A 56,271-nucleotide genomic window follows, 5' to 3' on the forward strand; every position below is an offset into this window, starting at 1 on the left:
CCCGAGGAGGCGGCGATCCTGCGCCGGTTGCGCCGGGCGCTCCAGCCGCTCGGGCCCGCGGCGGCGATGGAGCAGTTGCTGGCGCAGTTGAAGGAGACCCGCACCAATGTGGAGTTTCTGATGCACGTCGCGCGGACCACGGCGGCGCGTTAGCCGACCGTGGCGGAGCCCCGAGCACCATGTCACCCGCTGGCTCGGTTCAGCCCGTCCGCGCACGTTTCCGGTCCGGTGCGCGTGGTACGAAACGGGGCATGGGAATCGTCTCGCCCGGGTTCCGCGGCCGGCGCCGCCCGGCGGGTGCCACCGAACTGCCACCCGGGCAGTACCTGACCGAGGACTTTCCGGTGCTGTCCGCCGGTCCGACCCCGCGCGTGCCGCTGGACCGCTGGGAACTCCTGGTCACCACCGAGACGGACCAGCAGTACCGGTGGACATGGTCGGAGCTGATGTCGCTGCCCACCGAGAGTCCCGTGGTGGACCTGCACTGCGTCACCAAGTGGTCCAAGCTGGCCACCGCGTGGGAGGGCGTGTCGCTGGACGCCCTGCTCGGCGGCGTCGAGACGGCGGCGGAGTACGCGCTGGTCTCCTCCTACGGCGGGTACACGACGAATCTGCCCCTGGCGGACCTGCTGGACGGGCGGGCGTGGATCGCGTTCCGGTACGACGGGCGGGATCTCGTGCCCGAGCACGGCGGGCCGGCGCGGTTACTGGTCCCGCACCTGTACCTGTGGAAGTCCGCGAAGTGGGTGCGGGGCATCCGGTTGCTGGTCCGGGACCGGCCCGGCTTCTGGGAGACGGCCGGCTACCACGACTACGGTGACCCGTGGCGCGAGCAGCGGTACCAGGGCGACTGAGTGGCCGGCTGGCCTGGCGGGTCGGCCGGCTGGTGGCGGCGCGGGACGAGACGCCCAGCGCGCGCACCCTGGTGCTCGACGTGCCGGACTGGCCGGGCCACCAGGCCGGGCAGCACGTCGACGTGCGGCTGACGGCGGAGGACGGGTACACCGCGCAGCGCAGCTACTCGATCGCCAACGCGGCGGACGGCGGCCGCCTCGAGTTGACCGTGCAGCGGGTACCGGAGGGCGAGGTCTCGGAGTACCTCACGGGGGTCTACCGCGTCGGCGACCCGGTGGAGATCCGCGGCCCGGTGGGCGGCTGGTTCGTCTGGCGGCCGGCGGAGCCCGACCCGGTGCTGCTGGTCGGCGGCGGCTCCGGGATCGTGCCGCTGATGGCGATGATCCGGGCCCGCAAGGCGGGCGGCAGCCGGGTGCCGTTCCGGCTGATCTACTCGGTCCGTTCGCCGGAGGACGGGTACTACGCCGACGAGTTGCGCACCCGGGCCCGGGACGACTCGGGGCTGGACGTCGCGTACGTGTACACCCGGCGGGCGCCGCGGAACTGGCCCGAGCCGCCGCGCCGGGTCGGGGTGGCGGCCCTGAACACCGCCGGCTGGCCGCCCGAGCTCGCGCCACTGTGCTACGTCTGCGGGCCGACCGGGTTCGTGGAGACGGTGGCGGACACCCTCGTCGCGCTCGGCCACGACCCGGCCCGGGTGCGCACCGAGCGGTTCGGACCGACCGGAGGTTGAGGTGACCGGAGGCAGGATGACCGGTGAGCGGATCGACGACTACCTGGACGGCAACGACCTGGCCGGCCCGCTCGCCGAACTGTTCGCGGTGGACGTGACGGTGGCGACCGGGCGGTGCGCGTCCTGCGGGCTGGCCGGCCCGGTGGCGATGCTGCGGGTGTACCCGCACGCGCCCGGGCTGGTGGCGCGCTGCCCGGGCTGCGAAGAGGTGATGCTGCGTCTGGTCCGGACGCCCGACCGGGCGTACCTGGACCTGCGCGGAATGCTCACCCTGGCGATCCCACTGCCCGCCTGAGCGGAGACGGCGCGATCCCACTGCCAGCCGCCCGGCGGCCCGCCGCGGTCCCCGCCGAGAAGATCGGACAACTGCGCGAAAAACGGTTGAATCGAGTGGGCGGTCGCGGGAGAAATCGTGGGAGGGTTTAGACGGATACCGGGGTGGGCAAGTAGCGTTGCTCGCCGTGGGCGTCTCGCAACGGGTGAAGAACAGGTTCCGCCGCTTCCTCCAGCGGCCGGGCACGACCGTCGATCTGGCACCGCTGAGGAAGCTGCTGCCACAGATCGAGGACCGCGGATCGGATCTGGCCGACCTGACCGACGAGGAACTGGTCGAGGTCGCGGGCGGCGCGAAGGACTTCGTCGAGATCTGCGCCGTCGGGCGGGAGGCCGCCAGCCGCGCGCTGGGCGAGCGCCCGTTCGACGTGCAGCTGCTCGGTGCGATGTCGCTGCTGGCCGGCAAGGTGGCCGAGATGGCCACCGGCGAGGGCAAGACCCTCACCGCCGCCGTCGCCGCCTACGGCCACGTGCAGCAGGGCAACGGGCCCGTGCACGTGCTCACCATCAACGACTACCTGGCCCGCCGCGACGCCCAGTGGATGGAGCCGCTCTACACCCGCCTCGGGCTCACCGTGGGCTGGGTCAACGAGTCCTCCACGCCCGAGGAGCGCCGCGCCGCCTACGCCTGCGACGTCACCTACGCCTCGGTCAGCGAGGCCGGCTTCGACTACCTGCGGGACCAGCTCGTCACCGACATCGAGGACCGGGTCCAGCCGGCGCTGAGCACCGCGATCGTCGACGAGGCCGACTCGATCCTGATCGACGAGGCGCGGGTGCCGATGGTGCTGGCCGGCGCCGTCCCCGGCGACCAGGACCCGGTGCACGCCGCCGCCACGCTGGTCAAGGGCCTGCGGCCGAAGCGGGATTACCAGGTCGCGGAGGACGGGCGCAGCGTCCAGCTCACCGCCCGCGGGCTCGCCACGGTCGAGCACCGGCTGGGCGGAGTCAACCTGTACGCGGACGAGAACACCGAGCAGCTGTCCGCGGTGAACGTGGCGCTGCACGCGCACGCGCTGCTGCACCGGGACGTGGACTACATCGTCCGCAACGGCGCCGTCGAACTGGTCGACGAGATGCGCGGCCGGGTCGCCCAGCGCCGCCGCTGGCCGGACGGGCTCCAGGCGGCCGTCGAGGCCAAGGAGGGTCTGGACGCCACCGCCGAGGGCGAGGTGCTGAACACCATCACCGTCCAGGCGTTCATCGGCCGGTACCGGACGGTCTGCGGGATGACCGCGACCGCGGTGCACGTCGGCGACCAGCTGCGCGAGTTCTTCAAGCTCGAGGTGGCGGTGATCCCGCCGAACACGCCCAACGTCCGGGCGGACGAGCCGGACCGGATCTACGTGAGCCGGGCCGAAAAGGAAGAGGCGATGATCGCCGAGATCGCCAAGCACCACGCCGCCGGCCGGCCGGTGCTGATCGGCACGCTCGACGTGAAGGAGTCCGAGTCGCTGGCGCTGGGCCTGGAGGCGGCCGGCGTCCCGTGCGTGGTGCTCAACGCGAAGAACGACGAGGAGGAGGCGGCGATCATCGCCGAGGCCGGCAACCACGGCGCGGTGACGGTCTCCACCCAGATGGCCGGCCGGGGCGTGGACATCCGCCTCGGCGGCAGCGATCAGGCCGACCGGGAGCGCGTCGCGGAGCTGGGCGGCCTGCTCGTCGTCGGCGCCGGCCGGCACGACAGCCGCCGGGTGGACGACCAGTTGCGCGGCCGCGCCGGCCGCCAGGGCGACCCGGGCGGCTCGGTCTTCTTCGTGGCCCTGGAGGATAACCTCGTCGCCCGGCACGCCGCCGACGCGGTGCCGGCCTCGCCGAAGATGCGGCTGGAGGACGGCCTGGTCGAGGACGAGCAGGTGGACTGGGCGGTGGAGCACGCGCAGCGGGTCGCGGAGGGCGTCAACCACGAGATCCACCGCAACACGTGGCGGTACAGCGTGGTCATCGAGCAGCAGCGGGTGGCCCTGGCCGAGCGCCGGGAGCGGCTGCTCACCACCGACGTCGCCGGTGACCTGCTGCGCGCCACCTACCCGGACGAGATGAACGAGATCGACGAGGAGACGGTCAACCAGGCCGGCCGCTCGATCGCGCTCTACCACCTGGACCGGCTCTGGGCCGAGCACCTGGCCGAGATGTCCGAGGTGCGCGAGGGCGTGCACCTGCGCGCGCTAGGCCGGCTGGACCCGCTCGACGAGTTCCACCGGGCCGCCGTGCCGGCCTTCCGCAAGCTCGTCCCCGAGATCGAGGCGCGTACCCTGGCGACCGTCGAGGAGATCGAGGAGCTGGAGGACTGGACGCCGGAGGAGGCCAAGCTGATCCGGCCCAGTGCCACCTGGACGTACCTGGTCCACGACAACCCGTTCGGCTCCGAACTGGACCGGCTGATCGCGGCCGTCGGCAAGCGGCTGACGACCGAGGGCCGCTGACGACCGAGGGCCGCTGACGGGGCGGGCCGCACTGGAGGTGACCACCGTGGAGTACGTGAAACTCGGCAACACCGGTCTGGACGTCTCGCGCGTCTGCGTCGGCTGTATGAGCTTCGGCGAGCCCGAGCGCGGCAACCAGGCGTGGAGCCTCGGCGCCGACCGGGCCCGCCCGCTCATCCGGCGGGCCGTCGAGGCCGGCATCAACTTCTTCGACACCGCCAACGTGTACTCCGCCGGCAGCAGCGAGGAGATCACCGGCGCGGCGCTGCGGGAGTACGCCCGGCGCGACGAGGTGGTCATCGCCACCAAGGTGAACGGCCAGATGCACGAGGGCCCCAACGGCCAGGGCCTGTCCCGCAAGGCGATCCTCGCGGAGATCGACAACAGTCTCCGCCGGCTCGGCACCGACTACGTGGACCTGTACCAGATCCACCGCTGGGACCCGACCGTGCCGATCGAGGAGACGCTCGAGGCCCTGCACGACGTGGTGAGGGCCGGCAAGGCCCGGTACATCGGAGCGTCCTCGATGTACGCGTGGCAGTTCGCCAAGGCGCTCTACACCGCGCGGATGCACGGCTGGACCCGCTTCGTCTCCATGCAGAACCACTACAACCTGCTCAACCGCGAGGAGGAGCGGGAGATGCTGCCCCTCTGCGCGGACCAGGGCATCGGCGTCATCCCGTGGAGCCCGCTGGCCCGGGGGCGCCTCACCCGCGACTGGGACGCCACGACCGCCCGCAGCGAGACGGACGCCTTCGGCCGCCGCCTGTACCCGCAGGACGACCGCCTGATCGTGGACACGGTCGCGAAGATCGCGGAGGAGCGCGGCGTGGCCCGCGCCCGGGTCGCGCTCGCCTGGGTGCTCAGCAAGCCGGTCGTCACCGCCCCGATCGTCGGCTTCACCAAGCCGGAGCATCTGGACGACACGCTGGCGGCGCTCGACCTGCGACTGACGCCGGAGGAGATCGACCGCCTGGAGTCCCCCTACACCCCCCACCCGGTGGCCGGCTTCTGACCCGCGCGGCGTGTCAGGCCAACTCCCACACCGTGGTGTGCTTGACGGTCACGCTTTCCAGGGCGTGCGGGACCGGCACGTCGTACCGGGTGAGCGGCGTGAAGAACTTGCGGGGCAGGTAGGCGCGCTCCGGGTCGCCCACCAGCACCCGGGCGCCGTGGCGCGCGGCGCGGCGCAGGAAGGCGAGCATCCGGTCCGACATGGCCTTGCTGTAGAAGACGTCCCCGGCGAGCACCACGTCCACGCCGCCTGATTCGCCGGCCAGGATGTCGCCGAGTTCGGCGTCCACGGCGACGCCGTTCGCGGCGGCGTTGAGTTCGATGGCGGCCACGGCGGTCGAGTCCACCTCGACGGCCCGCACCCGCGCGGCGCCGGCCTTCAGCGCCGCGATGCCGACCACCCCGGAGCCGGCGGCCAGGTCGAGCACGGTCCGCCCGCGCACCGCCTCCGGGTGCTCCAGCAGGTACCGGGCCAGGGCCTGCCCACCCGCCCAGGCGAACGCCCAGAACGGCGGGGGCCGGTCGCTGGAGTACTCGCTCTCGGTCAGTTCCCACAGCCCGATCGGCTCGTCCGCCTGGTGCAGCAGCACCCCGGGGACGAACGGCGCGGGCGCGAGGTCGGTGTGCGCGCGGATGAACGCCGCGCCGCCGAGGTCGGCTTCGGGCGACGGCACTGGAAGGTCGGACACCCGACCAGTGTGCCGGTCAGCCGGTGGACGCGTTCCGCAGGGCGCGCAGCGCGTACGCCAACCGGGTCTGCGCGGTGACCACGGGCAGGTCCAGCGCCTCGGCCGCCTCGGCCACGCTCCGGCCCCGGAAGTACGTCTCCACCAGGATTTCCCGGTGCGGGCGGCTGAGGATCTCCAGCGCGCCGGCGACGCCCATCCGGGCCAGTACCCGCTCCACGGTCTCCCGCTCGGGCCAGCTTCCGTCGGCGGCGAACCGGCGGGCGATGGCGATCAGCCACGGGCGCCGGCGTGGGCCGGGTGGCGGCGCGTGGTCCACCGCGTGGGCCAGGGTCTCGGCCACGATCAGTTCGGCCCGCTCCTGGTCGCCCTCGGTCAGCCGGAGCGCGAACGCCATCAGCGGTACCGCGTCCGCGTCGGGCTCGACCCGGTGCCGGCCCTGACCGGTGGTGCCGCCGCCCGCGTGCCGACCCTGACCGGTGGTGCCGCCGCCCGCGCCGCGGGCCAGGAAGTCGGCCGGGGCAGCCGCGTCGGCGCGGCGCGCGAAGGTGCCGCCGGTGGACCGGGCGCTGCCCGCCCCCGGCAGGCTCATCGCGCCCGCCCCGGTGGGCGACGGCAGGTAGGAGACGCCCAGGCCGTCGAGCAGTCGGTCGTGTACGCCCATCCCGTAACCCCTTACCGCGCTCGTGCCCGCATCGACCAGAAGCCGCGGGCTACCGGCTGGCCAGTACAGAAATCGGTTCGCTCATCCCGCCCTCGTTCGCGCCGCGGTCCAGGCCGGCGACGCAGTACGTGGTGGCGCCGGCCGTCGGGGCCGGATCCCGCCAGGAGGTGGCCCGGGTGGTGTCGACCAGCCGCGCCATCGCCCCCTCGACCCGGTACACCGCGTAGGAGGTGGCATCCGTCGCCGGTTGCCAGGTGAGCGTGGCGCCCCCGGCCACCCGGGGAGTCGCCGGTTCGTTTGTCGGCAGGTGCGCCATGACCGGCGGCAGCGCCGGCCCGGAGTAGTGCTTCGCCGCGTACCGGCTGACCGCGCCGAGCCGGTCGGCGCGCACCTGCTTCGCGCTGAAGTGCACGCTTCCCGCCACCCCGTACCGGCGGTTCAGCGTCAACTGCCGCTCCAACTGCGCCGGGTCGCGCCATGCGCCCGCCTCGCCGATCCGGTAGTCCGCCTGGCCGATGTACAGCTGCACGCGGGTCCCCTTCACCAGCGCGGCCCACCAGGGCAGCATCTTCGCGTAGTCCGCCTTGGCGAAGCCGATCTGCCAGTACAGCTGCGGCACCACGTAGTCCAGCCACTGTTCGCGTACCCAGCGCCGGGTGTCGGCGTAGATCGCGTCGTAGCTCTGCAGCCCCGAACTGGCCGAGCCGGCCGGGTCGGTGCCGCGGTTGCGCCAGATACCGAACGGGCTGATGCCGAACTTCACCCACGGCTTCACCGCCTTGATCCGCTCGTTCATCTCGCGTACCAGGGTGTTGACGTTCTCCCGCCGCCACGCCGCCCGGCTGGTGAACCCCTTGCCGTACCGGGTGAACGCCGCCGCGTCCGGGAAGTCCTGCCCGGCGACGGGGTACGGGTAGAAGAAGTCGTCGAAGTGGACGCCGTCGATGTCGTACCGCTCGACGGCCTCCAGCATGGCGTCCTCGACGAAGCGGCGGGCGGCCGGGATGCCGGGGTTGTAGTAGGGCCGGCTCCCCGTGGTGCCTGCCTTCGGGTAGATCACCGCCCACTCCGGGTGCGCGCGCAGCGGGTGGTTGGGCGCGAGCTTGGCGAGGTCGCCGCCCGGACCGGCCGGCCCGGGCTGGCCGCCCCGGTACGGGTTGAACCAGGCGTGGAACTCCAGGTTCCGGGCGTGCGTTTCGGCGACCATCCACGCCATGGGGTCCCAGCCCGGGTCACGGCCGTCCCGGCTGCCGGTCAGCCACTCCGACCAGGGGGCCCGCTGCGACGGCCAGAGCGCGTCGCCGCTGGGCCGCACGTGCACGAACACCGCGTTGAGGTTGCGCTCGCGCGCCAGGTCCAGCCAGCCCCGGTATTCGGCCTTGACCTGCTCGACGGGCAGCCCGGGCCGGCTCGGCCAGTCGATGTTGTTGACCGTGGTGATCCACATCCCGCGCAGTTCGCGGGGCGCGGTGACCGGCCGCCCGGCGCAGGTGCCGGCCGCCTGCCCGGGCGCGGCGCCGAACGCCGCCTCGGTGCGGGCTCCCGAGGTCTCCCGCGCGGGGCCGTGTGCCCACAGCGCCCACACGCCGACCACCGCCGCTAGCACGGCCGCCAGGATCACGGCGAGCGCGGCGGCGGCCGGGCGGCGGGAACGACTACGGGCGGGCACCGCACCAGTTTGCCCACAGAACCGTCCGGCGGGAACAAAAGCGGCACCGACTTAACGATCAGATAAGGTCGGCGGCCCTCCCGGTTGACCACCCATCACGATCAGTCACGGTAGGCGGCGCGGACCCGATCGGCAAGGTGTTTGCCGGGTGGCCGGCGCTGTCCATGTTCGTTTAGGTCAAGCTTTGGTTCGCCGGTCGCTGTCGCGGGACAACCTTGCGGACGTGATGCGCGACGACGGGTACGGCGTGTCCAACGCTCGCGCCTCACTTCTGTCCAAGATCCTCAAGGCAGAGCAGGACGTGACCACGATCGTCCGCATGCCCATCCCTGCCAGTCCCGCTGAGCCTGAGTCGCTGTCATCAGAGGTAGTGGCATCACGTAAGCCGACACTCCGCCTCACGCTATACCGACACCCTGCCCCGCAGCACCATGATCAGGTCTCAAAGTACGGCTGCCGTACGACCAAGGGCTCCACGCCCACATCCAGATCCCTCCGTTATGGACGGACTTCCCACGTTGTGCCAGTAAGAGCACTCATACCCTATTGCGGTAACTTCATGTAGACAATCTTGCATGTCTTCGGCTAGGGTCCGCTAAGACTGTTCGGCTCGTCATGAAGCAGCTGCGGTCCCTCGTCTCGCACCACGGGCTGGAAGTCAGCAGCCGCCCTTGACGGTGGGGAATATACCGGCTCGGTCCGAATCTGAACGAGACGGTCCATGCCACAACTAGAACGGGAGGGACGATGGTACCGCATAGGCGTCGGAATGTGGTCGTGGCTCGCTGTCGGAATCCTCGCAGCGGTTGGCGTCTTCGCTAGCCCATCTGCATCCTTCGCCGACACTATCGCTGTGAGTGGCACGACTTCCAGCACCAGTTGGTACAACTACACCACTGTCCGTTATACCACTGGTTCGACGGTATACTTCACTGCGGCGAGGAACGGGATGCTCAGGTACGCGAGCTATGGCGAGGAACTCAACATGCGGCTGCTCAATCAGAATGGGACCGTTCTGAGTGGCAGCGCCCATTGGATCTACGACACCCTCGATAGGGTCTACGACGAGGGGCGGAAAACCCTGATCAGCAACATCTCCACCAACTACCCGTTCCGCATCAGCGTTTGCTGCTATTACGGGTATACGGGCGACCAGAGTTGGAACGGTAGTCTCCAGTATTGACGATGACGACAGGTGCCATCGATGGACGGGCCAGCGCGTCCATCGATGGCTAAGGTCGCAGGAGGACGAGAATTGCCCATTTCATAGGCGCTTCACCTTGGTCTGCGCGTGGGCGCTCCTGGTGACAGCGGGTTGCTCTCCCGCTTCCAGCTCCAGCAGTGAGGCTTCGGCCAGAGGCTCGGCGCCGCCGGCTGCTACGGCGCATTCGCCGGCTCAGATGCAGGCCGAATTCACGGCGGCCGAGCAGGCACTGACTCTGCCGAAGTCTTACACGTGGCCAGTGAAGGCGCCGGAGGCTCCTCCTCAGGTCGACAACAAGGGCGTCATGCGCGACAACGTATACGAGCCGGGCTATGGCCAGTCGCTAGCCGAGAACTACTGGTTCTGTGCCTGGCTGTCGGAGTGGGTCAAGAACCGCACGAGCGATGCGACGGCGGCCGAGGCGGCGATCGCCCAGGCGCAGACCGTACGGACAAAGGACATGTTCACTCGCTGGACGGATGACGGCGGACGTCAGTACATCTCGTCTGTTCTTGACGCAGCGGCTCTCGGCGATCCCACGGCTGCCTCGTTCCATCAGCGCCGAGAGCGCTATCCAGTCACCCGGCCTGCCTTGGAACGCCGTAGTGTGGGCATTCCTGGCGGCTGTCACCACAGCGATTGTCGGTGCGGTATTGCCGTCGATTGTTGCTGCTCGTCTTGATGTCGCAGGTGCGCTGCGCGACTAGCTGCCCGAGGAATCGCGCGAGCGTGTTCGCGACTCGTTTGCGTGGTTTGGAGGCGTTGGTCCCGCTGAGACTCAGGTCGGCGGCCACATCGCGCAGCGTCTCGCCGCCGAGGTAGGTACGGACGCGACGCCGGATCGGCGAGAAGACCTCGTCCTACCGGAGCTTCATCCCTACCCCGCCACCCGACCTCCCCCAATCGGGGGCGTGCGGCGGCCTGCCCGGCCGCCCGCCGCGATCCCGCCCGGGCGCCGGGCGTAGGGTCTGGTGAACGTGAGCAAGCTGTTCTCTCCGCTGCCGCTGCGCGGCATCACGTTGCGCAACCGGATCGCCGTCTCTCCGATGTGCCAGTACAGCGCCGAGGACGGGCGGCCCAACCAATGGCACCTGGTCCACCTCGGCTCCCGGGCGGTCGGCGGGGCCGGCCTGGTGGTCGCCGAGGCCACGGCGGTGGTGCCGGAGGGGCGGATCAGCCCGCAGGACACCGGAATCTGGTCCGCCGCACACGTGGACGCGTGGCGGCCGATCACCGGGTTCGTCGCCGCCCAGGGCGCGGTGCCGGCGCTGCAACTGGCGCACGCCGGGTTCAAGGCGTCCACCTACCGGCCGTGGGCACCCGGGCGCGGCGGCGTCCCCGACACCGAGGGCGGCTGGACCCCGGTCGGCCCGACCAATCAGCCGTTCACCCCCGAGTACCGCACCCCTCGGGCGCTGGACGCCGCCGGGATCGCCCGTGTCGTGGAGGCGTTCGCCGCCGGCGCGGCCCGGGCCCTCGACGCGGGCTTCGCCGCCGTGGAGATCCACGCCGCGCACGGGTACCTGCTGCACGAGTTCCTCTCGCCGCTGACCAACCGGCGTGGCGACGGGTACGGGGGCGACCGGGCCGGCCGGATGCGGCTGACCCTCGAGGTGGCCCGCGCGGTGCGTGCCGCGGTCGGTGAGTCGGTGCCGGTGCTGACCCGGGTCTCCGCCACCGACTGGACCGAGGGCGGCTGGACCGCCGAGGACAGCGTGGTGCTCGCCGGCGAGTTGGCCGCCCTGGGGGTGGACCTGATCGACGCCTCGTCCGGCGGTGCGGTGCCCCGGGCGGCGATCCCGGTCGGCCCCGGCTACCAGGTGCCGCTCGCCGAGCGGATCCGCCGCGAGGCGGACGTGCCGACCGGGGCGGTGGGGATCATCACCGCGCCCCGCCAGGCGGAGGAGATCATCGTCGCCGGCCGGGCGGACCTGGTCCTGCTCGCCCGGGAGATGCTCCGCGACCCGTACTGGCCGCTGCACGCCGCCGCCGAACTCAACGCGGACGTGCGGTGGCCGTCGCAGTACCTGCGAGCGGTCGACTAATCCCACGCGGGCGCTCGGGGCGGGGGCAGCGGCGGGGTGGTGGGTCAGGTGACGGCCAGGCCGATCAGCCAGGTGACGCCGATCGAGAAGCCGGCGGCGAGTTCGATGAGCATCGACAGGCCGGCCGCCTTCAGCGCGTGCTTCGTTGACGGCCACGCCTGCCGCGAGTCCGCCAGGCGCAGCCGTTCGGCCAGGTAGACGCCGAGCACGAAGCCCAGCACCAGCCCCACCACGGGCACCACGAAGAAGCCCACCAGGCCCAGCAGCCCGCCGGCCAGCAGCGACCGGTTCGGCACCCCGCTGCGCTTGAGGTTGCGCCCCGGCCAGACGTACTTGACGACCGTGCCGAGCACGGCGATCGCGGTCGCCACCCCGAAGATCAGCCACTTCGCCCAGCCGCCGTCCGCGAAGATCGCCCAGAGCAGCACGCCGGCCCAGCACAGCGCCAGACCCGGCAGCACGGGCACCACCACGCCGAAGATCCCGACCAGGATCGCCAGGCCGGCCAGCAGCGTGATCAGCCCATTGGTGTCCGAGAGGTTCACGGGATCCACTGTGCCGCATCCGGGCACGGCCCGCCGGGCGCGTCGCGGCCGTCCGTGCGGTCGCTCAGCGGTCAGTCGCGCGGTCGGCTCCGCGGTCAGTCGAAGAACCGGGCGAGGTGGGCCTCGTCCGGGCCGGGGTCGTCGGGGCCGATCGCCATCAGGTCCCCGAAGATCGTGGCCGCGTCGCAGCCGGCGTGCAGCGGGTACCAGCGCGGCGCGTCCGGGCGCTGGCAGATCCCCTTGATCGTCTGCACGTCCAGCAGCCGCACGTGGGTCGGGTCGGCCACCGCGTTGACGTACCGCCACCACGGGCTGACCACGTGCAGCACGCCACCCGGGCGCAGCACGCGGTGGCACTCGTCGACCAGCGCCAGGAAGTCGATCAGGTGCTCCAGGACGTGCACGGCGAACACCGCGTCCACCGAGCGGCTGGCCATCGGCAGACCCAGCGAGAGGTTCGCCCGCACGTCCACCGCCTCGCAGGCCCGCATGTCCAGCCCGATGGCCTCCGGGTACTGCTTGGTCTGGCCGCAGCCCACATCCAGCAGGACCGGCGCCCGGCCACCCACGTGCACCCGCGACCAGACCGCGAACACCCCGTCCAGCCGGCCCACCAGGTCGCGGACCAGGCGCAGCTCACCGGGGTCAGCGACGGCGCCGGTCAGGTGTGCCACGCCGCCGTCGAACCGGGCGTCCACCGCCAGCGGGCGCAGGCGGTCGTCGTGCTTCTTCGCGTCCGCGAACGCCGCGCCGAGGTGCCGGTCGATCCGGCCCAGCCGCTGCTGTGAGGGTGCCTCGACAAACATGGGCCGTGGCTACCCGCGGCGGGCGCCGCCTAACCGGTGGCGACCGCCCGGACGACGAAGGGGGCCCCTCCCGGGACCCCCTTGCGGTCAGCCTTCCTCGTCCGTCTTGCGGCGGATCGGCGATCGACCCGGCGGCTGGTGTGGCGCCGGACCGGCCGGGCTCAGCCGCGGGATCTCCAGCGTCACCGACTGGTCCCCGTTCAGCTTCACCGGCTGGCCGTGGTGCCTCAGCTCGACCGTCTGCTCGCCGTTGCGGATCGAGTAGGTGGCGTGCTCCGGCCGCACGTCCACGTGCAGCCGCATCCCCCGCCACAGCAGCGAGAACTCCAGCCGGTTCAGCCGGCTGGGCAGCCGCGGCGCGAACGACAACTCGCCGTTGTGGTCCCGCATCCCGCCGATCCCGGCGACCAGCGAGATCCAGGCGCCGGCCAGCGACGCCAGGTGGATGCCGTCCCGGGTGTTCTTCTTCAGGTTGTGCAGGTCCATCAGGGCGGCCTCGCCCAGGTAGTCGTGGGCCAGTTCGAGCTGGCCCACCTCGGCGGCGATCACCGCCTGGGTGCACGCCGACAGCGACGAATCCCGGACCGTACGCGGCTCGTAGTACGCGAAGTTGCGCGCCTTCTGCTCCGGCGTGAACGCGTCGCCCCGCCAGTGCATCGCCAGGACCAGGTCCGGCTGCTTCACCACCTGCTTGCGGTACAGGTCGAAGTACGGGTAGTGCAGCAGCAGCGGGTACTTGTCCGTCGGCGTGTCCTCGAAGTTCCACTCCTGGAGCCGGGTGAACCCCTCGGACTGCTGGTGCACGCCCAGCTCCGGGTCGTACGGGATGTGCATGGCCGCCGCGGCGTCCCGCCAGGTGGCCGCCTCCTCCTCGTCGACGCCGAGCTTGTGCGCCACGTCCGGGTGGCGGGCGACCGCGTCGGCGGCGGCGTTGAGGTTCCGCTGCGCCATCAGGTTCGTGTACACGTTGTCCCGGATCACCGAGGTGTACTCGTCCGGGCCGGTCACGCCGTCGACGTGGAACGCGCCGTGCCGGTCGTGGTGGCCCAGCGAGCGCCACAGCCGCGCCGTCTGCACCAGCAGTTCCAGGCCGAACTCGCGTTCGAACCCCTCGTCGCCGGTGGCGTTGATGTAGCGCAGCACCGCGTCGGCGATGTCGGCGCCGATGTGGAACGCCGCCGTGCCGGCCGGCCAGTACCCCGAGCACTCCTGGCCGCGGATGGTGCGCCAGGGGAAGGCGGCGCCGCCGAGGCCGAGCTGGCTGGCCCGCTCGACGGCCAGGTCGAGGGTGGCGTGCCGCCAGCGCAGCGCCTGCGCGGCGGCGGCCGGCTCGGTGTAGGTCAGCACCGGCAGCACGAACGACTCGGTGTCCCAGAACACGTGGCCGTCGTAGCCGGGGCCGGTGAGCCCCTTGGCCGGGATCGGGCGCTGCTCCGCCCGGGCGCCGGCCTGGAGCACGTGGAACAGGCCGAACCGGACCGCCTGCTGCACCTCCGAGTCGCCCTCGACCCGCACGTCCGCGCCGTCCCAGAAGGTGTCCAGGAACCGGCGCTGCGCGGTGCACAGCCCCTCCCACTCGGCGAACTTGGCGCTCGCCAGGGCGGCGCTGACCTGGTCCCGCAGGGCCGGCAGCGAGCGGCGGCTGGACCACCCGTACGCCAGCAGCTTCACCACCCGCAGCTTCTCGCCCGGCTGGAGCACGCAGGCCACGGTGGTGCGCACCCAGTCCGGGAACGCCTCCGTGCTGATCGCGGTCTTCTTCGGGCCGTCGACGATGTGGTCCATCGCCGCGGCCATTCTGAGCCGGCTCGCCTTGGTCTGGTGGATCAGCAGCCCGGACGAGCCGTTGGCCAGGTGCTCCTCGGCCTGTAGCGGCGCCTCCAGCACGGCCGCCACCCGCGGGTCCTTGGACTGCGCCGGCAGCTGCTCGTTGGCCACGAGTTCCGACTGCACGATCAGCCGCGCGGTGTCGTCCAGCGGCTCCACCTCGTAGCAGATCGCCGCGATGGAGCGTTGGGTGAACGACACCAGCCGGGTGGAGCGCACCCGCACGCCCTTGCCGGCCGGCGACACCCACTCCACGGTGCGTTCCAGCACGCCGGCGCGCAGGTCCAGCACCCGCTCGTGGGAGAGCAGCTCGCCGTACCGCACGTCGAACGGCTCGTCGTCGACCATCAGCCGGATCAGCTTGCCGTTGGTCACGTTGACGACCGTCTGCCCGGATTCCGGATACCCGTAGCCCGCCTCGGCGTAGGGCAGCGGGCGCAGCTCGTAGAAGGAGTTCAGGTAGCTGCCGGGAAGCCCGTGCGGCTCGCCCTCGTCCAGGTTGCCGCGCAGGCCGATGTGCCCGTTCGACAGCGCGAACACCGACTCAGACTGGGCCAGCACGTCCAGGTCCAGGCGGGTCTCCCGCACCGTCCACGGCTCGACCGGGTAGGCCCGCTCGCGAATCACTCTCGCACCCCGTCCAACAATTCCGATAAGTCGTTTACAACAATGTCGGCGCCGTGCCTCTTCAGCTCCTCGGCCTGGCCCACCCGGTCCACGCCGATCACGTAGCCGAAGTTGCCGGCCCGGCCGGCGGCGACCCCCGACTGGGCGTCCTCGAAGACGGCCGCCTGCTCGGGTCGCACCCCGAGCCGCCGGGCGCCCTCCAGGAACGTGTCGGGCGCCGGCTTGCCCGGTAATTTCAGCTCGCGGGCGACGATCCCGTCCACCCGCGTGGTGATCAACTGGTCCAGGCCGGTCACCCGCAGCACGTCCGGGGTGTTGGCGCTGGCCGAGACGACCGCGCAGGACAGGCCGGCGGCGGTCGCCGCACGAAGATACGCGACCGATCCGTCGAACACCTGCACCCCCTCCTCGCGGATCCGGCGCACCACGATCACGTTCTTGCGGTTGCCCAGGCCGTTGACGGTGTCCGCCTCGGGCGGGTCGTCCGGCGACCCCTCGGGCAGGGTGATCCCCCGGGACGCGAGGAAGGTGCGCACCCCGTCGGCCCGGGCCCGGCCGTCCACGTAATCGTGGTAATCACGGACGGGGTCGAAGGGGCGGAATGGTTCGTTGGTGTCTTCGGACCGCTTGCGCAGGTACGCATCGAACGTTTCCGTCCACGCTGCGTTGTGCACAATTGCGGTCTGCGTGAGCACGCCGTCCATGTCGAACAGGCAGGCGGTCACGCCGGGAGGCAGACCGAGCATGAGTGCAATCTAACCGCACGGGCCGCCCCGAAAACGCCCCTTAACCAAGCGTGTCTGGTAGGCGTACGACTGCCTTCGGTAATGTGAGCAGGCCCGGCCGGGTCCCACCTCCGGAGGGTCAATTTTTCGCTCCTACAGCCGGGCGGCGCGGCACGCCGCCTCGAACGCGGCGGTGCAGATCTGCTCCCGCGAGTAGAAGGCGTCGGCGAGCAGGGTGGCCCGGATCGTCTGCTGGGTGACCACCACGGGCGCCAGCAGCACCGAGGGGACCTCCCCGGTCGAGTTCCGGCGCGGCACGGTCGGCTGGTCGGTGTACGGGCGGCGGGTGGCCGCGGCCACCGCCATCCGGGCCGCCGCCTCCGCCTCCGGGCGGATCGCCTTGTAGACCGTCATGTACTGGGCGCCGGTGAGCAGTCGCTGCACCGCCGAGAGTTCGGCGTCCTGCCCGGTGACCGGCGGCATGGGCTGGATCTTGGCGGTGGCCAGCGCGGCGATGGCCCCGGCGGCGGTGCTGTCGTTCGCCGCGTACACCCCGATGATCTTCTTGTCGCCCAGGTCCTTGAGGGCCTGGTCCATCTGCTCGCGGGCCCGCTCCGGCGTCCAGTCCGCCGCGGTGAGCTCGCGGGCGATCACCGCGTGCCCGCTGAGCGCGGCCCGGGCGCCCGCCCGGTACAGCGCGGCGTTCGGGTCGCTGGCCGGTCCGTTGATCATCACGATCGGCCCGCGCTTGGTCGCACCCCCGGCGGCGATCGCCTTGAGCAGGAACTGCGCCTGGAGTTCGCCGACCCGCCGGGCGTCGAACCCCACGTGGTAGGTGACCGGACCGTCGGGCAGCCGGTCGTACGCCACCACCGGCACGTCGTGCGCCTTGGCCGCGGCGGTGATCCGGGCCGCGCGGGTGGCGTGCACCGGGTCCAGGATCAGCGCCCGGACGCCCTGGGTGAGCATCGTCTCGGCCTGGGTCTGCTGGCGCGCCGGGTCACCCGCCGCGTTCTGGTAGAAGATCTCGCAGCGCGGGCAGAGCCGCTGGAGCGTCGACTCGATCGCCGGCCGGTCGGCGCGCTCGTAGCGGGCCTCCCGGGTATCCGGCAGCAACACGCCGATCTTGAAGCCCTGCTGGGCGGTGAGCTGCGTCGGGTCGGCGCGGGTGACCTCGCAACCCGTTCCGGCCAGGGCGAGGGCCGCCGCGGTGGCGGTGGCCGCCACGGTGGCCACCAGCCGGGCGAGCGCCGGGCGGGCCGTCAAGGCTGACCTCCCGATGTTGGGTGCCATCGGGTGCCAGAATCCCAGCATCGCGCCGGGTTATGCGGTCAAAACGTATATGTCCGCCCGACGAGGACGAGTTCCGAGGAGTGCGAGCCGACGACCCCGACGTCCGGCGGTCGCGGCCGGAAGCCGGGCAGCCCGTCCAGCCCGTCGCTGCCGTCCATGACCCGGAAGGTGAGCCGCGTACCGGGGGCCTGCTCGAGTTCCAAGGTCACCTCGATCCCGTCCGGCGGCGGGGCGTGGAACACCAGCCGGAAGCCCCAGCGGCCGTCCCGCTCCCCGGTCACCCGGGCCGGCTGCCCGTCGACCGTGGCCCGGCGCACCGTGGCGGTGGTCGCGTCGACGGCCAGCGCCACGAGGCGGACCGCGCGCTGGGGCGCCACCCGCAGGCGCAGCGTGCGCACCTCGCCGGCGCGGGTGTCCGCGAGCACCTCTGCCCGGGGGGCCGGCAGCGGGGCGGCCGGCGCCGGACCCACACGCAGGGGTTGGTTGCCGAGCGGCGGGAACTCCTGCCCCAGGACCGCCGAACCGTCGACGTACCCGGCCGTCCACGGCTGGGGCCTGTCCTCCTGGCTGACCCAGCGCGCCTGGCCGGTGTCCGCGTCGAGCGCGTACATCAGTTGCGTGGGCACCGGGTGGGCGGCGTCGAACCGGTCCACGGCGAGCCCGGTCGCCGCGAAGCCCACGGTCAACGCGAGGCACAGCCCGGCCGGCGCGGCCCGCCACCGGCCCCGGGCGGGCTGCACCCGCTCCAGCACCGGCAGCAGCGCGAAGCCCAGCAGGACCGCGAAGAACGCGCCCGCGCCGGCCATCGCCAGGGTCAGCGCCGGCAGCAGCAGCACCACGGCCGGCAGCAGCACCACGACCGACACGGCGCCCGCGAGCGTCGCCAGCGTGGTCGGTGCCCGGTTCACCAGGGCGGCGGCGGCCCCGGCCAGCGCGGGGAGCGCCGCGAGGTAGGAGCCGCCCGGGACCAGCACGGCGAGCACCACCCCGAGCACCGCCAGCCACCCCAGCGCGGCGGTCGCGAGGGCGTCCGCGCCGACCCGGCGGCGCAGCGCCGCGTACCAGGCCAGCAGGACCGCGGCGGCCAGCGCGAGTACCGCCACCCGGTACCACTGTGGACGGTACGGGTCGAGCAGGGTCCGGTACCCCGGGCGGACCGCCACCAGGACGGCCCAGAACCCCTGCGCGGCCGCCGGGGCGAGGACCAGCGGGATCAGCCCCAGCCCGAAGGCCACGGCGAGCCGGCGGCCGCGGCGGCGGTACGCCAGGGCCGCCACCGCGAGCGCGGCCAGCACCGCGATCGGCCAGGTCAGCCAGCCGGGGTACCGGGCCAGCGCGCCGAGTACCGGGAAGTACGTCGCGTCGCCCGAGGCGCGCAGGCGGGTCAGGTCGGCGCCACCGAACTCGCGGGCCATCCCGAGCGCGTTGTCGCCGTGCTGCTGGAGGCTGGCCCGGTCCATGCTCGCCGGGGTGTCCAGCGGCGTGTGGTACACCGCCGACCCGTCGATGTAGGCGGAGTTCAGGCCGGGCATGCCGGCCGCCCGGAACGCGGTGAAGTCGGTGTCGTTGGGCAGCAGGCGGTACACCTCGACCGCGAACGAGGTGCCCACCGGGTGCGGCGCGCCCCGCGCGTACCCGCCCACCAGAGCGGCGTTGTCGCGCGAGGTCTCGAACATGATGACCGGGCCGGTGCTGCCCCGGGCCTCCAGGTTCAGCACCACCCCCGGGCCCTTGGCGAGCGGGTGCTGGGTCGCGAAGGCCGCTGCGCCGCACAGGCACGCCTCCTCCGCGTCGGTGAACACGAACACCACGTCGTTGCGCGGGCGGGCGCCGGCCGACAGCGCCCGGGCCACCTCCAGCAGCGTGGAGACGCCGGCCGAGTCGTCGTTCGCACCGGGCCCGGTCTGCACCGAGTCGTAATGCGCGACCAGGAACACGCGACCGGTCGGTGCGGTGCCGGGCAGCACGGCCACCACGTTGCGGACCCGGGCCATGCCGCTCGCGCCCCTGCTGCCGGACAGGTCCCCGGCCTCCACCGCCACCGTGTCCTGCACCTCGGGGCGCAGACCCAGGCCGGTCAGGGTGCTTTCGATCCGGGCCCGGGTGCCGTCGTTGCCGGCGCTGCCCGCCGGGTGCGGCGCCGTGGCCAGCGCCCGCACCAGCTCGTACGCCCGGTCCGCGCTGAACTCGGCCGCCGGGGTGCCGGTACCGCGGGCGGCGGGCGGGAGCAGCGTCCAGAGCACCAGCGCGCCCAGCGCCGCGAGCGCGAGCAGCGCCGCCGCGCCGGCCAGCCGTGGCCGCGCGGGGATCTTGGGGGTGTCCACCGCAACATCTTCCACCCCCGGTGCCGGCGCCGGGAATGTAGCTGGCCGAGAATGGGGGCAGTCGGCAGGGGAGGGTGTGCGGGTGTTCGACGAGGTGACCGCGCTGCTGCGCGAGGCGGCGGCGACGGAGATCCTGCCCCGGTTCGGTGCCCTGGCCGATGACGACATCGCGGAGAAGTCCCCGGGCGACCTGGTGACCATCGCCGACCGCGAGGCGGAGCGGATGATCGGGGCCGGCCTGCGCGCGCTGCTGCCCGGGTCCACGGTGGTCGGCGAGGAGGCGGTCGAGGTGGACGCCGCGCTGCTCGGCCACATCACGGACGCCGGGCCGGTGTGGCTGGTCGACCCGGTCGACGGCACCGGCAACTTCGCCGCCGGCCGGCCGCCGTTCGCGGTCATGGTCGCCCTGCTGCGCGGCGGCGACCCGGTCGCCGGCTGGATTCTGGACCCGCTCGCGGACAGCGTTGTCGTCGCGGAACGCGGCGGCGGCACCTACCGCGACGGCATCCGGCTGACCGTGCCCGAGGAGCACCGGCCGCTGGGCGAACTGCGGGGCGCCGCGAGCGTCAAGTACTTCCCGCCGGCGCTGCGTGACGCGGCACTGGACCGGGGCCGGGTGCTCGGCGCGCTGCTGCCGGGCCACCACTGCGCCGGCCGCGAGTACCCGGACGTCATCGAGGGCGAGCAGGACTTCGCCGTGTTCTGGCGCACCAAGCCGTGGGACCACGCCGCCGGCGCGCTGCTGACCCGGGAGGCGGGCGCGGTGGTCCGGCACCTCGACGGCGCCGAGTACCACCCGGCGGACCAGCGCCCCGGGCTGATGGTCGCGCGCACCGCGCGGATCTGGTCCGACGTCCACGAGGCGCTGTTCGACGGACCCGCTTTCCGCGATTTCTGGCGGGCCAGCGGCCCGGCCGACGACGGGTGAGGACTTCTCCGCGTCGGGGCCGCTACGCACATGGCGGGCGCCGCACCTCTCGGGGGGCAATGGGCCCGCCTGGTTCGAGCTGTACGTTGGGCTGGAGGCGGCCGCGTCCGCCATGCGGCAGTACGAACCCATCCTGATCCCTGGCCTGCTCCAGACTCCTGATCCTGGACTTCCCGGCTCGCGGCAGTAGGCCGGCCGAGCCCTCTACCGTCTACAGCGAGTCACTGACCGGCGCCCTGTACCTCGACAAGCCGGCCGAGGTATCCGCCTACGAGAGGGCCCGAAAGCCGAGGTGGGAATCAAACCGGGCGAATGCCGCCGAACCGGGCGCCGCAAGGCGGGGGGATCGGGTGGGCTGGCGGCCCCGTCGATGGCCGTGCATGATTTGTTGCCATGCGTCAACCATCGCGCGTGGGGGCCGGTAACCCGCGCCGGTAGGGTTTTTGCTGAGATGCGCCGCGGGGCGGCCGGCCGAAGCCGTCCGCGCGATACGACCGTCCTCGACCGAGCGAAGGAGCCGCGACATCGACCAGCCAGCAGCCGCCATGGTGAGGCGACCGTGACCGGCCCGTCCATCGTGTCGCCGCTGGCGACCGGGCGGATCGGGCTGCGCGCCGCGCTCACCGGCGAGCGGCTGCGGGTGCTGCTCGTCGAGGACGACGAGGGCGACGCGTTCCTGGTCTCCGAACTGCTCGTGGAGTCCGACGCCCCGGTCGACCTGCACACCGCGCGCAGCCTGGCCGAGGCCCGGGAGTTGATCGCGGGCGTCGACTGCGTGCTGCTGGACCTCGGGCTGCCGGACGCGCAGGGGATCGAGGGGCTGCGTTCGGTGCTGGCGCTGGCCAGCGCCGTCGCCGTGTGCGTGCTGACCGGCCTGGAGGACGAGCACCTGGGCATCGTCGCGGTCGCCGAGGGTGCGCAGGACTACCTGGTCAAGGGCACCGTGGACGGCGTCGGGCTGACCCGTTCGGTGCGGTACGCGGTCGAGCGCAAGCGCGCCGACGAGAACGCGCTGCGCCTGCGGGAGGCGGAACTGCGCCAGGCCGAGTCGTCCCGGCTGGAGCGCGGTCTGCTGCCCAAGCCGCTGCTGTCCACCGATGCCGTCTCGGTACACCCGTTCTACCGGCCCGGCCGGCAGCGCGCGCTGCTCGGCGGCGACTTCTTCGACGTGGTCCAGACCGGACCCAACCGGCTGGAGTTGATGGTCGGCGACGTGTGCGGGCACGGCGTGGACGAGGCCGCGCTGGGCGTCGAACTGCGGGTCGCCTGGCGCGCCCTGGTGCTGGCCGGGGTGCGGGACCAGGCGCTGCTGCACGGCGTGGAGCAGGTTCTGGTCACCGAGCGGCGGGCCGCCGAGATCTTCGCCACGGCCGCCGGGCTCAGCGTCGACCTCGACCGCAACGAGGCCACCCTGCGGCTGGCCGGGCACCCGCAGCCGGTGCTGCTGGCCGGCGGCACCGCCCAGCCCCTGCCGGCGAAGTACGGCGTGGTGCTCGGTGTCCGTCCGGGGCGCCCGCATCCGGTGCGGACCCATCGGCTCGACGCGGAGGACTGGTCCCTGCTGATGTACACCGACGGCCTGATCGAGGGCCGCTCCGGCCGGGGTGACGAGCGGCTGGACGTGGACGGCCTGTGCCGGGTGCTGGCCGAGCCGGGTGTTCCCGATGTCCCGCTGGCGGAGCTGCCCGCGTGGCTGGTCGGGCGGGTCGAGGAGCTCAACGGCGGCCCACTCGCCGACGATGTGGCGATCCTGCTGGTGAGCCGGGGGAGCGGGCGGTGACCGGGCCGACCCGGCGGGCGGGGCGTTGGACGTTGCGCCAGCGGGTCGCGGCGCTCTGCGCGATCGTCGGCCTGTTGCTGGCCGGGGTGGCGGGCGCCGCCGCCCTGGTGGCCAACCGCAACCGGAGCTACGTCGACGCCTCGCTGAACAAGACCGGCCCGCTGCGCACCAGCGCGGAGGCGCTGTCCACCGCGCTGGTCAACCAGGAGACGGCGGTGCGCGGGTACGCGGTCACCGGGAACCCGGCGGACCTGGCCCCGTACGGCGAGGGTCAGCAGAGCGAGCGGGCCCTGATCGCCGAGATGCGCGCCCTGGTCACCGACCGGCCGCAGATCGAGCGCGAGCTGACCAGCGTCGAGCGGTTGTCCGCCAGCTGGCGGGCCGAGGTCGCCGAGCCGGTGCGGGAGGCCGTCGCGCGCGGCGACCGGGCCAGCGCGGCGACGATCATCCAGGAGGGTAGCCGGCAGCGTTTCGACGAGATCCGCGCCGCGCTGGACCGCCTACAGCAGACCATCGTGCTGTACCGCAACGAGGTCGCGGACAAGGCCCGGTCGACCAGCAGCGCCCTGGTCCTGCTGCTGATCGTCGCCGCCGGCGTGGTGATCGTCGCCGGGGTCGCCCTGCTCGCCCTGCTGGACCGGCTGGTCAGCCGCCCGGTCACGCACCTGGCGGAGCAGGTGCGCGAGGTGGCCCGCGGCGCCTACCAGCGGGACATCGAGGCGGACGGCCCGCCCGAGCTGGCCAGGCTGGCGCGGGACGTGGACGGCATGCGCCGCCAGATCGCCGCCGACCTGGCGGAGGTGACCACCGCGCGGGCGGTGATCCAGGCCACCAACGACCGGCTGGAGGCGCAGGCCGCCGAGCTGACCCGGTCCAACCGGGACCTGGAGCAGTTCGCCTACGTCGCCTCGCACGACCTGCAGGAGCCGCTGCGCAAGGTGGCCAGCTTCTGCCAACTGCTGCAGCGCCGGTACGCGGGCAGGCTGGACGAGCGGGCCGACCAGTACATCGCGTTCGCGGTGGACGGTGCGCAGCGGATGCAGCGGCTGATCAACGACCTGCTGTCCTTCTCCCGCATCGGCCGGCTCACCGCCGGCTTCACCGACGTCGACCTGAACGCGGTGATGGATCAGGTCAACGGGCAGCTCGAGGTCGCCCGGGCGGCCGCCGAGGCGGAGCTCAGCTGGTCCGACCTGCCGGTGGTGCGCGGCGAGGAGCCGCTGCTGACCACGCTGCTGGCCAACCTGGTCAGCAACTCCATCAAGTTCCGCCGGCCGCAGGAGCCCCCGCGGGTGCGGGTCAGCGCCGAGCGGGTCGGCGACGAGTGGCAGATCACCTGCCGGGACAACGGCATCGGCATCGAGGGCGAGTTCGCCGACAAGGTTTTCGTGATCTTCCAGCGGCTGCACCCCAAGGACGCCTACCCGGGCACCGGCATCGGGCTTGCCATCGCGAAGAAGATCGTCGAATATCACGGTGGCCGGATCTGGGTCGACCCGGAGTACCGGGACGGCACCGCCATCAGCTTCACCCTCCCCATCGCGCCGGAGGGTGCCGGCACCCCACCACCACCGCACCGGCCGGCCGCCGCACCGGCGCCAAAGGAGACCGTGGCATGAGTGTTCCCGCCGACGGCCGCAGCCCCATCGAGGTGCTGCTGGTCGAGGATGACCCCGGCGACGTGCTGATGACGCAGGAGGCGTTCGAGGAGCACAAGCTGCGCAACCGCCTGGCCGTCGTCTCCGACGGTGCGGAGGCGCTGCAGTACCTGCGCCGCGAGGGCAAGTACGCCGACGCGGTGCAGCCGGACCTGATCCTGCTGGACCTGAACCTGCCCCGGCGGGACGGCCGGGAGGTGCTCGCCGAGATAAAGAAGGACGAGAATCTCGGCCAGATCCCGGTGGTCGTGCTCACCACCTCCCAGGCCGACGAGGACATCCTGCGCAGCTACCAGCTGCACGCGAACGCCTACGTCACCAAGCCGGTCGACTTCGAACGGTTCATCGCGGTGGTGCGGCAGATCGACGAGTTCTTCGTCAGCGTGGTGAAGCTGCCGCCGCGCGGTTGACGGCTAGGCCGTCCGCTTCCACTCCACCGCCAGGCCGTCCCCGGCCAGGCGCGCGGCGGTGATCTTCTCCACTCGGGACAGGCTCTCGTCGTCTGGCCCCTCGGCGGTCAGCACCAGGGCGCTCTCCTCCGCCACGAGGCGGCAGGCGCCGAAGTCGAACAGGATGATGCCGCTGTCGTCGGCCCACTCGGCGTGCGCCTCCGCGGCGAAGTGCTCGCAGAGGTGGGCGAGGTGGCGGCCCGGCCGCGCGGTCTGGATCCGGGCCAGCGATACGAGGGTGGTCTGGCTCATGGTGACCAGGCTATCCCGGGTCACAGGTTGCGGCAGGATCGTCGGGTGGGTTTGGAGACAACGCTGTGGCGGGCGATCGCCGTGTTCCGGGTGGCCGCGCTCGGCTACGCCGCGATCCTGATCGCCAACAACTTCCGGGGCTGGTCCCGCCCGGTCCTCGGCTGGGCGGTCCTCGCCCTGATGGTCGCCTGGACCGGCACGGTGGGCTGGGCGTACCTGACCCCGCGGCTGCGCCGCTGGCCCCTGCTGGGCGCCGACCTGCTGGTTACCGGCGCCTGCCTGCTCGCCAGCCGGTGGGTCATCCCGCCCGCCGACCTGGCCCACGGCGCGCCCACCCTGCCGATGGCCTGGGTGGCCGGCCCCGTGCTGGCCTGGGCGGTCGCCGGTGGCCGGCGGGCCGGGCTGATCTCCGGCCTGCTGCTCGGCGCCGTCGACCTGTCCCTGCGCGGCCGGATCGCCGACGTCACCGTCAACGGCACGGTGCTGCTCCTGCTCAGCGGCGTCATTCTCGGGTATCTGACCCGCATCGGCCTGGACGCGGAGCGCCGGCTCCAGCGCGCCGCCGAGCGGGAGGCGTCCGCCCGCGAGCGGGACCGCCTGGCACGCGGCATCCACGACTCCGTCCTCCAGGTGCTGGCTCTCGTCCAGCGGCGCGGCGCCGAACTCGGCGGGGAGGCCGCCGACCTGGGTCGGCTCGCGGGCGAGCAGGAGGCCACGCTGCGGGCGCTGGTCCGCTCCGACTTCCCGGAAACCCCCGGGCGCGGCGCCGTGGACCTGCGCGCCAAGCTCAGCGGGTACGCCTCCGGCACCGTGCAGCTGGCCACGCCCGCCGGCCCGGTGCCGCTGCCCGAGAACGTCGCCGCCGAGGTCGCCGCGGCCGTCGGCAGCGCGCTGGACAACGTGCGCGTCCACTGTGGGCCGGAGCAGCCCGCCTGGGTTCTCGTCGAGGACGAGGGCGCCGCCGTGACCGTCACGGTCCGCGACGGCGGTCCCGGCATCCCGGCTGGCCGGCTCGCCGCCGCCGAGGCGGATGGCCGGCTGGGCGTCGCGCAGTCCATCCGGGGCCGGATCCGGGACCTCGGCGGCACCGTCGAGATCGTCACCGGGCCGGGGCAGGGCACCGAGGTGGAGTTGCGGATCCCGCGCCCGGAGCCGGCCGGGGAACAATGGGCGACGTGACTTCCGTGATGGTGGTGGACGACCACCCGATGTGGCGCGAGGGCGTGGCCCGGGACCTCACCGAGGCCGGTTACGAGGTGGTCGCCGCGGTCGGCGAGGGCGCCCAGGCCGTGCGGATCGCCCCCAGCGTCCGTCCCGACGTGGCGGTCGTGGATCTCCAACTGCCCGACCTGTCCGGTGTGGACGTCATCCGCGGGCTGGTCGCCGCCCGCGCCGAGGTCCGGGTGCTGGTCCTGTCGGCCAGCGGCGAACACCAGGACGTGCTCGACGCCGTCAAGGCCGGCGCCGCCGGGTACCTGGTCAAGTCCGCCGCCCGCGCCGAGTTCCTCGACGCCGTGCGCCGCACCGCCGAGGGCGACGCCGTCTTCACCCCCGGCCTGGCCGGCCTGCTGCTCGGCGAGTACCGCCGCCTCGCCGCCGCACCGCGCACCGACCCCGACGCGCCCCGCCTCACCGAGCGGGAGACGGAGATCCTGCGCCTGGTGGCGAAGGGCCTGTCGTACAAGCAGATCGCCGAGCGCCTGGTGCTGTCGCACCGCACGGTCCAGAACCACGTGCAGAACACCCTCGGCAAGCTCCAACTGCACAACCGGGTCGAGTTGGTCCGCTACGCCATCGAGCAGGGCCTCGACGACTGACGCCGGGCGCGGGCCGTCACGGCGCCGAGGGCGTCATGTCCTGGGTGCCGATGACGGCGAGCAGGCGCAGCGCCTCCTCGGCCCGGCTGCCGGGCGCCGCGTTGTACGTGATCAGCCGCTGGTCGCGGTCCGCGATGAACAGGACCTCGCACTCCACCTCGAACCGGCCGACCGCGGGGTGGGACACCGGCATCACCGTGCTGTTGGGTGGGACGCAGACCCGGTGCGCGGCCCACCGGCGCTCGAAGTCGGCGCTGCCGGCGCGCAGCCGCTTGACGAGGGCGTGCAGGCCGGCGTCGCGGGGGTACTTGGTCGCGGCGGCCCGCAGGACGGAGACGACCTGGGTGGCGAAGGCGTCGGCGCGGGGGTCGTCGCCGACGCCGTCGCGGAAGGTCCGCCAGGCGATGTTGCGATCGGGCTCCGGCACGGCGGACAGGTCGCCCATCAGGGCGCCGGCGACCGGGTTCCAGGCCAGGATGTCGTACTTGGCGTCGATGACGAAGGCGGGCACGTCGGTGAGCCGATCCATCAGGTGGCGGATGCCGGGGGAGACGTCCCGGGTCAGGCCGGCCGGGGGCGCGGGCTCCTCCCCGGCGAGGCGGAACAGGTGGTCGCGCTCGCCGTCGTGCAGGCGCAGGGCGCGGGACAGGGCGGCGAGCACCTGCCGGGACGGGTGGGGCCCGCGGGACTGTTCGAGGCGCGTGTAGTAGTCGACGGAGATGCCGGCGAGCCGGGCGACCTCCTCGCGGCGCAGCCCCGGGGTGCGCCGGCGGGTGCCGGCGGGCAGGCCGGCGTCGGCGGGGCGCAGCCGCGCGCGCCGGCCGCGGAGGAAGTCGGCGAGTTGCTCCCGGTCCATGCCGTTCAGCGTGCCAGCCGTCCCGGCCGCCCAGCCAGGGATCGCGGGTCCCTGGACAACCGGGTCTCTCCCGCCGGCCGCCCCGGCGGGTCAGCCTCGGAGCGTGAGCGACAGCGTGATCGCCCTCGTGACGGGGGCCAACAAGGGCATCGGGTACGAGATCGCCGCCGGGCTGGCGGCCAAGGGAGCGACGGTGCTGGTGGGCGCCCGGGACGCCGAACGGGGGCGGGCGGCGGCCGAGGCGCTGACGGGGGCCGGTGGCGCGGCGGTGCACGTCCCGCTGGACGTGACGGACGCCGCGTCCGTCGCCGCCGCCGCGAAGTGGATCGACGACCGGTACGGCCGGCTGGACGTGCTGGTGAACAACGCCGGGGTGCTGCTGGACTGGGGCGTGCCGCCGAGCCGGGTCACCCCGGACGCGCTGCGCGGCACGTACGAGGTGAACGTCTTCGGCGTAGTGGCGGTGACCAACGCCCTGCTGCCGCTGCTGCGGCGGGCGCCGGCGGCGCGGATCGTGAACCTGTCCAGCGAGATGGGTTCGCTCGCCGTGGCCAGCGATCCGGGCAGCCGGTACGCGCAGAACCCGGTGCTGGCGTACACCTCGTCCAAGACGGCGCTGAACATGGTGACGCTGGGGTACGCGAACGAGCTGCGGGACACCCCGATCAAGGTGAACGCCGCCGACCCGGGGTACTGCGCGACGGACCAGAACGGGCACACCGGGCCGCGCACGGCGGCGCAGGGCGCCAACGCGGCGGTGCGCCTGGCGACCCTCGGCCCGGACGGGCCGACCGGCGGCTACTTCACCGAGGACGCGTCCGTCCCCTGGTGAGGCCACTCGTGGACCGGCACGTTGGTGTGCATGTGCGCGACGTACCGGTTGAGCATCGCGCGCAGCGCCGCGCGGCGGTCCAGGCCGGCGTCCTCCAGTTCGGCCAGCGTCCCGAGCTGCCAGGTGGCGCCGTTGCGGTGGGTCAGGCAGCGCCGCTCGACGACGCCGAGGGCGCGGTCCCGCAGCGCCGGGTCGACGCCCCACCGGTCCAGCCCGGCGTGGGCCAGCGGAAGGAGCCGGCGCAGGATCACTTCGCTGACCGGCGCGTTGCCCAGACCGGGCCAGTACACCTGGGCCTCGATGCCGTACCGGGCGCAGGCGTTGAAGTTCTCCTCGGCGGCGCTGAACGACATCCGGGACCACAGCGGGCGCTCCGCCTCGGCCAGGGCCCGGACGAGTCCGAAGTAGAACGCCCCGTTGGCGAGCGTGTCCGCGACGGTGGGGCCGGCCGGCAGCACCCGGTTCTCCACCCGCAGGTGTGGCCGGCCGGCCACCACGTCGTACACCGGGCGGTTCCAGCGGTAGATCGTGCCGTTGTGCAGGCGCAATTCGCCCAGTTCCGGCGTGCCGCCGCCGTCGAGCACCCGCTCCGGGTCCTCGTCGGTGCAGATGGGCAGCAGCGCCGGGAAGTACCGGACGTTCTCCTCGAACAGGTCGAAGACCGAGGTGATCCAGCGGTCCCCGAACCAGACCCGGGGGCGCACACCCTGCGCCTTGATCTCCTCGGGGCGGGTGTCGGTGGCCTGCTGGAACAGCGGGATCCGGGTCTCGTGCCAGAGCCGCCGGCCGAACAGCAGCGGCGCGTTGGCGCCGAGCGCGACCTGCGGCCCGGCGATCACCTGCGCGGCGTTCCAGTAGGCGGCGAACTGGTCCGGGCTGACCTGGAGGTGGAACTGGGTGCTGGTGCACGCCGCCTCGGGGGCGATCGTGTCCACGGTCGCGTGCAGCGACTCGATCCCGTCCACCGCGAGGGTCATGTCCTCGCCCCGGGCGGCGAAGATCTGCTCGTTGAGCGCCGCGTACCGGGAGTTGGCGGACAGCGCTCCGGCGGTCATCAGGTCCCGGGTGAGGGTCGGCAGGATGCCGATCATGACCAGGTGCGACCCGGTGCCCCGCGCCCTGGCCTCGGCCGCGTTCAGGCTGGCCCGGACCTGCTCCTCGAAGCCGTCGAGCCCGGCGCCGGCCAGCGCCCGGGGCGGTACGTTGATCTCGATGTTGAACTGGCCCAGTTCGGTGACGAACGCCGGGTCCTCGATCGCCCGCAGCACCTCCGCGTTGCGCATCGCCGGGTCGCCCGCCCCGTCCACCAGGTTCAGTTCGATCTCCAGGCCGGTCAGCGGCCGGTCCACGTCGAACCGGAACCCGCGCAGCATCGCGGCGAACACGTCCAGCCCCCGGCGGATCTTCTGCCGGTACCCGGCGCGGTCGCTGCCGGTGAACACCTGCCGCTCGATCTTCTCGCCCATCGTCTGCCCTTATACCCAGTGCGCACGCTCATCACTGGGGGGGCGCACCGATTTCCCCGGGCACGATTCCCCCACGGCACCTAGCGCACCTCGCGGCGGGGGCGGCGGCTTCGCTAAGCTGTCGCCCGGCCGAAGAAGGGCGACGGAAGGCGGCCCAGGTGAGGCAGACGGCACCCGCTCATCGGCGCACGGCGGCGCTGCTGGCGCTGCTGGCCGCCCTGCTCGTCCTCGCGCCCCTTGCGGCGGGCGGCACCCCGGCCCTGGCCGAGCCCAACGGCACCACCGCCGGCACCGACGACGAGGGCGGCACCAAGAACCTGCGGCAGGCCCTGGAGGCCGCGAACCGCGGCTGGTTGGACGCCAAGGCCGCCCTGGAGCAGTCCAAGAAGAAGCAGATCGAGCTCCAGCTCAAGCTCAGCCAGGTGCAGCAGCGGCTGGACGGGCTGATGGCCGGGGTCGGCCAGGTGGCGGTGAACGCGTACCGCAGCGGCCGGATCGGTGTGGTCTCGGCGCTGCTGAACAGCGCCTCGCCGGACGACTTCCTCCAGCGCGCCACCGGCCTGGAGATGCTGGCCCGGTACGACGACAACCAGTTGCGCAAGCTCACCGAGGCCCGCGAGGAGGCGGCCCGGGCCAAGGCGGCGATCGACGCCGAGCTGGCCAAGCAGCGCAAGCAGGTCGACATCATGGCGAAGAAGAAAAAGGACGCCGAGCGGGCCCTGGGCGCCAGCAGTGGCGCCTCCGGCGGCTTCCTGGACCCGAACTCGCCGCTGGCCAAGGCGGCGCCGCGCAACTCGGACGGCTCCTGGCCGAGCGAGTCCTGCACGGTCAACGACCCGACCACCTCCGGCTGCATCACGCCGCGCACCCTGCACGCGATGCAGCAGGCGAAGGCGGCCGGGTACAAGCGGTACGTCTCTTGCTTCCGCAGCGGTGGCGGCGGCGAACACCCCAAGGGCCGCGCCTGCGACTTCTCCGCGGCCGCCAACGGCTTCAAGGACGAGAACGCCACCGGCGGCGACCGCACCTACGGCAACAGCCTGGCCGCGTACTTCGTGAAGAACGCGAGCCGGCTCGGGGTGCTCTACGTCATCTGGTACCGCCAGATCTGGCAGCCCAGCACCGGCTGGCGCTCGTACAGCGGCAGCGGCGGCCCGGCGGCGACGCACACCAACCACGTACACCTATCGATGATCTGATGCGCCCGCTGCCCGGCTGGCTGGCCGCGGCCCTGGTCTTCCTGGCCAGCGGCGCCGTGCTGGTGCTGGAGGTCGTGGCCCTGCGCCTGATCGGCCCGTACGTCGGGGTCACCCTGCAAACCAGCAGCAGCGTGATCGGGGTGGCGCTGGGCGCCATCGCCTACGGCGCCTGGATCGGCGGCTGGCTGGCCGACCGGCGGGACCCGCGCCGCCTGCTCGCCCCGGCGCTGGTGCTCGCCGGCATCGCCACGGCGGCCACGCTGCCGCTGGTCCGCTTCGCCGGCGAGGCGTTGCGCGGCGCGGCGGCCGGCGGGGTGCTGATGCTCGCGGCGGTCGCGGTGATCCCGCCGGCCGCGCTGCTGTCCGCGGTCACGCCGCTGGTGGTCAAGCTGCAACTGGGGGACCTGCGCCGCACCGGCCAGGTGGTGGGCCGGCTGTCCAGCATCGGCACCCTGGGCGGCATCACCGCCACGCTGGTCACCGGCTTCATCCTGGTCGCGGCGCTGCCCAGCAGCGTCATCGTGCTGAGCCTCGCGGTGCTGCTCGGCGCCGCGGGCCTCGCGCTGGGCGGCTACCTGTACCGGCGGGAGCGCACCGCCCCGCCCAAGCCGTCCCGGGCCGGCGCGGCGATCGTGCTCATCGGCCTGGCCGGCGCCGGGCTGGCGGCGGTCGCCCCGGACCCGTGCGACGTGGAGACGGCGTACCACTGCGCCCGGGTGGAGGTGGACCCGGCCCGCCCGACCGGCCGCCTGCTGATCCTGAACTCGGCCCGGCACTCGTACGTGGACCTGGCCGACCCGCGGCACCTGGAGTTCGCGTACACGCGGTGGATCGCGGCGGTGGCGGACCTGGTGGCCCCGCCCGGCGCCCCGATCGAGGCGGTGCACCTGGGCGGCGGCGGCTTCACCCTGCCCCACTACCTGGCCGCGACCCGCCCCGGTACCCGCAGCACCGTCCTGGAGCTGGACGGGGCGCTGGTGGAACTGGACCGGGCCAGGCTGGGCCTGCGCATCGGCCCGGACCTTCGGGTGGTCGTCGGGGACGCGCGGGTCAACCTGCACCGGCGCCCCGGCGGCAGCGCCGACCTGATCGTGGGGGACGCGTTCGGGCACCTGGTCGTGCCGTGGCACCTGGCCACCCGCCAGATGATGGCCGAGGTGCGCCGGGTGCTGCGCCCGGGCGGCGTCTACGCCCAGAACGTCATCGACTACCCGAGGCCGGGCGGCGGCCCCGGCCGGTTCATCCGCGCCGAGCTGGCCACCGTGCGGGCGGTGTTCCCGCACGTGCTGCTGGTCGCGCCGCCGGCGGCGATCCGCGGCGAGGTCAGCGCCAACTTCGTGATCGTCGCCGCCGACCATCCGATCGACGTCGCCGCCCTCCAGCGCCGGCTGGACGGGTACCCCGAGGAGCGGGCGACGGTGCTGGCCGAGGGCGCGGCCGCGGATTTCGCCCGAGGTGGCCCGGTATTGACCGATGACCACGCGCCGGTGGACCAGTTGCTCGTCACCCCGTAGCGCTCGGCCGGTGCACCCGGCCCGCCGGTCGGGTCACCCGGCGCTCGCCCGCGGTTCATTGGCGCGACAAGCGGGCTGCGTGTGGACGTCGCCGGCCGGCGGTTGACTGATCCGGCAGTCGATCGAGGTGACTGTCCACAGCGAACCGCGGGAGTGCAGATGACGTCGCGACGTACCCTTCTCACCACCGGTGGCGCGGCCGTGGTGGCCGGGCTGGCCCTGTCCGGCGCGGCGCCCGCCTCGGCACACGGAGCCGGGCAGCCCGCGCACCGGCCGGTCGTGATCGGACACCGGGGGGCGAGCGGGTACCGGCCCGAGCACACCCTGGCCTCGTACGAACTGGCGATCCGGCTGGGCGCCGACTACGTCGAGCCGGATCTCGTGTCCACGAAGGACGGTGTGCTGGTCGCCCGGCACGAGAACGAGATCTCCGGGACCACGGACGTGGCGGTCCGGCCGGAGTTCGCGGGCCGGCGGGCGACGAAGACGATCGACGGGGTCGCGGTCACCGGGTGGTTCACCGAGGACTTCACCCTCGCCGAGCTGAAGACCCTGCGGGCCAAGGAGCGGCTGCCGTTGGTGCGCCCCACCACGACCACGTTCGACGGGCGCTTCCCGATTCCGACCTTCCAGGAGGTCATCGACCTGGCGCGGGCGGAGAGCCGCAAGCGGGGGCGGACCATCGGCGTGTACCCGGAGACTAAGCACCCCACGTACTTCCGGTCGATCGGGCTGCCGCTCGAGGAGCCGCTGGTCAGCGTGCTGCGCCGGAACGGGTACACCGGCCGGCGCGACCCGGTGATCGTCCAGTCGTTCGAGACCGGGAACCTGCGGCAGCTCGCCCGGCTGACCGGGGTCACCCTGGTGCAGTTGCTGGACGCCAGCGGCGCGCCGTACGACCTGGCCGCGGCCGGTGACCCGCGCACCTACCGGGATCTGGCCACGGCCGGCGGGCTGCGGGAGATCGCCCGGTACGCCCACGGGATCGGCGCGAACAAGGACCTGCTGGTGCCGCGGGACGGGACCGGCCGGCTGCTGGCGCCGTCCACCGTGATCCGGGACGCGCACCGGGCCGGGCTGGTCGTGCACGCCTGGACGTTCCGGGCGGAGAACCAGTTCCTGCCGGCGGACTTCCGGATCGGCGCCGACCCGAACGCGCGGGGCGACATCACGTCCGAGTTCGAGCTGTTCTTCGATCTCGGGCTGGACGGGGTGTTCAGCGACCACCCGGACGCCGCCGTGGCGGCCCGGGCGGGGCGGCGGGCCTGACCCGTTCCGCGGCAAGGTCGTGCGCGTAGCGGGACCGGGCGGGCCGGCACCTCGGCGGACATCGCCGAGGCATCCGGCCCGCACGGCGGGGCAGATCATCGGCGGCAACGGCGGGTCGGTGCCGGGCCGGTAGGGAGTGTCGGGGCTCGCTGGTAGAACGGAGGGCATGCGCGAGCGGGCGGAGGCGGTGCTGCGCCGGTTGGCCGGCGAGGGTGCCCGGCTGCGGGCAGACCAGTGGCGGGCGATCGAGGCGCTGGTGACCCGGCAGCGGCGGGTGCTGTGCGTGCAGCGGACCGGCTGGGGCAAGTCGGCGGTGTACTTCGTCGCGACCGCCCTGCTGCGGGCGGGCGGTGCGGGCCCCACGGTGATCGTTTCGCCGCTGCTGGCGCTGATGCGCAACCAGGTCGAGGCGGCGGGGCGGGCCGGCATCCGGGCCCGCACGATCAACTCGGCGAACCTCGACGAGTGGGACGAGATCACGGCGGAGATCCACGCCGGGGCGGTGGACGTGCTGCTGATCTCCCCGGAGCGGCTGAACAACCCCGACTTCCGGGAGGGCGTGCTGCCCAAGCTGGCCGGCACGACCGGCCTGCTGGTGGTGGACGAGGCGCACTGCGTCTCGGACTGGGGCCACGACTTCCGCCCGGACTACCGGCGCCTGCGCACGTTCCTGGCGCACCTGTCGCCCGACACCCCGGTGCTGGCCACCACCGCGACCGCGAACGCCCGGGTCACGGCGGACGTGGCCGAGCAGTTGGGCGACACGCTGGTGCTGCGCGGCCCGCTGGAGCGGGAGTCGCTGCGTCTCGGCGTTCTGGAGCTGCCCGGCCCGGCGCAGCGGCTGGCCTGGCTCGCCGACCAGCTGGCCGAGCTGCCCGGCTCCGGGATCATCTACACCCTGACCGTCGCGCAGGCCACCGAGACGGCCGAGTTCCTGCGCTCCCGGGGGTACGAGGTCGCGGCGTACAGCGGCCAGGCGCAGGATTCGCAGCGCCAGGCCGCGGAGCGGGACCTGCTGGCGAACCGGATCAAGGCGTTGGTCGCCACCTCCGCACTGGGCATGGGCTTCGACAAGCCGGACCTGGGCTTCGTCGTGCACCTCGGCGCGCCGCCCTCGCCGATCGCGTATTACCAGCAGGTCGGCCGGGCGGGGCGGGGGGTCGCCGAGGCCGAGGTGCTGCTGCTGCCGGGCGCGGAGGACCCGGCGATCTGGCGGTACTTCGCCTCCCTGGCGTTCCCGCCGGAGCGGCAGGTCCGGTCGGTGCTGGCCGCGCTGTCCACCGGGAGCCCGATCTCCACCCAGGCGCTCGAGCCGATCGTGGACCTGCGCCGCACCCGGCTGGAGATGATGCTCAAGGTGCTGGACGTGGACGGCGCGGTGCGCCGGGTCCGGGGCGGGTGGCTGGCGACCGGCGAGCCGTGGGAGTACGACGAGGCGCGGCTGCGGCGGGTGGCGCGGGCGCGCGAGGCCGAGCAGGCGGCGATGCGCGAGTACGCGACCACGGCCGGGTGCCGCATGGAGTACCTGCGACGCTGCCTGGACGACCCGGGCGCCGAGCCGTGCGGCCGGTGCGACACCTGCGCGGGGCCGCGCTACGGCGTGGCCGTCTCGGCTACCGCGCTGGCGGCGGCGGAGGCGTTCCTGGGGCGGGCCGGCGCCCCGATCGAGCCGAAGAAGCTCTGGCCGACCGGGCTGGAGGCGGTGGGCCTGCCCCTCAAGGGCAAGATCCCGCCGGGGGAGCGGGCGGAGCCGGGCCGGGCCGTGGGTCGCCTCTCCGACCTGGGTTGGGGCGGGCGCCTGCGCGCCGTGCTCGGCGGGGGCGCGCCGGACGCCCCGCTCCCGGCGGAGCTGGCCGGTGCGGTGGTCGAGGTGCTCAAGGCGTGGGCGCGCGGGGAGCAGCCCTGGGAGCGGCGCCCGGTCGCCGTGGTGACGGTCGCCTCCCACACCCGGCCCCGGCTGGTCCGGTCGCTCGGCGAGCGGATCGCCACGGTGGGCCGGCTGCCGCTGCTGGGCGAGGTCACCCGGGCGGCCGGCGCCGAGTCGGGGGGTGCGAACAGCGCCCAGCGGGTCCGCGCCCTGGCCGGGGCGCTGGCGCTCCCGCCCGGGCTGGCGGCGGCGGTGGCCGGTGTCGAGGGCCCCGTCCTTCTGGTGGACGACCTGGTCGACTCGGGCTGGACGATGGCGCTCGCCGCCCGGCTGTTGCGCCTGGCCGGCGCCCCGGCCGTCCTGCCGCTCACGCTCGCCCTCAGCGGCTGAGGCCGCCCCGCGGGGTCGCGGGCCGTCGTGTGACGCAGTCGATCGGGGTTCCGCTCGCTTATACCCCTGGGAGGTATAAGCTCCAGGGGGGCCAGCGCGGCGATCGCCCGGCTGGTCGGGCATGAGGGAGACGAGATGAGCACCACGACGACGTACGCCGTGACCGGCATGACCTGCGGGCACTGCGCGCAGGCGGTGACCGCCGAACTGACCGCCCTGCCCGGGGTGCACGGCGTCCAGGTGGACGTGCCGGCCGGCGCCGTACGGGTCACCAGCGACGCCCCGCTCGACGAGGGCGACGTGCGGGCCGCCGTCGACGAGGCGGGCTACACCCTGGCGGGGCTCCATGCTTGATCGGGTACCGGTTCGACTGGTCGCGTTCGCATCCGGTCTCGTGCTGGCCCTGCTCGCCGGGCTCGGCATCGGCCGCCTGGCCGGTCCGGCCCCGGCGCCCCCGAAGACCACCGACATGGGGGCCGTGCCCATCGACGAGTCCCAGCCGCACAGCCACGGCGGCGACGCGACCGGCCAGCAGAACGCGGGGGAGCAGGTCGCCGGGCTGGCGGTGAGTTCCGGCGGGTACACGCTGGTGCCCGAGCGGGCCGAATACCCGGCCGCCACCCCGCCCACGTTCCGGTTCCGGGTCGACGGACCGGACCGGCGGCCGGTGACCACGTTCGCGGTCAAGCACGAGAAGCTGATGCACCTGATCGTGGCCCGCCGCGACCTGTCCGGCTACCAGCACGTCCACCCGACCCTGGCGCCGGACGGCACCTGGAGCGTCGACCTCGCCGGCCTCGCCCCCGGGCTGTGGCGTGCCTTCGCGGACTTCGCCGCCCTGGACGCGGCCGGCACCGAGCACCCGCTCACGCTGGGCGTCGACCTGACGGTGCCCGGGACGTACGCGCCGAAGGCCCTGCCCGGGCCCGAACGCACCGCGCGGGTGGGCGGCTTCGACGCGACCTACGAGGGGACGCCGCAGGTCGGCTCCACCCAACCGCTGCTGTTCCGGGTGTTCCGCGACGGCTCCCCGGTCACCGCGCTGGAGCGGTACCTGGGCGCCTACGGGCACCTGGTCGTGCTCCGGGAGGGCGACCTGGGATACGTCCACGTCCACCCCGAGGAGCGGCTCGTGGACGGGGCGGTCAAGTTCTGGCTGGCCGCGCCGAGCCCCGGCCGGTACCGGATGTACCTGGACTTCCAGGTCGCCGGCCAGGTGCACACCGCCGAGTACACCCTGGTGGTGAGCTGACCGGCGGCACGGACGCCGGCCGCCGCCGGGGTGCGCCCGCCCCGCTTCGCCCGATAAATCCTCACGGCCAGGGGTTACGGATCGGCCACCAGGCGGATACGGTCGGTGACATGACCGCGCCGACGATGCTTCCCGTGCGCTACCGGGAAGCCTCCGACGATGCCCCGCTGGACCGGCTGTGCGAGCTGGTCACCGAGGTTTTCGGCGGCCCCGTCGGCGGGTGCGGCGGCGGCGCCGAGGGGCTGAGCGACGACCAGCGCACCGCGCTCCGGGCGCTGGCCGCCGTGGTCGCCGACGAGCTGGAACTGCGGGATTCCGACGCCGCCCGGCTCGTCGCCCGGGACCGCCAGCGCCGGCTGCTCCGCCTGGCGGAAACGGTGCAGGACGACCTCGCGCCCGCGCTGCCCCAACCGCCCGGCATGACCATCGCCGCGTACGGGCGCCCCGCCCCGGGCGAGCCCGTCGGCGGCGACTTCTACGACGCGTTCCCCCTCGCGCCCGGCAGCTGGGGGCTGTTCCTCGGCGACGTGACCGGCAAGGGCCCCCGCGCCGCCGCGCTGACCGCGCTCAGCCGGTACACCCTGCGCACCACGGCGATCCTGGACCGCGACCCGGCCTCCACGCTGCGTGACCTGAACACGGTACTGCTGTCGCACGCCACCTCCGGCGACGACTGGCTGCCCCTGTGCACCGTCGCGTACGCCCAGGTCAGGCCGCCGACCCGGGCGGGCGGGGCGGCCCGGATCGGCGTCGCCTGCGCCGGGCACCCGCCGCCGCTGGTGATCCGCCCCGGCCGGCTGGCCCGCCGGGTCGAGTGCCTCGGCATGGTCCCCGGCGTCCGCGCCGACCCGGAGTACCGGCCCAGCGAGGTCGACCTGAACCCCGGCGACGCCCTGGTCTTCTACACCGACGGGTTCACCGACGCCCACCGCCAGCACGGGTACCGCCTGGAGATCGACGGGCTGCGGGTCGGCCTCTCCGGGCTGGCGGACACCTCGGCCACCGCGATCGTGGACCGCCTGGCGAACCTGCTCGGCGACGGCCCCGAGGCGACCCGCGACGACGCCACCGCGCTGGTCCTCAGCGTTCCGGCGACCCCGGCGGCGGGGTGAGCCGCCCTCAACCCCGTTGGATGAGCCGCTCCAGGTGCGGGGTCACACCCCAGGCGCCAGCCAGCCCCGAGTACTCCGCGCGCTGATCCTCGGTGACCGGCGCGCCCGTCCGCCGGGCCCGCAGCAGCAGATTCCGCGGCGTGTGCCGGGACTCCACGAACTCCACCACCTCGACCCGGTACCCGTGCAGCCGCAGCAGCGCCGCCCGCAGCGAGTCGGTGAGCACATCCGCGAAGCGTTCGCGCAGGATCGCGTGCCGGGTCAGCGCGTCGTACGGCCCGGTGGCGCCCTTGAGCTGCCGGGCCACGTCGTGGTGGCAGCAGGGCGCCGCGAGCACCCACCCCGCCCCCCACCGGACCGCCCGCGCCAGCGCCTCGTCGGTGGCGGTGTCGCAGGCGTGCAGCGCCAGCACCACGTCCGGCCGCTCGTCGAGGTGGACCCGCGCGATCGTGCCGGCCACGAACCGCACCCGGTCGCCCCAACCCAGCCGCTCCGCCAGACCGGTGTTGCGCAGCCGCTGATCCTCCCGCACGTCGACGCCGACCAGTTCCACGTCGGCGCCCCGCCGGTCGGTCAGGTAGCGGTACGCGGCGAACGTCAGGTACGCGTTTCCGCAGCCCAGGTCCACAACCCGCAGCTTCTCCGGCAGGTGGACGGGGAGCGTGGCGTCCAGGGCGCGCAGGAAGGCATCCACCTGCCGGCGCTTGGCCGCGCTCCCGCCGATCGCCTCGAACACCGGGTCCCCCGGATCGAGCAGGTGCTCGCTCGCGCGGTCGTGCTGGGTGCCCACCGCACCCGTCCCTGCCGCACCCGTCTCTGCCGCCCTCGGCGTACTCGCCGCGCGGTGCACCTGCGCCGCCCCGCTCTTCGTGACCCGCAGCTGCACGGTCGCGTCCGACGTCTCCACGTGCCAGTTGCCGAACGGTTCGGCCAGCAGCGCGTCCACCGCCGTCGCGGCCTCCGCACCCAACGCCACGTTCCGCGTGTACGGGCGGGCGCCGTCACTCGTCACGATCTGGAGGCGGGTACCGCCCTTCAGTGCCACCGGCCGCACCTCGGCGCGCACCACCCCCGGCCGCTGCCCCCGCCGCCGCCCGGCGCCCACCGCCCGGACCAGCCGTTCGCCGTCCAGCAGCAGCCCGCGCACCTCGGTGAGCGCCTCGTCAAGCGGTTCCATCCCCACGCTGCCCATCCTCCCTCGCGGGCCGGCTCACGCCCGACGCACCCCAACTCGCGCGCCCCGCACGGCTCCCGGGGCGGGTGGTGGTGCACCGCCACTTCGCTCTGCTTCCGCACAGGAAACGCCACCCTTGACCGGGCGGCGCCCCCTCGCGTGACGCGACCAGGCGACGAATCTTGGTGCCGACACGCCGCCCAATCGTCGTGTCGATACCAAGATCTGTCCGACCCGGGGCCGGACACGCCAGGCCGGGCCGTGCCGGGCCGCTCGGCGCCGCGCCGGGCCGCGTGGCGCCGCGCCGCGCCGGGTGGGGCCGCGCCGGGCCGGGTCGGGTCGGCTACCCGGGTCGGGGCTGTGGAGACGGCGACGCGGAGCGCGCTGGGCGCCCCGCGTCGGGTTTGTTGAAGATCAGGCGGATTCGCCCGCGTCACCGCCGTCACCGGTCTCGGTGGCGGTATCACCGGCCGAGCGGGAGCGTCCGCGTCCGCCGCGGCGGCGACGACGGCGGGGCTTCGCGCCCTCGCCCGCATCGCCCGCCGGAGCCGGGTCGGCGGGCTCGGTCGCCGCGGGTGCGGCCACCGACGCGGTCTCGACCGTGGCGGCCTCGCCCGACTCTCCGGCCAGGATCTCGCCGGCCCGCCGGCGGCGGCGCTGGCGCTTGGGGCGGTCGGTCGGCTCGGTGGACTCGGCCGGGGCTTCGCCGCCCCGGCGGCGGGAGCGGCCCGGGCCGGACCCGGCCGCGCGGGTGCTCCGGCGGCGGCCACCGCCCAGGTCCTCCTCGACCTCCGCGGCCAGGCCGGCGCGGGTGCGGTCCGCGGTGGGCAGGGTGCCCTTCACGTCCTCGGGGATGTCCAGGTCGGAGTAGAGGTACGGGGACGTGTGGTACGTCTCCGGGGGCTCGGGCATGTCCAGGCCCAGCGACTTGTCGATCAGCCGCCAGCGGGGCATGTCCTCCCAGTCCACGAACGTGACCGCGACGCCGGTGGCGCCGGCGCGGCCGGTCCGGCCGATGCGGTGGGTGTACGTGTCGGGGTCCTCGGGGCAGTCGTAGTTGACCACGTGGGTGACGCCGGAGACGTCCAGGCCGCGGGCGGCCACGTCGGTGGCGACCAGCACGTCGATCTTGCCGACCCGGAACGCGCGGAGCGCGCGCTCCCGGGCGCCCTGGCCCAGGTCACCGTGGACGGCCGCCACGGCGAAGCCGCGGAAGTCCAGGTCCTCGGCGACCCGGTCGGCGGCCCGCTTGGTCCGAGTGAAGATCATCGTGAGGCCCCGGCCGCGCGTCTGGAGCAGGCGGGCCACGACCTCGATTTTGTTCATCGGGTGGGTCCGGTAGGCCAGTTGCTTGGTTAGCGGCGACGGCCCGGTCAGCGCGTCGTGCTGGGCGTGGATGGTGATCGGCTGGCGCAGGAAGCGGCGGGCCAGGGCGACGATCGCGTCCGGCATGGTGGCCGAGAACAGCATCGTCTGCCGGTTCTCGGGGAGCATCGCCAGGATCTTCTCGACGTCGTCCAGGAAGCCCAGGTCGAGCATCCGGTCCGCCTCGTCCAGCACCAGGGCGGAGATGCACCCCAGCTTCAGGTGCTTCTGCTTGGCCAGGTCCAGCAGCCGGCCCGGCGTGCCGACCAGGATCTCCACGCCCTTCTTCAGCGTGTCGGTCTGCGGCTCGTACGCCACCCCGCCGTAGATCGGCAGGACCCGGACGCCGCGGGTGCTGCCGGCGGCGGCGAGATCCTTGGCGACCTGCAGGCCGAGTTCCCGGGTCGGGACCACGACCAGCGCCTGCGGCCGGCCGTCGGCGCCCTCGCCGGGCGCCAGCACGCGGTCCACCAGGGGGATGCCGAAGCCGAGGGTCTTGCCGGTGCCGGTCGGCGCCTGGCCGATCAGGTCCGAGCCGCGCAGGCCGATCGGCAGCGCGTACTCCTGGATGGCGAAGGCGTGGGTGATGCCGATCGCCGCGAGCGCCGTCACCGTCTCCGGGCGGGCGCCGAGCTGGGCGAACGTGGGACTTGCCGGTTGCTGCGCCAGGTGCGCGCCGGCCTGGGTTTCGTCGATCTCTGTCATGTGGTTGTCGGGGTGCCCTCTCGTGGTGCGCCCCGTCGTTCGCGAAAGGGCGCGATCGGTATGGCGCGGGCCGCACGCGATGTCGGATCGCGGGCCACGCGCATCACGGCGGGCTCGGTGGGGAATGACCCCGTCTCCAAGCCGCACGCCAGCGGTAACTCCCCCATGGTACTCCGGTGCCGGGGAGATTCCCTGATCAGAGGAAACGGTACGCCGGGCGCCGTTGTCAACACCGGGCGGTAACCTGCGCTCGTGTCCGCGCCCGCACCCCGCACCGCCGTCGTCGAGCTGCTGGGCATGCTGGCCTACGGCGGGCTGCTCGCGTTCGACCGGATGGCCACCGACGCCCGGCTCGCCCCCGACCTGGGCCGCCGGGCCGTTCTCAGCGAAATGGCCGCCGGCGAGATCACCAACTACCGCCGGCTGGCCGCCCGGCTGGTCGAGCTGGGCGCCGACCCGGCCGAGGCGATGGAGCCGTTCGTGCCGGCGCTGCGGGCGTACCACGACTCCACCGAGCCGAAGGACTGGCTGGAGGCGCTGACCAAGGCGTACGTGGGGGACAGCATCGCCGACGACTTCTTCCGGGCGGTCGCCGAGCAGTTGGGCGAGCCGGACCGGCGGCTGGTCGTCGACGTGCTGCACGACTCGCGGTACGAGGAGTTCGCCTGCCGGGAGATCCGGGACGCGATCGCCGCGGACCCGAAGGTGGCGAACCGGCTGTCGATGTGGGCGCGGCGGCTGGTCGGGGAGGCGCTGTCCCAGTCGCAGCGGGTCGCGGGGGAGCGGGTGGCGCTCGCCACGCTGATCCTCACCGGCACGGGGGACCAGGCCGGCTTCCACGCGTTGGTGAAGCGACTCACGTCGGCGCACACCGAACGGATGGCGGCGGTCGGGCTCAACAACTGAAAACCCCGCCGGTTCACCCGGCGGGGTCAGTGTGGCGTTCGGGGTGCGGCCTGCTCAGCGCGCCGTGAAACCGACCGGGCGGGCCGACTCGGCGATCTCCACGTAGGCGATCTTGGCGACCGGCACGATGACCCGGCGGCCCTTCTCGTCCTGGAGCGTCAGCAGGTCGTTCTGCCCCGCGAAGGCCTCGGTCACGGTCTGCTCGACCTCGGCCGGCGTCTGGGCGCTCTCCATGACGAGCTCCCGCGGCGCGTACTGCACGCCGATCTTGACCTCCACGTCGTCCTCCTCGTCGGGGCGTCGAAACCCGCCGCACAAGACGATACCGCGCAGACGGTACCGATCAGGTGCTGGCCGGTCAGGCTGGCTCGGCGGAGTTGATACCGGGCCCGGCCGGCGCCGCCAGGGCCGACTCGCCGTGCAGCGGGAAGCTCGCGATGCCCCGCCAGGACAGCGCGGCGAGCAGCGCCTCCGCCTCCGCCTGGGGCACCTGGCGCCCGCCGGCCAGCCAAAACTTGGCCGCCGTCTCGGCCGCGCCGACCAGCCCGGAGGCGAGCAGTTCGGCCCGCGCCCGGGTGACCCCGGTATCCGCCATGATCGTGTCGGAGATGGCCGCTATGCAGCCCTTCTCGACCCGCCCCACCCGCTCCCGGACCGCCGGTTCGTTGCGCAGGTCCGACTCCAGCACCAGCCGGAACGCTTCGCTCTCGTGGCCGACGAAGTCGAAGTACGCCCGCACCGCGCCGCGCACCCGCTCCGCGTTGTCCGTGGTGGCCGCCATCGCCTCGCGCACCTGGGCCACGATGGCGTCGCACTGCGTCTCCAGCAGTGCCAGGTACAGCTCCAGCTTGCCGGGGAAGTGCTGATACAGGACGGGCTTGGAGACGCCGGCGCGCTCGGCGATGTCGTCCATCGCGGCGGCATGGTAGCCCTGCGCCACGAACACCTCCTGCGCGGCGGCGAGCAGCTGTGCCCGGCGCGCTGATCGGGGCAGCCGGACCGGCCGGCCCGCGGTCTGCGCACTGCCCGACGCCGTGGCCATGAAGCCACCTCCACTGTTTTCTCGTCGTCATCCCGTGAATGGCTTGACCAGTCAACTCTTCCCGGCCATCGAAATACCCAGCCGGCGCAACTTAAGGACTTCCCCAGCACACGGTAGCCTCACGTGGGGCGACGGAGGAGCGCACGGTGGACGATTCAGGGCACCCGGGTGGCACCACGCCGAGCCGAAACGGCAACGGCGCCGGTCAGTACCCCGGTCACCAGGCCGGTCGTGCCCGGCTGAACGGCTGGGCGGCGGTGGACGACGTCTGGTCCAGCGCCGGCGCCGCGCTGGAGCCCGCTCTCGACCCCATCCACCCCGGCTGGCACACCGCCGACCGGCCCGCGACCCTCGACGCGCCCGCGCCCACCCGCCCCGCCGACCCGGGTCACAGCCGCGACGAGTACCTCACCCCGGAGGATCTGCGCGTTCCGTCCAGCGCGCCGCCGTACCCGTACGAGGGCGACCTGGAGGATGCCCGGCTGCTCGACGGCGGCTGGCCACCGGAGGCGTTGCCCCGGCCCGCCGAGCGCGACGACGACGGGGTCCGGCGCTCGATCGCGGAGCGCACGCCGGCCGCCGGAATCCCGGTGTCGTGGCGGGAGCCCGCCCCGCCGCCGTCCGCCGCGCCGCAGTCGCCTGCGCCACAGTCCCCTGTCGACCGGGCCGCTTTGGACCGGCCACCACTCGACCGGCCGCCAGTGGATCGGGCCACTGTGGATCATGGCAACCCGCCGTACCACGGGCACCCGGGGTACGAGCGGCAGCCGGAGCCGGCCGGCTACCCATCGCGGCCGCTGTCCCCGGCGCCGAGCGGTGCCGCCGGCGTGGCCGCCGTGCCGCACCCCATCTCCGCCGTTCCCGCCTCCGCGCCGGTGTCGGCTCCCGGGTCGATGGCCGCGCCTGGCGCGGCGGGTGCGCCCGCCCCGATGCCGGCGCCTGCCCCGATGCCGGCGCCCGCTGCGGTGGCCGCGCCCGCCCAGGTGGCTACGTCCGCCCCGGCGCCGGCGCCCGTCACGTCGATGCCTGCCCAGGTGGCCGCGCCCGCGCCGCCGGCTGCGCCCGCCGCCGGCATGCCGCCGGCCCAGGCGATGCCGTCCGGTCCGGGGATGCCTTCGGGGCCGGTGGTGCCGGCCACGGGCAACGCCCCGCCGTTACCGAGCGGGCCGGTCCACCCCGGGTCGGAGCCGCTCGGGGAGCTGCCCCGTCCGACTTCCGCCCCGCCGCGCCCGATGTCGGCGCCGCCCGTCCCGGCCTCGGGGCCGCCGGCGCCGGCCGCCATGCACGGGGTGCCGCAGGCGCTGGCGTCCGCCACCCCTTTTAACGGCTACGGCGATCCGGCCGCGCCGCCCGGGTTCCAGCCGGCACCGGGCGGCCGGGAGGAGCCGGCGCTGCTCCAGCACCGGTACGAGTCGGTCCGGCCGCTGCGCGACCCGCGCGGCTCGGGCCCGATCCCGGTCGCCTCGGCGGCGCCGATCGCGGCCCCGGGCGTGGGCAATGTGGACGACGGCGAGTCGCTGCCGCAGCGGGTGCCCGCGCCGCCGGACGTGCCCAATTTCGCGCCCCCGGATCCGAACGATCCACCCGCCGAGACCACCGAGATCGCCCGGATGTTGAAGCATCTGCGGGAGGAGGACGTGCCCGGCCGCCAGCAGGAGGGGTTCGCGGGCTTCGACGTGCCGACGATCCTGGCCGCCGTCCGGGAGGTCCCCGGGGTGCGGGACGCCCAGGTGCGCACCAGCGAGACCGGCGGGCACAAGCTGCGCCTGGACCTGGCCGACGGCGCCGACCCGGGCGCGGTCTCGCGCGAGGTCGCCCGGCTGCTCGGCGAGCGCATGGGGTTGGCCGCCGCGCCCCACGGCACCCCGCCGGTCCCCCAGAGCCCGCCGCCCGCCGCCGAGCGCCCGTCGCCCCCGCGCGGCGTTGTACCGCAGTTGTCGACCGGGGTCGCCCAGCCCACCGGCCGGGTGGCCGCTGAGGGCGGACGCCGCCGCGCGGAGGAGGCGGAGGCCACCGGTCGCCCGCCCGCCGGGGAGGAGTACCAGGCGCGTCGCCGCCGGCCGAGTCCCGCCGCGGAGCCCGCCTCGGGCCGGGCCGCCGCTCAGCCCCGCACGCCGCCACCGCTGCCGGCCGGGTACGACCCGCTGAGCGGTCACGCGGGTCCGCAGGCGGGGCCGTCGGCGACGCCATCGGCCGCTCCGGCGGAGGCGTCGCCGCGGCCGCTGAGCCCCGGCACGCAGCCCGGCCCCCGCGTGGTGCTCGACCACGTGCAGGTCAGCACGTTCGGGCTGGACGCCACCGTCGAGGTGCGGCTGTCCGCCGGTGACCGGCACACCGTCGGGCTGGCCAGCGGGCCGGCCGTGGACGGGTACGTGCTGCGGCTGTGCGCCGTGTCCGCCGCGGTCGCGATCGACGACCTGCTGCGCGGCCCGGAGTCGGGCGCCGATCTGGGGCGCTGCTTCGTGGAGCACGCGTCGGTGGTGCCGCTCGGCAGCTGCGAGGTGGCCGTCGTCGTGGTGCTGCTGGTGTGCGGCGGCTGGGTCGAGCAACTGGCCGGGTCGGCGCTGGTCGCCGGCGACCCCCGCCAGGCGGTGGTGCGGGCCACGCTGGCCGCCGTGAACCGCCGGCTGGAGGGCCTGCTGGCGTAGGGCCCCCGATCGGGCGATCTCCAACGGTGGCGTTACCGGTGGGTAACCGATGCATCATTGTCGGATGAAGCGCGCGAAACTCGCGCCCGACGATCGGCTGCCGCGACCGGAGCGGTTGGCTGCGCCGTGGCCCGGCCGGGCGGTGCCCCTGGACGGCTCCACGATCTACGTCCGGGACACACCGGCGACCGCACCCGGCGCCGAACCGGCCCTGTACGTGCACGGACTCGGCGGCTCCGCCCAGAACTGGACCGACCTGGCCGAGCTGCTCGCCGGCCGGCTGGCCGGGCAGGCGATCGACCTGCCCGGGTTCGGCAAGAGCGACCCGGCCCGCCGGTACACGCTCGCGGCGTTCGCCGAGCGGGTGGTCCGCTGGATCGAGTACAGCGACCGGGGGCCGGTGCACCTGTTCGGCAACTCGCTCGGCGGGGCGATCACGATCCGGGTGGCCGCGAGCCGCCCCGACCTGGTGCGCTCGCTGACCCTGGTCTCCCCGGCGATGCCGTTCCTGGACCCGCGCAGGTCCGTGCAGGGCCGGGTCGTGCCGCTGCTGGCGGTGCCGGGCGCGGAGCGGATCGCCGCCCGCCAACTGGCCCGGATCGCGCCGGAGGAGCTGATCCGGCAGATCATCGGCGCCTGCTTCGCGGACCCGACCTGCGTACCCGAGCAGCGGATGGCCGAGGCACTGGAGGAGATCAGCGTCCGGTACACCGCCGAGCACTACGCCTCGGCGTACCTGGGCACGCTGCGCGGCCTGGTCGGCAGCTTCCTGCGGGCGTACCTGCCGGGGGAGGGCTCGCTGTGGCGGATCGCCGCCCGGGTGCGGGCGCCCACCCTGGTCGTCGCCGGGCGGCAGGACCGCGTGGTGGACATCCGCGTCGCCCCGCAGGTGGCGCGCGCCATCCCGGACAGCCGGCTGCTGATGCTGGACGGCGTGGGTCACGTCGCCCAAATGGAGGTGCCGCGGGTGGTGGCCCGGGCCGCGTTGGCCCTGCTCGACGAGGCTGCGCCGGCCACCACGCAAACGGTCGCCCCGCGCCCCACCCGGTCGGGTTTCGCGTCCGACCACGCCGCCGGCTTCGGTATGGCAGGCTAAGTGCCCTGATGTCCGTTCGTTCTCGTATGTGGCTCGCCGTGCTCCTGCTCGCTGGGCTCGTCGTGTCTGTCGCCGGTGTCGTCCTGGTGCGTGGGTCGACCCCGCCGTGGTTGGGCGGGAAGGCCAGCGAGGCGCCGACCGGGCCGGTCGGGTCGCCGCGGGTGCCGGCGCCGGTCGAGCGCGTCGTGGCCGGGCTCCCGGCGCCCACCGATCCGGCGCCCACGCTCACGCCCCTGCCGACGATCGCCCCGACCCCGCCGGAGCAGCCGCCCCTCCAACTGGTCGGAGCCTTCCCACGCAACGGGCCGGGCACCTTCACCGTCGAGCCGACGCGGGGGCCGGTGCTGGGCGCCGCCGGCCCGATCCGGCGGTTCCAGGTCGCGGTCGAGCGGGGCATGGCGGAGGGCACCGCCGAGTTCGCCGCGGCGATCGACGACGTGCTGGGCGACCCGCGCAGTTGGGTCGCCGGCCGCCGGTTCCGGCTCCAGCGGGCAGCGGCCGGCGCGGCGCACGATTTCACCGTGTACCTGGCGACGCCCGGCACCGCCCAGCGGTTGTGCCGCCAGGGCGGGGTGGACATCCGCGTGAACGGCGAGCCCTTCACCTCCTGCCGGGCCGGCCCCGCCGTGGTCATCAACCTGGCCCGCTGGCGCCTGGCCACCCCGTCGTACGTGAGCCGCCGCATCCCCCTCGCCGTGTACCGGCAGTACGTCATCAACCACGAGGTGGGTCACGCGTTGGGGCACGGCCACGCGCGCTGCCCGGGTCCGGGGCGGCCGGCGCCGGTGATGATGCAGCAGACGCTGAGCCTCGGCCGGTGCACCGCGAACCCGTGGCCCTACCTGAACGGGCGCCAGTACTCCGGCCCATCGCTATAAATCGGGGCGAATTTGGGACGGGGATGTCCGTGTGTCGCCCCGCGGACGCATGACAAGCTGAGTGGCGATGGCCGACCAGGCGACCCGAAGCCGCCCCCGGCCCGCCCGCCCGGAGACCGAGCAGGACCGCGCGGCGGGCGAGGCCGTCGCGCCCCCGGCGGCCGGGAACGCTCCGCCCGGACGGTCGCGTCTGGACCCCGGATCGGTAGCCGCGAAGCGGGCCGGCCTGCGCCGTCGGCGTACCGGAGCGGTGTTGCTGATGCTGGCGGCGGCCGCGCTGGTCGGCGTGGACCTGGCGCGCGGCGGACCGCTGCCCCGGGCGGTGGTCGCGCCGCCCACGACCGAGCCGCCGTCCGCCGCGCCCACCGCGCCCACCGCACCCGCCGTGGTGGTCCCGTCGAAGGGCGCCAACACGTTCGCGTACGCGGGCCAGGGACGCGCCTTCGGGTCGGCCGGGACGCTGCGTAAGTACCGGGTGGCGGTGGAGAACGGCTCCGGCGTGACCCCGGGCGCCTTCGCCGCCGCCGTGGACGCGATCCTCGCCGACCCGCGGGGCTGGACCGCCAGCGGCAAGCTGCGCCTGCAACGGGTGGCCAAGTCGGCGGCGGCCGAGTTCACCGTCTACCTGGCCACGCCCGCCACCTCCGAGCGCATGTGCGCCGTGGGCGGCCTGCACACCGACGGGTTCGCCTCCTGCCGGCTGAAGGGGCAGGTCATCATCAACCTGGCCCGATGGCTCACCGCGGTCCCCGACTACGGCGCCCCGCTGAAGGACTACCAGGCGTACGCGCTCAACCATGAGGTCGGTCACCAGTTGGGGCGGGGCCACGAGGCGTGCAAGGGTCCGGGCGATCTCGCGCCGGTCATGCAGCAGCAGACGTACGGGCTGCGGGGGTGCCTGCCGAACAGTTGGCCGTACGTGGACGGCAAGCCTTACACCGGCCCGGCGGTGCCCTGACCAGAACGCGGGACGCCGGGAATGCCCACCCTCGCCGGGCGGTTGGTGCGGTTATCGTTGTGCCCGTCGTCAACCCCGGGGAGTCCATCGTGTCCCTGCCGCCGCTCGTCGACCCGGCCGAGGAGCTGAGCGTCGACGAGATCCGCCGCTACTCGCGTCACCTGATCATCCCGGACGTCGGGGTGGACGGCCAGAAGCGCCTCAAGAACGCCAAGGTGCTGTGCGTGGGCGCCGGCGGCCTCGGCTCGCCCGCGCTGATGTACCTCGCGGCCGCGGGCGTCGGCACGCTCGGCATCATCGACTTCGACACCGTGGACGAGTCCAACCTCCAGCGGCAGGTCATCCACGGCCAGTCCGACATCGGCCGGGCCAAGGCCGAGTCCGCCGCCAACTCCGTCCGCGAGATCAACCCGAACGTCCGCGTCGTGATCCACAACACGGTGCTGGACCGGGAGAACGTGCTGGAGATCTTCTCCGGGTACGACCTGATCGTGGACGGGACGGACAACTTCGCCACCCGCTACATGGTCAACGACGCGGCGGTGCTGCTCGGCAAGCCGTACGTGTGGGGTTCGATCTACCGGTTCGACGGGCAGGCGTCGGTGTTCTGGGCCGAGTACGGCCCCTGCTACCGCTGCCTCTACCCGGAGCCCCCGCCGCCGGGCATGGTCCCCTCCTGCGCCGAGGGCGGCGTGCTCGGCGTGCTGTGCGCCAGCATCGGCGCGATCCAGGTCACCGAGGCGATCAAGCTGATCGCCGGCATCGGTGAGCCGCTGGTCGGTGGCCTCCAGGTGTACGACGCGCTGGAGATGACCTACCGGAAGATCCGGGTCCGCAAGGACCCGAACTGCGTGCTCTGCGGCCCGAACGCCACCCAGAAGGAACTGCTGGCGGACTACGAGGACTTCTGCGGCGCCGTCTCGGCCGAGGCGGAGCAGGCGGTCGTCGACTCCACCATCACCGCCCTGGAGTTGAAGGACTGGCAGGAGTCCGGCAAGGACTTCCTGCTGGTGGACGTGCGCGAGCCCGCCGAGTACGAGATTGTGCGGATCCCGGGCAGCGTGCTGATCCCGAAGGGCGAGATCCTGTCCGGCGCGGCGCTGTCCCGGCTCCCGCAGGACAAACAGATCGTGCTGCACTGCAAGTCGGGCGTGCGCTCCGCCGAGGCGCTCGCCGCGCTGAAGCAGGCCGGGTTCTCCGACGCCGTCCACGTGCAGGGGGGCGTGCTTTCCTGGGTCAAGCAGATCGACCCGTCCCTGCCCAGCTACTGAGTGTGCTGCCGGGGGACCCGCGCCGGTGCGCGGGGCCCCCGCCGCATCCGCCGGTCGTCCGAGTTGCGACGGCGAAGCTCGCCGGTATGTTTCTGGCGTGGTCGACCTTGATGCCGCGATCGGCTTCGTCGTGGCGAAGGGCGACGGCGTGGACCGTGCCCGCCTGTCGTACCTGCGCACCAGCGCCAGCGCCAGCGCCGAAGCGCTGGCCAAGGCCGAGATGGGCACCGCGCCGGACGGCGGCTGGCCCGCCTTCTGGGGCGGCGAGATCGCCTCGATCGACGCCACCTGCTTCCACCTCGCCGAACTGGACGATCTCGGTGCCCTGGCCCGTCCGCCGGCCGTGGGTGCCCTCGATTGGCTCGCCGGCCGCCAGCACGAGGACGGCCACTGGGAGGAGGACGAGTCGCTGGCCAAGGTGGCGCCGCCCTGGGCCCGCCCCGGCGACCCGGAGGCCGCCATGTACCTCACCGCCGGCGCCGCCTTCTGGCTGACCGTCGCCGCCCACGACGCCCGCCCCGGCGCCACCTCCCGGTACGCCGAGCAGTTGACCGCCGCCGCCCGCTGCCTCGTCCAGGCCCTCAAGCCGGACGGCACCTGGGACTCCTACCTCGCCACCGGCTGGCTGACCGCCGCCGTCCTGCACGACCAGGAGATGTTCTATGAGTCCGCCCGCATCCAGGTCGCCCTGGGCGAGCGGGTCCGCGACATGTCCCCGGCGAACCTGGCCGCCATGGCCGCCGCCCTGCGCCGCGTCGGCGTCTCCGCCGACGACTGGCTGCTCACCGCCGCCCGCACCCGCCTCGGCGAGACCCAGCGCAGCGACGGCGGCTGGCCCAGCGACGACGGCGCCGCCTTCGACGTCCACACCACCCTCACCGCCATCCGCGCCATCCGCTGACCCCCGCCACCGCCGCAGCCACGCAGTCGCGGATTTCGGTGACGAGACCTACGTGCTCGGTTAGCGGTCAGGGGCGGGTGTGGCCGTCGCCGGTGACCACGTACTTCGTGGAGGTGAGCTCGGGCAGGCCCATGGGGCCGCGGGCGTGCAGTTTCTGGGTGGAGATGCCGATCTCGGCGCCGAAGCCGAACTCGCCGCCGTCGGTGAACCTGGTCGACGCGTTCACCAGGACGGCCGCCGCGTCGACCCGGGCCACGAATTCGCGGGCCGCGCTGGCCGAGTCGGTGACGATGGCCTCGGAGTGGCCGGTGCCGTACCGGCGGATGTGCTCGACCGCGGCGGCCAGGGACGGGACCACCGCCGCGGCGATGTCCAGGGAGAGGTACTCGGCGCCGAAGTCCTCCTCGGTCGCGGGCACCACCTCGGGGGAGTGGCCGGCGACGGTCGGGTCGCCGTGGACGGTCACGCCGGCGTCGGCCAGGGCGCGCAGGACCCGGGGCAGGAAGGTGCCGGCGATGTCGGCGTGCACCAGCAGCGACTCGGCCGCGTTGCACACGGACGGGCGGCGGGTCTTGGCGTTGAGCACGATGGCGAGGGCCTTCTCCGGGTCGGCGGCGGCGTCCACGTAGACGTGGCAGTTGCCCACGCCGGTCTCGATGACCGGCACCATGGACTCCTCGACCACCGTCTTGATCAGGGCGGCGCCGCCGCGCGGGATCAGCACGTCGACCAGCCCGCGGGCCCGCATCAGCTCCTTGACCGACTCCCGGGACGAGGCGTCCAGCAGTTGGACCGCGTCGGCGGGCAGGCCGGCGCCGGCGACCGCGGCGCGGAGGGCGTCGACGATGGCGGCGTTGGAGCGGGCGGCGGAGGAGGAGCCGCGCAGCAGGGCGGCGTTGCCGGACTTGAGGCAGATGCCCGCGGCGTCGGCGGTGACGTTCGGGCGACCCTCGTAGATCATGCCGACCACGCCGAACGGGACGCGGACCTGGCGCAGTTCCAGGCCGTTGGCGAGGGTGCCGCCGCGGACCACCTCGCCGACCGGGTCGGGGAGGGCGGCCATGTCCCGCAGGGCGGCGGCCATGCCGGCGATCCGCTCCGGGTCGAGCGCCAGGCGGTCGATCATCGCCGCGGAGAGGCCGGCCTCGCGCCCGGCCGCCACGTCGCCGGCGTTCGCCGCCACGATCGGCTCGGTGGCGGCCACCAGGGCGTCCGCCATCGCGTTCAGCGCGGCGTCCTTGACGGTGCGCGGGGCGGTGGCCAGTTCGGTTGCGGCGGCGCGGGCCCGGCGGGCCTGCTCGGTCACGCTCATCGAGGGCTCCCAGCAGAGAAGGTCAGAGAAGAACCAGGTCGTCGCGGTGCACGACCTCGCGCTCGTACGCCGGCCCCAGCGCCGCGGCCAGCTCACCCGTGGAGCGCCCGAGCAGGCCGGGCAGCTCCACCGCATCGTAGTTGACCAGCCCGCGCGCCACGGAGGCCCCGCTCGCGGCGTCGACCAGGTCGACCGGGTCGCCGGCGGTGAACGCGCCGTCCACGGCGGTGATGCCGGCGGGCAGCAGCGACTTGCGGCGGTCCACGATGGCGCGCACGGCCCCCGGGTCCAGGTGCAGGCGGCCGCGGGGGGCGGTGGCGTGGGCCAGCCAGAACAGCCGGGCGGCGGGGCGCTCGCGGGCCCGGTGGAACAGCGTGCCGACCGGCTCGCCGGCGAGCGCGGCGGCGGCCAGCGGGGCCGCGGTGAGCACCACCGGGATGCCGGCGCCGGTCGCGATCCGGGCTGCCTCCACCTTGGTGACCATGCCGCCGGTGCCGACCCCGGCCCGCCCAGCCCGGCCGATCACCACGCCGGCGAGATCCTCCTCGCCGCGCACCTCGCTCACCTTCCGGGTACCGGGCCGGGCCGGGTCGCCGGTGTACAGCGCGTCCACATCGGAGAGCAGGAGCAGCAGGTCGGCGTTGATCAGCGCGGCGACCAGCGCGGCGAGCCGGTCGTTGTCGCCGAACCGGATCTCGTCGGTGGCGACCGTGTCGTTCTCGTTCACGATCGGCACCGTGCCGAGGTCGAGCAGCCGGCGCAGGGTCCGATATGCGTTGCGGTAGTGGGAGCGGCGGGTCACGTCGTCGACCGTGAGCAGCACCTGGCCGACCGTGCGCCCGTGCCGGGCGAACGCCTGCGCGTACCGGCCGATCAGCAGCCCCTGCCCGACGCTCGCCGCGGCCTGCTGGGTGGCCAGGTCGCGCGGGCGCCGGCGCAGGCCGAGCGGCGCCAGGCCGGCGGCGATCGCGCCGGAGGAGACCAGCACCACCTCGCGCCCGCCGGCGGCGAGCGCGTCGACCAGCCCGTCCACCCGCCCCTCGGCCAACCCGCCCCCGGCCGTGGTCAGCGAGGAGGAACCCACCTTCACCACGACCAGCCTGGCGTGGGAGACCTCGTCGCGCACGGTGCCCATTCTCGTCCCTGCCGGCCGGCCGATTTAGGGTGCGTGCCGTGGAGTCCCAAGGAGTGGGTGGGCGCGAGGAGTGCCCGGAGCGGGTCAAGCACCGCGGTCACGAGCCGGGTGTGAGGCGGAGCCGGTGAGTCCGGAGGAGTACGTGGAGGAGGTTCTCTGCCTCGTGGAGCGCATCCCACCCGGCCGGGTCATGTCGTACGGCGCCATCGCCGACTATCTCGCCGAGCGCTCCGGGCGCGCGTCCGCCCGCCGGGTCGGCAGCATCATGGCCCAGTACGGCGGTGCGGTCCCCTGGTACCGGGTGGTCAGCGGGGCCGGCCGCCTGCCCCCCGGGCACGAGCAGGAGGCGCGCGCCCGCCTGATGGAGGAGGGCGTCGTGTTCCGGGGCCCGCGGGTGGCGATCGCCGACTACGCCTGGTGGCCCGAGGCGGCCGGTTAGAGCAGCACGCCGACGCCGCCCCGGCGCGGGTCGCCGGCCGCGCCCGCGTGCGCGACCGCGCTGGCACCGCCGAAGTAGTGGTCGCGGTTGGGCCAGCGGGTGACCGCGTACCCCGCCGCGGCGAGCGCCGCCAGTTCGGTCTCCGGGTAGCCGGGCTCCGCGTGCACCCGCCCGCCGGCCGGGTGGAACCGGGGACGCGCGATCGCGGCCAGCGGGTCCAGGCCGTCCACGAGGATGCCGAGCAGCGTGTGGGTCAGCGCGGTGCGGATCCGGGAGGCGCCCGCCGAGCCGGCCGCGACCAGCAGGTTGCCCACCTCGTCGGTGACCACGAGCGGGCACATCATGGACGGCATCCGGGCGCCGGGCGGCTGGTCGGGGGTCATCAGTTCGCCCTCGCCGAGCATCGAGTTGAGGTTCACGCCGAGCCCGGGCAGCCACACCCCGGAGCCGATGCCCAGGGTCGTGGTGATCACGCAGGCGTTGCCGTCCGGGTCCACCGCGCTGATGTTCGTGGTGTCCGGCGGGTGCTTCAGGCCCCGGTCCGGCAGCGCGCGCGCCACCGCGACGGCCCGGTCCGGGCGGGGCAGGTCGGCGAGGCCGGCGGGGAGGCTCGCGAGGCTGGCCACGGTTGCGTTCAGGTCGACCCGGCCGTGCACCCGGTGCCCGGCGAGCGTCGCGGTGGTCACCGGGCGCTCCAGCACCTCGTAGGCGGCCAGGTCTTCGGGGCCGAGGGCGCCGCCGCCGGCCCGGACCACGTCCACCATGAGCTTGCCGATCCGGCCGGTGTAGAACGCCTCCGGCCCGTCGTCGGCGAGCACCGCCATCGTGGTGTCAAGACCCGGGTGGTAGAGGCGCTCGCCGCCGCGCAGGAGGCGGCCACCGGGCGTGTAGATCGCGGCCCCGTCGCCCGGGATCAGCGCCGGCGCGACCGCGGCGAGCGTGCCGACCTGCGGGGCGGGCAGCAGCGTGCCGGTGCGGGCCAGCATCAGGGCCGGCGCCACGACCCGGTGCCAGGGCAGGCGCCCCCACCGCCGGTGCAGTTCGCCGCAGCCGGCGGGCACGCCGGGCACCGCCACGCTGGCACCGCCGATCGAGAACGCCATCGGCACGCCGCCGAACGCCACCTCGATCGGGACCATGTCGCCCGCCACGCCGCCGTCCAGCCCGGGTACCGCGCAGAAGAAGTCCAGGCAGGTGACCGCGCCGGTGGTCGCGTCGTAGCAGGTGGCGAAGCCACCGCCGCCGATGCCGGTGAGCAGGCTCTCCGACGCGCTGGCCGCGAGGGTGGCCGCGACCGCCGCGTCCACGGCGGAGCCGCCGGCGGCCAGCACCCGCAGCCCGGCCTCGGCGGTGGCCGGGTGACCCGCCGCGACGCCCGCCCGGACGGTACCCACGGACGCAGCGTAGTCGCCCGCTCGCCGGAGGTGGCGCGCTGCTCGGCCCGCTCCGGCGGAGTAGGTTGTGAGGCGTGGCCGGACTGCCTGGTGTGCTCGGTGAGCCGATCAAGTTCGTGCTGAACTGGGGCCGCCGCTACTCCCTCTGGGTGTTCAACTTCGGCCTGGCCTGCTGCGCCATCGAGTTCATCGCCACCAGCATGGGCCGGCACGACTTCATCCGGCTCGGCGTGATCCCGTTCGCCCACGGCCCCCGGCAGGCGGACCTGATGGTCGTCTCCGGCACGGTCACCGACAAGATGGCGCCGGCCATCAAGCGCCTCTACGACCAGATGCCCGAACCCAAGTACGTCATCTCGTTCGGCGCCTGCGCCAACTGCGGCGGCCCGTACTGGGATTCGTACTCGGTGACCAAGGGCGTGGACCAGCTCATCCCCGTGGACGTGTACGTGCCGGGCTGCCCGCCCCGCCCCGAGGCGCTGCTGCACGGGATCCTGCGGCTCCAGGAGAAGATCGCGGCCGAGCAGTCGGGCCTGGGCGGGGTGCCTCGCCCCGATCCGCTCGCGGCACCGGTCGACGTCGCCGCCCTGACCGCGCCCCCGGTCCGCCCGCCGGCGCGGTAGCGGCGGG

Annotated in this window: 50 protein-coding genes and 1 pseudogene; 32 read left to right on the top strand and 19 right to left on the bottom strand. The window is 73.9% G+C overall.

Annotation, left to right across the window (positions count from 1 at the left end; genetic code table 11):
* Positions 1–251: 251 nt before the first annotated feature.
* The 5 genes from KJS59_RS12645 to KJS59_RS12665 all read left to right on the top strand — a co-directional run bounded on the left by KJS59_RS12645 (position 252) and on the right by KJS59_RS12665 (position 5,362).
* On the top strand, positions 252–854 hold the full coding sequence (locus KJS59_RS12645) for a molybdopterin-dependent oxidoreductase (protein WP_213453049.1): 603 nt from the start codon (positions 252–254) through the stop codon (positions 852–854).
* Positions 824–1,588 (top strand): ferredoxin reductase, encoded by a 765-nt coding sequence (locus KJS59_RS12650; RefSeq protein ID WP_213453050.1) that lies wholly within the window; start codon positions 824–826, stop codon positions 1,586–1,588. The genes KJS59_RS12645 and KJS59_RS12650 overlap by 31 nt, the downstream gene beginning before the upstream one ends.
* A 16-nt stretch (positions 1,589–1,604) precedes the next feature.
* Positions 1,605–1,883, top strand: a complete 279-nt coding sequence (locus KJS59_RS12655) for a DUF6510 family protein (protein WP_213453169.1) — start codon at positions 1,605–1,607, stop codon at positions 1,881–1,883.
* 166 nt (positions 1,884–2,049) lie between these two features.
* Entirely contained in the window at positions 2,050–4,347 is a 2,298-nt protein-coding gene (gene secA2, locus KJS59_RS12660; RefSeq protein ID WP_213453051.1) for an accessory Sec system translocase SecA2, read from the top strand.
* A 46-nt stretch (positions 4,348–4,393) separates the two neighbouring features.
* The gene (locus KJS59_RS12665) at positions 4,394–5,362 is read left to right on the top strand and encodes an aldo/keto reductase (protein WP_213453052.1); all 969 of its coding nucleotides are present in this window, start codon (positions 4,394–4,396) and stop codon (positions 5,360–5,362) included.
* A gap of 13 nt (positions 5,363–5,375) precedes the next feature.
* Here KJS59_RS12665 and KJS59_RS12670 read toward each other — a convergent pair whose 3' ends face one another.
* From KJS59_RS12670 to KJS59_RS12680, 3 genes are read right to left on the bottom strand one after another with little or no spacing between them, the layout of a single operon-like run.
* Positions 5,376–6,050 (bottom strand): class I SAM-dependent methyltransferase, encoded by a 675-nt coding sequence (locus KJS59_RS12670; RefSeq protein WP_249714079.1) that lies wholly within the window; start codon positions 6,048–6,050, stop codon positions 5,376–5,378.
* A 16-nt stretch (positions 6,051–6,066) separates the two neighbouring features.
* A complete protein-coding gene (locus KJS59_RS12675) occupies positions 6,067–6,711 on the bottom strand; it encodes a sigma factor-like helix-turn-helix DNA-binding protein (RefSeq protein ID WP_213453053.1) in 645 nt (214 codons plus the stop codon).
* A gap of 49 nt (positions 6,712–6,760) precedes the next feature.
* Positions 6,761–8,380: a glycoside hydrolase family 10 protein gene (locus tag KJS59_RS12680; protein WP_213453054.1), complete on the bottom strand. Its 1,620-nt coding sequence runs from the start codon at positions 8,378–8,380 to the stop codon at positions 6,761–6,763.
* 853 nt (positions 8,381–9,233) lie between these two features.
* On the opposite strand from KJS59_RS12680, the gene KJS59_RS12685 reads away from it, so the two are divergent.
* The 3 genes from KJS59_RS12685 to KJS59_RS12695 all read left to right on the top strand — a co-directional run bounded on the left by KJS59_RS12685 (position 9,234) and on the right by KJS59_RS12695 (position 11,629).
* Entirely contained in the window at positions 9,234–9,563 is a 330-nt protein-coding gene (locus tag KJS59_RS12685; RefSeq protein WP_213453055.1) for a hypothetical protein, read from the top strand.
* Positions 9,564–9,780: 217 nt separating this feature from the next.
* Entirely contained in the window at positions 9,781–10,266 is a 486-nt protein-coding gene (locus KJS59_RS12690) for a hypothetical protein (RefSeq protein ID WP_213453056.1), read from the top strand.
* 295 nt (positions 10,267–10,561) lie between these two features.
* Positions 10,562–11,629 carry an NADH:flavin oxidoreductase/NADH oxidase gene (locus tag KJS59_RS12695; RefSeq protein WP_213453057.1) on the top strand — a complete coding sequence of 356 codons (1,068 nt, stop codon included), beginning with the start codon at positions 10,562–10,564 and terminating at the stop codon, positions 11,627–11,629.
* A 44-nt stretch (positions 11,630–11,673) separates the two neighbouring features.
* On the opposite strand, the gene KJS59_RS12700 is transcribed toward KJS59_RS12695, so the two are convergent.
* From KJS59_RS12700 to KJS59_RS12725, 6 genes are all read right to left on the bottom strand, one after another.
* Entirely contained in the window at positions 11,674–12,174 is a 501-nt protein-coding gene (locus KJS59_RS12700) for a DUF456 domain-containing protein (protein WP_213453058.1), read from the bottom strand.
* A gap of 95 nt (positions 12,175–12,269) precedes the next feature.
* Positions 12,270–12,980: a methyltransferase domain-containing protein gene (locus KJS59_RS12705; protein WP_213453059.1), complete on the bottom strand. Its 711-nt coding sequence runs from the start codon at positions 12,978–12,980 to the stop codon at positions 12,270–12,272.
* Between the two features lie 87 nt (positions 12,981–13,067).
* Positions 13,068–15,434, bottom strand: a complete 2,367-nt coding sequence (locus KJS59_RS12710; protein ID WP_213453060.1) for a glycoside hydrolase family 65 protein — start codon at positions 15,432–15,434, stop codon at positions 13,068–13,070.
* The gene (locus KJS59_RS12715; RefSeq protein WP_213453061.1) at positions 15,431–16,180 is read right to left on the bottom strand and encodes an HAD family hydrolase; all 750 of its coding nucleotides are present in this window, start codon (positions 16,178–16,180) and stop codon (positions 15,431–15,433) included. The genes KJS59_RS12710 and KJS59_RS12715 overlap by 4 nt, the downstream gene beginning before the upstream one ends.
* A gap of 132 nt (positions 16,181–16,312) precedes the next feature.
* Positions 16,313–17,425 carry a sugar ABC transporter substrate-binding protein gene (locus KJS59_RS12720; RefSeq protein ID WP_213453062.1) on the bottom strand — a complete coding sequence of 371 codons (1,113 nt, stop codon included), beginning with the start codon at positions 17,423–17,425 and terminating at the stop codon, positions 16,313–16,315.
* A gap of 65 nt (positions 17,426–17,490) precedes the next feature.
* Positions 17,491–19,776 carry a M28 family peptidase gene (locus KJS59_RS12725; protein ID WP_249714080.1) on the bottom strand — a complete coding sequence of 762 codons (2,286 nt, stop codon included), beginning with the start codon at positions 19,774–19,776 and terminating at the stop codon, positions 17,491–17,493.
* An 82-nt stretch (positions 19,777–19,858) separates the two neighbouring features.
* Here KJS59_RS12725 and KJS59_RS12730 point away from each other — a divergent pair, with 82 nt between their 5' ends.
* From KJS59_RS12730 to KJS59_RS12745, 5 genes and pseudogenes are all read left to right on the top strand, one after another.
* A complete protein-coding gene (locus tag KJS59_RS12730) occupies positions 19,859–20,704 on the top strand; it encodes an inositol monophosphatase family protein (protein WP_213453064.1) in 846 nt (281 codons plus the stop codon).
* A gap of 64 nt (positions 20,705–20,768) precedes the next feature.
* Positions 20,769–21,129 (top strand): annotated as a pseudogene (locus KJS59_RS32495) (Scr1 family TA system antitoxin-like transcriptional regulator); the annotation flags it as partial.
* A gap of 152 nt (positions 21,130–21,281) precedes the next feature.
* Entirely contained in the window at positions 21,282–22,484 is a 1,203-nt protein-coding gene (locus tag KJS59_RS12735) for a PP2C family protein-serine/threonine phosphatase (RefSeq protein WP_376771168.1), read from the top strand.
* Complete coding sequence (locus KJS59_RS12740) at positions 22,481–24,103, top strand: sensor histidine kinase (protein WP_249714081.1); 1,623 nt, start codon at positions 22,481–22,483, stop codon at positions 24,101–24,103. Before KJS59_RS12735 ends, KJS59_RS12740 begins: the two co-directional genes overlap by 4 nt.
* The gene (locus KJS59_RS12745) at positions 24,100–24,552 is read left to right on the top strand and encodes a response regulator (protein WP_213453067.1); all 453 of its coding nucleotides are present in this window, start codon (positions 24,100–24,102) and stop codon (positions 24,550–24,552) included. Before KJS59_RS12740 ends, KJS59_RS12745 begins: the two co-directional genes overlap by 4 nt.
* Before the next feature lie 3 nt (positions 24,553–24,555).
* Here KJS59_RS12745 and KJS59_RS12750 read toward each other — a convergent pair whose 3' ends face one another.
* Positions 24,556–24,843 carry a DUF2218 domain-containing protein gene (locus tag KJS59_RS12750; protein ID WP_213453068.1) on the bottom strand — a complete coding sequence of 96 codons (288 nt, stop codon included), beginning with the start codon at positions 24,841–24,843 and terminating at the stop codon, positions 24,556–24,558.
* Between the two features lie 45 nt (positions 24,844–24,888).
* Between KJS59_RS12750 and macS the strand changes: the two genes are divergently transcribed.
* Positions 24,889–26,022, top strand: coding sequence for a MacS family sensor histidine kinase (gene macS / locus KJS59_RS12755; RefSeq protein ID WP_213453069.1), 1,134 nt, complete (start codon positions 24,889–24,891; stop codon positions 26,020–26,022).
* An 8-nt stretch (positions 26,023–26,030) separates the two neighbouring features.
* Entirely contained in the window at positions 26,031–26,660 is a 630-nt protein-coding gene (locus tag KJS59_RS12760) for a response regulator (RefSeq protein WP_213453171.1), read from the top strand.
* A 16-nt stretch (positions 26,661–26,676) separates the two neighbouring features.
* Here KJS59_RS12760 and KJS59_RS12765 read toward each other — a convergent pair whose 3' ends face one another.
* Complete coding sequence (locus KJS59_RS12765; protein WP_213453070.1) at positions 26,677–27,516, bottom strand: helix-turn-helix transcriptional regulator; 840 nt, start codon at positions 27,514–27,516, stop codon at positions 26,677–26,679.
* A 103-nt stretch (positions 27,517–27,619) separates the two neighbouring features.
* Between KJS59_RS12765 and KJS59_RS12770 the strand changes: the two genes are divergently transcribed.
* The gene (locus KJS59_RS12770; protein WP_249714082.1) at positions 27,620–28,348 is read left to right on the top strand and encodes an SDR family NAD(P)-dependent oxidoreductase; all 729 of its coding nucleotides are present in this window, start codon (positions 27,620–27,622) and stop codon (positions 28,346–28,348) included.
* On the opposite strand, the gene KJS59_RS12775 is transcribed toward KJS59_RS12770, so the two are convergent.
* A complete protein-coding gene (locus tag KJS59_RS12775; protein ID WP_213453072.1) occupies positions 28,315–29,814 on the bottom strand; it encodes a glutamate--cysteine ligase family protein in 1,500 nt (499 codons plus the stop codon). The two genes, KJS59_RS12770 and KJS59_RS12775, sit on opposite strands and share 34 nt — an antisense overlap.
* A gap of 158 nt (positions 29,815–29,972) precedes the next feature.
* On the opposite strand from KJS59_RS12775, the gene KJS59_RS12780 reads away from it, so the two are divergent.
* The 7 genes from KJS59_RS12780 (at position 29,973) to KJS59_RS12810 (ending at position 38,417) form a co-directional block, all read left to right on the top strand.
* Positions 29,973–31,013, top strand: a complete 1,041-nt coding sequence (locus tag KJS59_RS12780) for a coiled-coil domain-containing protein (protein ID WP_213453073.1) — start codon at positions 29,973–29,975, stop codon at positions 31,011–31,013.
* On the top strand, positions 31,013–32,527 hold the full coding sequence (locus KJS59_RS12785; protein WP_213453074.1) for a fused MFS/spermidine synthase: 1,515 nt from the start codon (positions 31,013–31,015) through the stop codon (positions 32,525–32,527). The genes KJS59_RS12780 and KJS59_RS12785 overlap by 1 nt, the downstream gene beginning before the upstream one ends.
* Positions 32,528–32,686: 159 nt before the next feature.
* Positions 32,687–33,796: a glycerophosphodiester phosphodiesterase gene (locus KJS59_RS12790; protein ID WP_213453075.1), complete on the top strand. Its 1,110-nt coding sequence runs from the start codon at positions 32,687–32,689 to the stop codon at positions 33,794–33,796.
* Between the two features lie 166 nt (positions 33,797–33,962).
* Positions 33,963–36,053 carry a RecQ family ATP-dependent DNA helicase gene (locus KJS59_RS12795; RefSeq protein ID WP_213453076.1) on the top strand — a complete coding sequence of 697 codons (2,091 nt, stop codon included), beginning with the start codon at positions 33,963–33,965 and terminating at the stop codon, positions 36,051–36,053.
* 135 nt (positions 36,054–36,188) lie between these two features.
* Positions 36,189–36,407, top strand: a complete 219-nt coding sequence (locus KJS59_RS12800; protein WP_213453077.1) for a heavy-metal-associated domain-containing protein — start codon at positions 36,189–36,191, stop codon at positions 36,405–36,407.
* Positions 36,400–37,305, top strand: a complete 906-nt coding sequence (locus tag KJS59_RS12805) for a hypothetical protein (protein ID WP_213453078.1) — start codon at positions 36,400–36,402, stop codon at positions 37,303–37,305. Before KJS59_RS12800 ends, KJS59_RS12805 begins: the two co-directional genes overlap by 8 nt.
* A 110-nt stretch (positions 37,306–37,415) precedes the next feature.
* A complete protein-coding gene (locus KJS59_RS12810) occupies positions 37,416–38,417 on the top strand; it encodes a PP2C family protein-serine/threonine phosphatase (protein WP_213453079.1) in 1,002 nt (333 codons plus the stop codon).
* 7 nt (positions 38,418–38,424) lie between these two features.
* Here the strand turns inward: KJS59_RS12810 and KJS59_RS12815 are convergent, their stop codons facing one another.
* On the bottom strand, positions 38,425–39,594 hold the full coding sequence (locus KJS59_RS12815; protein WP_376771169.1) for a class I SAM-dependent methyltransferase: 1,170 nt from the start codon (positions 39,592–39,594) through the stop codon (positions 38,425–38,427).
* A gap of 411 nt (positions 39,595–40,005) precedes the next feature.
* Entirely contained in the window at positions 40,006–41,661 is a 1,656-nt protein-coding gene (locus tag KJS59_RS12820; RefSeq protein ID WP_213453081.1) for a DEAD/DEAH box helicase, read from the bottom strand.
* 252 nt (positions 41,662–41,913) lie between these two features.
* Here KJS59_RS12820 and KJS59_RS12825 point away from each other — a divergent pair, with 252 nt between their 5' ends.
* Entirely contained in the window at positions 41,914–42,567 is a 654-nt protein-coding gene (locus KJS59_RS12825) for a ferritin-like fold-containing protein (RefSeq protein WP_213453082.1), read from the top strand.
* Positions 42,568–42,621: 54 nt separating this feature from the next.
* Here the strand turns inward: KJS59_RS12825 and KJS59_RS12830 are convergent, their stop codons facing one another.
* Together KJS59_RS12830 and KJS59_RS12835 are read right to left on the bottom strand one after the other, a co-directional pair.
* Positions 42,622–42,846, bottom strand: coding sequence for a DUF3107 domain-containing protein (locus KJS59_RS12830; protein ID WP_213453083.1), 225 nt, complete (start codon positions 42,844–42,846; stop codon positions 42,622–42,624).
* A gap of 79 nt (positions 42,847–42,925) precedes the next feature.
* Positions 42,926–43,609, bottom strand: coding sequence for a TetR/AcrR family transcriptional regulator (locus KJS59_RS12835; protein WP_213453084.1), 684 nt, complete (start codon positions 43,607–43,609; stop codon positions 42,926–42,928).
* 146 nt (positions 43,610–43,755) lie between these two features.
* On the opposite strand from KJS59_RS12835, the gene KJS59_RS12840 reads away from it, so the two are divergent.
* From KJS59_RS12840 to KJS59_RS12865, 6 genes are all read left to right on the top strand, one after another.
* On the top strand, positions 43,756–46,257 hold the full coding sequence (locus tag KJS59_RS12840; RefSeq protein ID WP_213453085.1) for a hypothetical protein: 2,502 nt from the start codon (positions 43,756–43,758) through the stop codon (positions 46,255–46,257).
* 64 nt (positions 46,258–46,321) lie between these two features.
* Positions 46,322–47,353: an alpha/beta fold hydrolase gene (locus tag KJS59_RS12845; protein ID WP_213453086.1), complete on the top strand. Its 1,032-nt coding sequence runs from the start codon at positions 46,322–46,324 to the stop codon at positions 47,351–47,353.
* 8 nt (positions 47,354–47,361) lie between these two features.
* The gene (locus KJS59_RS12850) at positions 47,362–48,231 is read left to right on the top strand and encodes a DUF3152 domain-containing protein (protein WP_249714083.1); all 870 of its coding nucleotides are present in this window, start codon (positions 47,362–47,364) and stop codon (positions 48,229–48,231) included.
* A gap of 67 nt (positions 48,232–48,298) precedes the next feature.
* Entirely contained in the window at positions 48,299–49,189 is an 891-nt protein-coding gene (locus KJS59_RS12855; protein ID WP_213453087.1) for a DUF3152 domain-containing protein, read from the top strand.
* A gap of 89 nt (positions 49,190–49,278) precedes the next feature.
* A complete protein-coding gene (gene moeZ / locus KJS59_RS12860; RefSeq protein ID WP_213453088.1) occupies positions 49,279–50,460 on the top strand; it encodes an adenylyltransferase/sulfurtransferase MoeZ in 1,182 nt (393 codons plus the stop codon).
* Between the two features lie 97 nt (positions 50,461–50,557).
* Positions 50,558–51,361, top strand: a complete 804-nt coding sequence (locus KJS59_RS12865) for a prenyltransferase/squalene oxidase repeat-containing protein (protein WP_213453089.1) — start codon at positions 50,558–50,560, stop codon at positions 51,359–51,361.
* Positions 51,362–51,428: 67 nt separating this feature from the next.
* On the opposite strand, the gene KJS59_RS12870 is transcribed toward KJS59_RS12865, so the two are convergent.
* Both KJS59_RS12870 and proB read right to left on the bottom strand, forming a co-directional pair.
* A complete protein-coding gene (locus KJS59_RS12870) occupies positions 51,429–52,673 on the bottom strand; it encodes a glutamate-5-semialdehyde dehydrogenase (RefSeq protein WP_213453090.1) in 1,245 nt (414 codons plus the stop codon).
* 22 nt (positions 52,674–52,695) lie between these two features.
* On the bottom strand, positions 52,696–53,799 hold the full coding sequence (gene proB / locus KJS59_RS12875) for a glutamate 5-kinase (RefSeq protein ID WP_213453173.1): 1,104 nt from the start codon (positions 53,797–53,799) through the stop codon (positions 52,696–52,698).
* Between the two features lie 133 nt (positions 53,800–53,932).
* On the opposite strand from proB, the gene KJS59_RS12880 reads away from it, so the two are divergent.
* A complete protein-coding gene (locus KJS59_RS12880) occupies positions 53,933–54,247 on the top strand; it encodes an MGMT family protein (RefSeq protein WP_213453091.1) in 315 nt (104 codons plus the stop codon).
* Here KJS59_RS12880 and KJS59_RS12885 read toward each other — a convergent pair.
* On the bottom strand, positions 54,244–55,641 hold the full coding sequence (locus KJS59_RS12885; protein ID WP_213453092.1) for a gamma-glutamyltransferase: 1,398 nt from the start codon (positions 55,639–55,641) through the stop codon (positions 54,244–54,246). The two genes, KJS59_RS12880 and KJS59_RS12885, sit on opposite strands and share 4 nt — an antisense overlap.
* Positions 55,642–55,715: 74 nt before the next feature.
* Between KJS59_RS12885 and KJS59_RS12890 the strand changes: the two genes are divergently transcribed.
* Entirely contained in the window at positions 55,716–56,264 is a 549-nt protein-coding gene (locus tag KJS59_RS12890; protein ID WP_213453093.1) for an NADH-quinone oxidoreductase subunit B, read from the top strand.
* Positions 56,265–56,271 lie beyond the last annotated feature (7 nt).

Source organism: Rhizomonospora bruguierae (genome assembly GCF_018397995.1).
Taxonomy (GTDB): Bacteria; Actinomycetota; Actinomycetes; order Mycobacteriales; family Micromonosporaceae; genus Rhizomonospora; species Rhizomonospora bruguierae.

Bases quoted from the DNA above. Each gene is read 5' to 3' on its own strand.
- KJS59_RS12645 (WP_213453049.1), top strand. From the start codon at position 252: ATGGGAATCGTCTCGCCCGGGTTCCGCGGCCGGCGCCGCCCGGCGGGT.
- KJS59_RS12805 (WP_213453078.1), top strand. From the start codon at position 36,400: ATGCTTGATCGGGTACCGGTTCGACTGGTCGCGTTCGCATCCGGTCTC.
- KJS59_RS12715 (WP_213453061.1), bottom strand. From the start codon at position 16,180: ATGCTCGGTCTGCCTCCCGGCGTGACCGCCTGCCTGTTCGACATGGAC.
- KJS59_RS12800 (WP_213453077.1), top strand. From the start codon at position 36,189: ATGAGCACCACGACGACGTACGCCGTGACCGGCATGACCTGCGGGCAC.
- KJS59_RS12745 (WP_213453067.1), top strand. From the start codon at position 24,100: ATGAGTGTTCCCGCCGACGGCCGCAGCCCCATCGAGGTGCTGCTGGTC.
- KJS59_RS12750 (WP_213453068.1), bottom strand. From the start codon at position 24,843: ATGAGCCAGACCACCCTCGTATCGCTGGCCCGGATCCAGACCGCGCGG.
- KJS59_RS12845 (WP_213453086.1), top strand. From the start codon at position 46,322: ATGAAGCGCGCGAAACTCGCGCCCGACGATCGGCTGCCGCGACCGGAG.
- KJS59_RS12760 (WP_213453171.1), top strand. From the start codon at position 26,031: ATGGTGGTGGACGACCACCCGATGTGGCGCGAGGGCGTGGCCCGGGAC.
- KJS59_RS12785 (WP_213453074.1), top strand. From the start codon at position 31,013: ATGCGCCCGCTGCCCGGCTGGCTGGCCGCGGCCCTGGTCTTCCTGGCC.
- KJS59_RS12835 (WP_213453084.1), bottom strand. From the start codon at position 43,609: ATGGCCACGGCGTCGGGCAGTGCGCAGACCGCGGGCCGGCCGGTCCGG.
- KJS59_RS12820 (WP_213453081.1), bottom strand. From the start codon at position 41,661: ATGACAGAGATCGACGAAACCCAGGCCGGCGCGCACCTGGCGCAGCAA.
- KJS59_RS12705 (WP_213453059.1), bottom strand. From the start codon at position 12,980: ATGTTTGTCGAGGCACCCTCACAGCAGCGGCTGGGCCGGATCGACCGG.
- KJS59_RS12790 (WP_213453075.1), top strand. From the start codon at position 32,687: ATGACGTCGCGACGTACCCTTCTCACCACCGGTGGCGCGGCCGTGGTG.
- KJS59_RS12655 (WP_213453169.1), top strand. From the start codon at position 1,605: ATGACCGGTGAGCGGATCGACGACTACCTGGACGGCAACGACCTGGCC.
- KJS59_RS12690 (WP_213453056.1), top strand. From the start codon at position 9,781: ATGCAGGCCGAATTCACGGCGGCCGAGCAGGCACTGACTCTGCCGAAG.
- KJS59_RS12795 (WP_213453076.1), top strand. From the start codon at position 33,963: ATGCGCGAGCGGGCGGAGGCGGTGCTGCGCCGGTTGGCCGGCGAGGGT.
- KJS59_RS12870 (WP_213453090.1), bottom strand. From the start codon at position 52,673: ATGAGCGTGACCGAGCAGGCCCGCCGGGCCCGCGCCGCCGCAACCGAA.
- KJS59_RS12765 (WP_213453070.1), bottom strand. From the start codon at position 27,516: ATGGACCGGGAGCAACTCGCCGACTTCCTCCGCGGCCGGCGCGCGCGG.
- KJS59_RS12775 (WP_213453072.1), bottom strand. From the start codon at position 29,814: ATGGGCGAGAAGATCGAGCGGCAGGTGTTCACCGGCAGCGACCGCGCC.
- KJS59_RS12675 (WP_213453053.1), bottom strand. From the start codon at position 6,711: ATGGGCGTACACGACCGACTGCTCGACGGCCTGGGCGTCTCCTACCTG.
- KJS59_RS12850 (WP_249714083.1), top strand. From the start codon at position 47,362: ATGTCCGTTCGTTCTCGTATGTGGCTCGCCGTGCTCCTGCTCGCTGGG.
- KJS59_RS12810 (WP_213453079.1), top strand. From the start codon at position 37,416: ATGACCGCGCCGACGATGCTTCCCGTGCGCTACCGGGAAGCCTCCGAC.
- KJS59_RS12855 (WP_213453087.1), top strand. From the start codon at position 48,299: ATGGCCGACCAGGCGACCCGAAGCCGCCCCCGGCCCGCCCGCCCGGAG.
- KJS59_RS12815 (WP_376771169.1), bottom strand. From the start codon at position 39,594: ATGGAACCGCTTGACGAGGCGCTCACCGAGGTGCGCGGGCTGCTGCTG.